Annotated in this window: 46 protein-coding genes, 1 other RNA gene and 1 pseudogene (2 of these 48 cut by a window edge); 18 read left to right on the forward strand and 30 right to left on the reverse strand. The window is 60.0% G+C overall.

The window, feature by feature from the left end; all coding sequences use genetic code 11:
• Both dnaK and grpE read right to left on the reverse strand, forming a co-directional pair.
• A protein-coding gene (gene dnaK, locus IFT98_RS19715; protein ID WP_192051252.1) for a molecular chaperone DnaK crosses the window boundary here: on the reverse strand, window positions 1-75 show its 5' end (the start). Its footprint begins 1,845 nt before the window's first position; the window shows 75 of its 1,920 coding nt (coding positions 1-75); the start codon lies at window positions 73-75; the stop codon falls past the left edge of the window.
• A 116-nt stretch (window positions 76-191) separates the two neighbouring features.
• Window positions 192-758: a nucleotide exchange factor GrpE gene (gene grpE, locus IFT98_RS19720; RefSeq protein WP_122480198.1), complete on the reverse strand. Its 567-nt coding sequence runs from the start codon at window positions 756-758 to the stop codon at window positions 192-194.
• 228 nt (window positions 759-986) lie between these two features.
• Here grpE and recN point away from each other — a divergent pair, with 228 nt between their 5' ends.
• Window positions 987-2,660 carry a DNA repair protein RecN gene (gene recN / locus IFT98_RS19725; RefSeq protein ID WP_192051254.1) on the forward strand — a complete coding sequence of 558 codons (1,674 nt, stop codon included), beginning with the start codon at window positions 987-989 and terminating at the stop codon, window positions 2,658-2,660.
• Window positions 2,661-2,818: 158 nt separating this feature from the next.
• On the opposite strand, the gene fur is transcribed toward recN, so the two are convergent.
• The gene (gene fur, locus IFT98_RS19730) at window positions 2,819-3,223 is read right to left on the reverse strand and encodes a ferric iron uptake transcriptional regulator (protein WP_122480200.1); all 405 of its coding nucleotides are present in this window, start codon (window positions 3,221-3,223) and stop codon (window positions 2,819-2,821) included.
• Window positions 3,224-3,321: 98 nt separating this feature from the next.
• On the opposite strand from fur, the gene IFT98_RS19735 reads away from it, so the two are divergent.
• Window positions 3,322-3,843 carry an outer membrane protein assembly factor BamE gene (locus IFT98_RS19735; RefSeq protein WP_192051255.1) on the forward strand — a complete coding sequence of 174 codons (522 nt, stop codon included), beginning with the start codon at window positions 3,322-3,324 and terminating at the stop codon, window positions 3,841-3,843.
• Window positions 3,844-3,904: 61 nt separating this feature from the next.
• Here IFT98_RS19735 and IFT98_RS19740 read toward each other — a convergent pair whose 3' ends face one another.
• Entirely contained in the window at window positions 3,905-4,216 is a 312-nt protein-coding gene (locus IFT98_RS19740) for an RnfH family protein (RefSeq protein ID WP_192051257.1), read from the reverse strand.
• Window positions 4,209-4,643 (reverse strand): type II toxin-antitoxin system RatA family toxin, encoded by a 435-nt coding sequence (locus IFT98_RS19745; protein ID WP_122480203.1) that lies wholly within the window; start codon window positions 4,641-4,643, stop codon window positions 4,209-4,211. The genes IFT98_RS19740 and IFT98_RS19745 overlap by 8 nt, the downstream gene beginning before the upstream one ends.
• Window positions 4,644-4,900: 257 nt before the next feature.
• On the opposite strand from IFT98_RS19745, the gene smpB reads away from it, so the two are divergent.
• Complete coding sequence (smpB, locus tag IFT98_RS19750) at window positions 4,901-5,383, forward strand: SsrA-binding protein SmpB (protein WP_043190812.1); 483 nt, start codon at window positions 4,901-4,903, stop codon at window positions 5,381-5,383.
• Between the two features lie 33 nt (window positions 5,384-5,416).
• Here the strand turns inward: smpB and IFT98_RS19755 are convergent, their stop codons facing one another.
• Window positions 5,417-6,199: a GntR family transcriptional regulator gene (locus IFT98_RS19755; RefSeq protein WP_192051259.1), complete on the reverse strand. Its 783-nt coding sequence runs from the start codon at window positions 6,197-6,199 to the stop codon at window positions 5,417-5,419.
• A gap of 179 nt (window positions 6,200-6,378) precedes the next feature.
• On the opposite strand from IFT98_RS19755, the gene IFT98_RS19760 reads away from it, so the two are divergent.
• The 3 genes from IFT98_RS19760 to ssrA all read left to right on the forward strand — a co-directional run bounded on the left by IFT98_RS19760 (window position 6,379) and on the right by ssrA (window position 9,039).
• A complete protein-coding gene (locus IFT98_RS19760; protein WP_192051261.1) occupies window positions 6,379-8,079 on the forward strand; it encodes a lactate permease LctP family transporter in 1,701 nt (566 codons plus the stop codon).
• A 216-nt stretch (window positions 8,080-8,295) separates the two neighbouring features.
• Window positions 8,296-8,568 (forward strand): hypothetical protein, encoded by a 273-nt coding sequence (locus IFT98_RS19765; protein WP_122480206.1) that lies wholly within the window; start codon window positions 8,296-8,298, stop codon window positions 8,566-8,568.
• Window positions 8,569-8,646: 78 nt separating this feature from the next.
• Window positions 8,647-9,039: a transfer-messenger RNA gene (ssrA, locus tag IFT98_RS19770) on the forward strand.
• 2,309 nt (window positions 9,040-11,348) lie between these two features.
• On the opposite strand, the gene IFT98_RS19775 is transcribed toward ssrA, so the two are convergent.
• From IFT98_RS19775 to IFT98_RS19785, 3 genes are all read right to left on the reverse strand, one after another.
• Complete coding sequence (locus IFT98_RS19775) at window positions 11,349-12,191, reverse strand: exonuclease domain-containing protein (RefSeq protein WP_197976786.1); 843 nt, start codon at window positions 12,189-12,191, stop codon at window positions 11,349-11,351.
• 77 nt (window positions 12,192-12,268) lie between these two features.
• Window positions 12,269-14,725 (reverse strand): hypothetical protein, encoded by a 2,457-nt coding sequence (locus tag IFT98_RS19780; protein ID WP_192051264.1) that lies wholly within the window; start codon window positions 14,723-14,725, stop codon window positions 12,269-12,271.
• A gap of 180 nt (window positions 14,726-14,905) precedes the next feature.
• Window positions 14,906-15,709: a DUF2971 domain-containing protein gene (locus IFT98_RS19785; RefSeq protein ID WP_192051266.1), complete on the reverse strand. Its 804-nt coding sequence runs from the start codon at window positions 15,707-15,709 to the stop codon at window positions 14,906-14,908.
• Window positions 15,710-15,976: 267 nt separating this feature from the next.
• Here IFT98_RS19785 and IFT98_RS19790 point away from each other — a divergent pair, with 267 nt between their 5' ends.
• Window positions 15,977-16,381, forward strand: a complete 405-nt coding sequence (locus tag IFT98_RS19790; RefSeq protein ID WP_446730850.1) for a recombinase family protein — start codon at window positions 15,977-15,979, stop codon at window positions 16,379-16,381.
• A gap of 183 nt (window positions 16,382-16,564) precedes the next feature.
• Here the strand turns inward: IFT98_RS19790 and IFT98_RS19795 are convergent, their stop codons facing one another.
• A complete protein-coding gene (locus IFT98_RS19795) occupies window positions 16,565-17,656 on the reverse strand; it encodes a hypothetical protein (protein ID WP_192051267.1) in 1,092 nt (363 codons plus the stop codon).
• Window positions 17,657-19,068: 1,412 nt separating this feature from the next.
• On the opposite strand from IFT98_RS19795, the gene IFT98_RS19800 reads away from it, so the two are divergent.
• Both IFT98_RS19800 and IFT98_RS19805 read left to right on the forward strand, forming a co-directional pair.
• Window positions 19,069-19,563: a hypothetical protein gene (locus IFT98_RS19800; protein ID WP_197976787.1), complete on the forward strand. Its 495-nt coding sequence runs from the start codon at window positions 19,069-19,071 to the stop codon at window positions 19,561-19,563.
• A gap of 368 nt (window positions 19,564-19,931) precedes the next feature.
• Window positions 19,932-20,453, forward strand: coding sequence for a GAF domain-containing protein (locus IFT98_RS19805; protein ID WP_192051269.1), 522 nt, complete (start codon window positions 19,932-19,934; stop codon window positions 20,451-20,453).
• Between the two features lie 48 nt (window positions 20,454-20,501).
• Here IFT98_RS19805 and IFT98_RS19810 read toward each other — a convergent pair whose 3' ends face one another.
• On the reverse strand, window positions 20,502-20,726 hold the full coding sequence (locus tag IFT98_RS19810; RefSeq protein WP_192051271.1) for a helix-turn-helix domain-containing protein: 225 nt from the start codon (window positions 20,724-20,726) through the stop codon (window positions 20,502-20,504).
• 119 nt (window positions 20,727-20,845) lie between these two features.
• On the opposite strand from IFT98_RS19810, the gene IFT98_RS19815 reads away from it, so the two are divergent.
• Window positions 20,846-21,151 (forward strand): hypothetical protein, encoded by a 306-nt coding sequence (locus IFT98_RS19815; RefSeq protein ID WP_192051273.1) that lies wholly within the window; start codon window positions 20,846-20,848, stop codon window positions 21,149-21,151.
• Window positions 21,152-22,089: 938 nt separating this feature from the next.
• On the forward strand, window positions 22,090-24,285 hold the full coding sequence (locus IFT98_RS19820) for a TonB-dependent receptor (protein WP_192051275.1): 2,196 nt from the start codon (window positions 22,090-22,092) through the stop codon (window positions 24,283-24,285).
• Window positions 24,286-24,295: 10 nt separating this feature from the next.
• Here the strand turns inward: IFT98_RS19820 and IFT98_RS19825 are convergent, their stop codons facing one another.
• The gene (locus IFT98_RS19825; protein ID WP_192051276.1) at window positions 24,296-25,888 is read right to left on the reverse strand and encodes an ATP-binding cassette domain-containing protein; all 1,593 of its coding nucleotides are present in this window, start codon (window positions 25,886-25,888) and stop codon (window positions 24,296-24,298) included.
• 248 nt (window positions 25,889-26,136) lie between these two features.
• Here IFT98_RS19825 and IFT98_RS19830 point away from each other — a divergent pair, with 248 nt between their 5' ends.
• Window positions 26,137-27,030 (forward strand): hypothetical protein, encoded by an 894-nt coding sequence (locus IFT98_RS19830; protein WP_192051278.1) that lies wholly within the window; start codon window positions 26,137-26,139, stop codon window positions 27,028-27,030.
• Between the two features lie 180 nt (window positions 27,031-27,210).
• Window positions 27,211-27,780, forward strand: a complete 570-nt coding sequence (locus IFT98_RS19835; protein WP_192051280.1) for an isochorismatase family protein — start codon at window positions 27,211-27,213, stop codon at window positions 27,778-27,780.
• Here the strand turns inward: IFT98_RS19835 and IFT98_RS19840 are convergent.
• The 6 genes from IFT98_RS19840 to IFT98_RS19865 form a co-directional block, all read right to left on the reverse strand.
• Window positions 27,693-28,790, reverse strand: coding sequence for an ABC transporter ATP-binding protein (locus tag IFT98_RS19840; protein ID WP_192051281.1), 1,098 nt, complete (start codon window positions 28,788-28,790; stop codon window positions 27,693-27,695). The two genes, IFT98_RS19835 and IFT98_RS19840, sit on opposite strands and share 88 nt — an antisense overlap.
• On the reverse strand, window positions 28,787-29,815 hold the full coding sequence (locus IFT98_RS19845) for an ABC transporter ATP-binding protein (RefSeq protein ID WP_192051283.1): 1,029 nt from the start codon (window positions 29,813-29,815) through the stop codon (window positions 28,787-28,789). Before IFT98_RS19845 ends, IFT98_RS19840 begins: the two co-directional genes overlap by 4 nt.
• Window positions 29,812-30,699, reverse strand: a complete 888-nt coding sequence (locus IFT98_RS19850) for an ABC transporter permease (RefSeq protein WP_122714788.1) — start codon at window positions 30,697-30,699, stop codon at window positions 29,812-29,814. The genes IFT98_RS19845 and IFT98_RS19850 overlap by 4 nt, the downstream gene beginning before the upstream one ends.
• A gap of 13 nt (window positions 30,700-30,712) precedes the next feature.
• Entirely contained in the window at window positions 30,713-31,663 is a 951-nt protein-coding gene (locus IFT98_RS19855) for an ABC transporter permease (protein WP_192051285.1), read from the reverse strand.
• Between the two features lie 60 nt (window positions 31,664-31,723).
• On the reverse strand, window positions 31,724-33,400 hold the full coding sequence (locus IFT98_RS19860; protein ID WP_192051287.1) for a peptide ABC transporter substrate-binding protein: 1,677 nt from the start codon (window positions 33,398-33,400) through the stop codon (window positions 31,724-31,726).
• A gap of 121 nt (window positions 33,401-33,521) precedes the next feature.
• Window positions 33,522-34,856 carry an NAD(P)/FAD-dependent oxidoreductase gene (locus IFT98_RS19865; RefSeq protein WP_192051289.1) on the reverse strand — a complete coding sequence of 445 codons (1,335 nt, stop codon included), beginning with the start codon at window positions 34,854-34,856 and terminating at the stop codon, window positions 33,522-33,524.
• A gap of 138 nt (window positions 34,857-34,994) precedes the next feature.
• On the opposite strand from IFT98_RS19865, the gene IFT98_RS19870 reads away from it, so the two are divergent.
• The gene (locus IFT98_RS19870; protein WP_192051291.1) at window positions 34,995-35,798 is read left to right on the forward strand and encodes an IclR family transcriptional regulator; all 804 of its coding nucleotides are present in this window, start codon (window positions 34,995-34,997) and stop codon (window positions 35,796-35,798) included.
• Between the two features lie 11 nt (window positions 35,799-35,809).
• Here IFT98_RS19870 and IFT98_RS19875 read toward each other — a convergent pair whose 3' ends face one another.
• From IFT98_RS19875 to IFT98_RS19885, 3 genes are all read right to left on the reverse strand, one after another.
• Window positions 35,810-37,111, reverse strand: a complete 1,302-nt coding sequence (locus IFT98_RS19875) for an NAD(P)/FAD-dependent oxidoreductase (RefSeq protein ID WP_192051293.1) — start codon at window positions 37,109-37,111, stop codon at window positions 35,810-35,812.
• A gap of 138 nt (window positions 37,112-37,249) precedes the next feature.
• Complete coding sequence (locus tag IFT98_RS19880) at window positions 37,250-38,209, reverse strand: sensor domain-containing diguanylate cyclase (RefSeq protein WP_192051294.1); 960 nt, start codon at window positions 38,207-38,209, stop codon at window positions 37,250-37,252.
• A gap of 3 nt (window positions 38,210-38,212) precedes the next feature.
• Entirely contained in the window at window positions 38,213-39,211 is a 999-nt protein-coding gene (locus IFT98_RS19885) for a response regulator (RefSeq protein WP_192051296.1), read from the reverse strand.
• Window positions 39,212-39,602: 391 nt separating this feature from the next.
• On the opposite strand from IFT98_RS19885, the gene IFT98_RS19890 reads away from it, so the two are divergent.
• From IFT98_RS19890 to IFT98_RS21270, 3 genes and pseudogenes are all read left to right on the forward strand, one after another.
• Window positions 39,603-41,189 carry an aldehyde dehydrogenase (NADP(+)) gene (locus IFT98_RS19890; protein ID WP_192051298.1) on the forward strand — a complete coding sequence of 529 codons (1,587 nt, stop codon included), beginning with the start codon at window positions 39,603-39,605 and terminating at the stop codon, window positions 41,187-41,189.
• 328 nt (window positions 41,190-41,517) lie between these two features.
• Window positions 41,518-42,396, forward strand: a pseudogene (locus IFT98_RS21265) (methyl-accepting chemotaxis protein); the annotation flags it as partial.
• A 198-nt stretch (window positions 42,397-42,594) separates the two neighbouring features.
• Complete coding sequence (locus IFT98_RS21270; protein ID WP_446730851.1) at window positions 42,595-43,299, forward strand: methyl-accepting chemotaxis protein; 705 nt, start codon at window positions 42,595-42,597, stop codon at window positions 43,297-43,299.
• Between the two features lie 155 nt (window positions 43,300-43,454).
• Here IFT98_RS21270 and IFT98_RS19900 read toward each other — a convergent pair whose 3' ends face one another.
• From IFT98_RS19900 to IFT98_RS19925, 6 genes are all read right to left on the reverse strand, one after another.
• Window positions 43,455-44,873 (reverse strand): hypothetical protein, encoded by a 1,419-nt coding sequence (locus tag IFT98_RS19900; RefSeq protein ID WP_192051301.1) that lies wholly within the window; start codon window positions 44,871-44,873, stop codon window positions 43,455-43,457.
• 76 nt (window positions 44,874-44,949) lie between these two features.
• Entirely contained in the window at window positions 44,950-45,846 is an 897-nt protein-coding gene (locus tag IFT98_RS19905) for a LysR family transcriptional regulator (RefSeq protein WP_192051303.1), read from the reverse strand.
• A 69-nt stretch (window positions 45,847-45,915) separates the two neighbouring features.
• Complete coding sequence (locus IFT98_RS19910; RefSeq protein WP_122480247.1) at window positions 45,916-46,497, reverse strand: NAD(P)H-dependent oxidoreductase; 582 nt, start codon at window positions 46,495-46,497, stop codon at window positions 45,916-45,918.
• A gap of 192 nt (window positions 46,498-46,689) precedes the next feature.
• Window positions 46,690-47,904: an aldose 1-epimerase family protein gene (locus tag IFT98_RS19915; RefSeq protein WP_192051305.1), complete on the reverse strand. Its 1,215-nt coding sequence runs from the start codon at window positions 47,902-47,904 to the stop codon at window positions 46,690-46,692.
• Window positions 47,905-48,063: 159 nt separating this feature from the next.
• The gene (mmsB, locus tag IFT98_RS19920; RefSeq protein WP_122795784.1) at window positions 48,064-48,954 is read right to left on the reverse strand and encodes a 3-hydroxyisobutyrate dehydrogenase; all 891 of its coding nucleotides are present in this window, start codon (window positions 48,952-48,954) and stop codon (window positions 48,064-48,066) included.
• 9 nt (window positions 48,955-48,963) lie between these two features.
• Window positions 48,964-50,490, reverse strand: coding sequence for a CoA-acylating methylmalonate-semialdehyde dehydrogenase (locus tag IFT98_RS19925; RefSeq protein WP_192051307.1), 1,527 nt, complete (start codon window positions 50,488-50,490; stop codon window positions 48,964-48,966).
• A gap of 100 nt (window positions 50,491-50,590) precedes the next feature.
• Between IFT98_RS19925 and IFT98_RS19930 the strand changes: the two genes are divergently transcribed.
• Window positions 50,591-51,526 carry a LysR family transcriptional regulator gene (locus IFT98_RS19930; RefSeq protein ID WP_122480251.1) on the forward strand — a complete coding sequence of 312 codons (936 nt, stop codon included), beginning with the start codon at window positions 50,591-50,593 and terminating at the stop codon, window positions 51,524-51,526.
• Between the two features lie 27 nt (window positions 51,527-51,553).
• Here the strand turns inward: IFT98_RS19930 and recD are convergent, their stop codons facing one another.
• The 3 genes in view from recD to recC are tightly spaced (each overlapping or abutting the next) and all read right to left on the reverse strand, a layout consistent with a single transcriptional unit that may run on beyond the window.
• Window positions 51,554-53,635, reverse strand: a complete 2,082-nt coding sequence (recD, locus tag IFT98_RS19935) for an exodeoxyribonuclease V subunit alpha (protein ID WP_192051309.1) — start codon at window positions 53,633-53,635, stop codon at window positions 51,554-51,556.
• Window positions 53,632-57,327 (reverse strand): exodeoxyribonuclease V subunit beta, encoded by a 3,696-nt coding sequence (recB, locus tag IFT98_RS19940; RefSeq protein ID WP_192051311.1) that lies wholly within the window; start codon window positions 57,325-57,327, stop codon window positions 53,632-53,634. The genes recD and recB overlap by 4 nt, the downstream gene beginning before the upstream one ends.
• On the reverse strand, window positions 57,324-57,671 hold the 3' portion of the coding sequence (gene recC / locus IFT98_RS19945) for an exodeoxyribonuclease V subunit gamma (protein WP_192051313.1). 3,132 nt of this gene lie beyond the right edge of the window; the window shows 348 of its 3,480 coding nt (coding positions 3,133-3,480); the start codon falls outside the window, past its right edge; the stop codon is at window positions 57,324-57,326. The genes recB and recC overlap by 4 nt, the downstream gene beginning before the upstream one ends.

Genomic DNA, 57,671 nt, shown 5'->3' on the forward strand with positions numbered 1-57,671 from the left:
CTTGGCCTTGCCGTTTTCCAGAATGGAGACGCAGGAGTTGGTGGTCCCCAGGTCGATACCGATAATCTTGCCCATGTTTCTTCTCCTGGCACTAAGGCCCGAAAATTTTGGATTTGGTTGCCGCAGCAGTGGTGGCTGTCTGCGGTAGCACTTAAACGCTTGACACTAAGATGGGGGCCACTTGGCCGATTTCAAGCCTGCTCGTCGATCGAAGGCGAAACCGGTGCGGCGGCCTTGCTGACCACGACCATGGCCGGGCGCAGCAGGCGTCCATTGAGCTGATAGCCCTTCTGGAAAACCTTCAAGACACTGTTGGGCTCGACATCCGCGCTTTCCTGCATCGCCATGGCCTGGTGATGCTCGGCGTTGAATGGCTGGCCGTGCGGGTCGATGGCTTCCAGGTTGTAGCGCTTAAGGGTGTCCTGAAACATTTTCAGGGTCAGCTCCATGCCTTCGCGCATCGGACGAATGCTTTCGTCGTCGGCGCTGGACAGCTCGATACCGCGCTCCAGGCTATCGAGCACTGGCAATAGGTCGCCGGCGAACTTCTCGAGGGCGAACTTGTGCGCCTTTTCCACGTCCTGATCAGCACGACGGCGAACATTCTGCAGGTCGGCCGCCACACGCAGCGACTGGTCCTGCGCGGTGGCAAGCTGCTCTTCGAGCAGCTGCACGCGCGCGGTGAGGTCTTCGGCGCCAGCGCTGGCAGCCTGATTAGCGTCTAGATTCTGATCGTCCAGATTCTGTTCATCAGCCATTGGTTCTCTCCTCTCGATAACGTCCGCGAGGTCGACTCGCGCTTCTGACCGGTATATGGGGTCGCAAATTCGCTCTTCAAGGGCTGACGACCAGCGGCTGAGTGTGGGCTTTCGAATGAAGCGATAAAAAACCCAGGCATCAGGCGAAAACGAGCTAAGGGCCGATATTGTCAGCCCCGTGTAAAACACTGTATAAATAACCAGACATTCATGCCTGGGGGCGGTCTTATGCTGGTGCACCTGTCCGTACATAACTATGCCATCGTCGAACATCTCGACCTCGAACTCGAGCGCGGGATGAGCGTGATCACGGGCGAAACCGGCGCCGGCAAATCGATCATGCTCGATGCGCTGGGCCTGGCCCTGGGCGATCGCGCCGACAGCGGCGTGGTCCGGCCCGGAGCAGACAAGGCCGACATCCTTGCCACCTTCGATCTGGTCGACATTCCCGAGGCCAGCACGTGGCTTGCCGAGCGCGACCTGGAAACCGACGGCCCCTGCATTCTGCGCCGGGTGATCACGGCCAAGGGCGGTTCGCGCGGCTATATCAACGGCACCCCCTGCCCGCTCGGCGACCTCAAGTCGCTGGGTGAGCTGCTGATCGATATTCATAGCCAGCACGAGCATCAGTCGCTGCTCAAGACCGATACCCATCGCCGCCTGCTGGATGAATACGCCGGTGCCAGCGATCTGGCCCGGCAGGTGCACCTGGCTGCGCAGAAATGGCGCCAGACCCGCCAGGAACTCGAACGGCTGTCAGACTCCGGCGACGAACAGCGCGCACGTCACCAGTTGCTCAGCTACCAGTTGGAAGAGCTGGAGAACCTCGGGCTGGGCGAGAACGAGCTGGAGCAGCTGGAACAGGAACACAAGAACCTGACCAACGCCGAAGCCCTTTTCGGTATCTGCCGCCAGGTCATCGACCATTGCAGTGAAAACGATTCGGGCAACGTGCTCAGCGCGCTGACCGCCAGCCTGAATCGCCTGGGCGGCGTCAGCAATGCTCCGAACGCGTTGGGCGAAGCGGCCTCGATGCTGGCAACGGCGCAGATCCAGGTCGAAGAAGCCGTGGGCGAACTCAATCGCTTCCTCGACCACTTCGAGGCCGATCCGGCGCGCTTGCAGCATATCGAGGAGCGCCTCGACACCATCTATACCCTGGCGCGTAAACACCGCGTTCACCCGACCGAAGTGGTGACGCTGCAACACCGCTTGCTCGAAGAGCTGGAAGGGTTGAACGCCAGCGACGAGTCAATCGAGCAACTGGGTGAAGAGCTGGCGGCCTATGCACGCCACTACCAGGAAAAAGCCGGTGAGCTGACCGGACTGCGCACCCATGCCGCCGCGCAACTGGCTGCCGCAGTGGAGGTGGAAATCCAGCGCCTGGGCATGCCCGGTGGGCGTTTCACCATCGAGCTGCGCGCCAATGCCCACGAGGACTTGCACCCCAATGGCCTGGAGCAGGTCGAGTTGTTGGTCAGCGCCAACCCTGGCCAGCCAATGAAACCCTTGGCCAAGGTGGCTTCGGGCGGCGAGCTGTCGCGGATCAGTCTGGCAATCCAGGTGATCACGGCGCAAACCTCGCGAGTTCCGACGCTGGTGTTCGACGAAGTGGACGTGGGCATCGGCGGGCCGACAGCCGAGATCGTCGGGCAGTTGCTGCGGCGCCTGGGTGAGCGCGGGCAAGTACTGACCGTGACCCACCTGCCGCAGGTGGCGGCGCAGGGGCACCATCACCTGTTCGTGCACAAGGTGCGCGGCAGTGACGAGACACGTACGGCGGTGTCGAACCTGGGCAAAGGCGAGCGCGTGGAAGAAGTGGCGCGGATGCTGGGCGGGATTGACCTGACCAAGGAATCGCTGGCGCATGCGAAGAAGATGGTGGTTACCGCCAAGGGGTGATGGTGGCCAGGCGGGCCTCTTCGGGGGCACTGCCCCCTCCCACAGGAGGTGTGGCCCTACTCCTGTGGGAGCGGGTTCTGCCCGCGAAGATGCTATGACTGATTCACCCCAACAAAAAAGGCGACCCCAGGGTCGCCTTTTTTGCATCACTTCTGAAGTTACTTCGGCTTGCGCACGTACAGCACCAGGTTGTGATCCACCAGCTCGTAACCATGCTCGCTGACGATTTCCTTCTGGCGGCGCTCGATCTCGTGGTCGGTAAACTCGATCACATCACCCGAGTCGACATCGACCATGTGATCGTGGTGCTCGCCGTCTGCCAATTCGAACACGGCATGGCCGCCATCGAAGTTGTGACGTGCTACCAGACCCGCCGCCTCGAATTGGGTCAGAACACGGTAAACCGTGGCCAGACCCACATCTTCGCCCGCTTCCATCAGCGCCTTGTAGACTTCCTCGGCGCTCATGTGGCGTTGCTGTGCCGACTCCAGCATTTGCAGAATCTTGACCCGTGGAAGGGTCACCTTGAGGCCGGCTTTACGCAGTTCGCTATTATCAACCATGGTCAGCTTTCTCAACGATGCGGCTTCGCAGCATCTCTTAATACGGGTATGATCGGGGTTTACGTTGTCCCAGCCAAGATAGTGGAAGTCGCCCACCGATGCAAAACACCAAGCACTTGCTAACCAGCCTCACCTTCGTGGGACTGCTCGCACTCGCCGGTTGTTCATTCCCCGGGGTTTACAAAATCGACATCCAGCAGGGCAATGTCGTCACACAGGACATGATAGACCAGTTACGGCCCGGAATGACCCGTCGGCAAGTAAGGTTTATCATGGGCAACCCCCTGTTGGTCGACACGTTTCACGCCAATCGCTGGGATTACCTGTACAGCCTGCAGCCAGGCGGCGGCGAACGCCAGCAGGAACGCATGAGTGTCATGTTCAACGGCAACGACCAATTGGTCGGCCTCTCTGGCGATTTCATGCCGGGCGTCAGCAAGGACCAGGCAATTCTGGGCAGCGACACCGACACCAACGCTACGCCCCAGCAGGGCGAGCCACAGAAGGCAGAAGAGCCACCCAAGCCTGGGTCGATGCTCGACGATATTCAGCGCGACGTGGACGGCGTGAAGACAGTCCCCGTCCCGGCACCCCAGCCGCTGGACGTTTCGCCGCAGTAAACAGGCGGTACGAAAAAAGCCCGGTCATGCCGGGCTTTTTCATGGGCGAAGGAAAGTTATCTCAATGCGCTTTGCGCGCTTGCGCCGCCTTGGCCGCGCGCAATCGTCGCACCTCTTTCGGGTCCGCGAGCAAAGGTCGGTAGAGTTCGATACGGTCACCGGATTGCAGCACGTGCTCGGCAGGCGAATCCAGCAGACTGGCGAAGATGCCTACCGGGCAGTGACTGAAATTCACACCAGGGAAACGCTGAGCAATGCCCGACATCTCGATCGCCTGGGCGACGGTCGTGCCCTCAGGCACTTTCAGCCCGATCAATGCCTGATCATCGACCGCGGCATACGCCACTTCGATGTCGATCAGGTGCTCAACCATGCAGTTGCTTGGCGCGCTGGCAGAAGGCATCCACCAAGGTGTTGGCGGCCTGATTGAACAGCGGACCCAAGGTAGCGCGAATGATTGGGCCGGCATAGTCAAAGGACAGATCCAGGCTGATCTTGCAGGCCTTCTCGCCCAGCGGCTTGAACACCCACACTCCGTGCAACTGGTTGAACGGACCTTCTTCCAGGTTCATTTCAATGGAGCTGCCGGGTACCAGGGTATTGCGGGTCACAAAATGCTGACTCAGCCCACCCTTGGCAATGTCCAGGTTGGCGCGCATCAGAGTGTCGGTTTCTTCGAGGATGGTGGTGGACGAACACCAAGGCAGAAACTCGGGATAGCGGGACACGTCGTTGACCAGGTCATACAGGGCCTGAGCAGGATAAGGCAGCAGGGCCGAGCGTTGAATATGGGTAGTCATGCGGGCGTCACTTCCAAAGCTGGGCGGCGGACGCGAGAATCCGCGCCGGCCGAACGACGCCAACGGCGCCTTGAAAATAAGGTAGGCATGCCAGCAGACAGGAGGCACGCCAACGAAATCACGGGGCTTCTTTGTCGACAGCGGCAAAGCGCAGGCTATCCATAAAGATCAGGTATTGTCCGGTATTCATTACAAGCGCTCAAGCGCATAGCAATACCGTAGCCGAGAGCGCAACGACTGCCTATAATGCGCGCCCTATGGCCAAACTAAAGAAACACCCTACAGGGACCATCGCGCAGAACAAGAAAGCGCGACACGATTACTTCATCGAACACCGTTTCGAGGCTGGCTTGGTCCTGGCCGGTTGGGAAGTAAAAAGCCTGCGTGCCGGCAAGGCGCAACTGGTGGATAGCTACGTGCTGCTCAAGGACGGCGAAGCCTGGCTGATGGGTAGCCACTTCACCCCCCTGACCACGGCCAGCACCCATGTGATCGCCGACCCCACGCGTACCCGCAAACTGTTGCTCAACCGCCGCGAGCTGGAAAAGCTGTTCGCCCAGGTTCAGCAGAAGGGCTATGCCTGCGTGGCCTTGTCGATCTACTGGAGCAAGCACTTGATCAAGTGTGAAATCGCTCTGGGCAAGGGCAAGAAGGAATACGACAAGCGCGATACCGAGCGCGAACGCGATTCCAATCGCGAGCTGCAGCGTGCCGTGCGCAACAAGGGCAAGGAAGACTGATTCCTTCCCCCTGCAGCACCGTCTTTGCCGCGTCTACCGGCCTGGTTCCTGCAGGCCGCTGCGTCGCTGTGCGCGAGCGGTGCGTTGCACCGTCTGCCGTGCCTCGTCGAGCACGCCCTGCACATAAGTGATATGCAGGCTGGCCAATTCACGTGCCTGCTCCGCCTGACCGCTCACGATGGCCTGAAACAACTGGCGATGCTGCATGATCAACTTGTCTCGGGTTTCCCCGCTGTGCCGGTGCATGCCACCGATGTTCACCACCATGTTGCGCTTGAGCATGTCGAACAGCCCACGTACGGTGTGCAGCAACACCGCATTGTGACTGGCTTCGGCAATGGCCAGATGGAAGTTGGCATCGGCCACGCCCTCCTCTTCCCGCGTGGCGCCCTCGACTCGGCGGTAACAATCTTCCAAGACATCCATGGCCTGCCTCAATCGATCGCGATCGATCTCGGTGGCGCGCTGCGCTGCATAGAAGGCGCACGACGCCTCCAAGGTATGACGAAACTCGAGCAGGTCGCGCTGGCTTTCCGGATTGCTTTCCAGCAACGCCAACAGCGGATCGCTGAAGGTTGAGCCAAGCGTGTGGCAGACGTAGTTGCCCCCACCCTGACGACTGACCAACATGCCCTTGGCCACCAGCTTCTGGATGGCTTCACGCAAGGAAGGCCGCGACACACCAAACTGCTCGGCCAGCGCCCGCTCGGCCGGCAAACGCTCGCCCGCCCTTAGCGTGCCCTCGAGAATCATGGCCTCCAGACGCTCGACGATGCCATCGGACAAACGCCGCTGACGGACTTGCTCAATACCCATGGGTGGCTCCAACACACGATTGCCCTGGCCGCACTCGACCAAAGTCATAGACAAGGAAATTGACAGCCCCACGGCTGCGTCCTAACCTGACCGGAACTTATTGTAAATTGGTATTACCAATTCCTGCAATACAGCGCCGTAGCGCCAAGCCTTCCAAAAAAAACAAGGGGCCTCAGTCTATGCAAACCTGGCAGCAGATCTACAACCCGCTCGGCAGCCTCGGGCTATCCGCCCTGGTAGCCGTCATACCCATCGTGTTCTTCTTCCTGGCGCTGGCCGTATTCCGCATGAAGGGGCACGTCGCCGGCAGCATCACCCTGGCGCTGTCCATCGTGCTGGCGATTTTCGCCTACGGCATGCCGGCCGACATGGCACTGGCTGCCGCCGGCTACGGCTTCATGTACGGGCTGTGGCCGATCGCCTGGATCATCGTCGCTGCCGTGTTCCTGTACAAACTCACGGTCAAGAGCGGCCAATTCGAGATCATCCGCAGCTCGGTACTGTCGATCACCGACGACCAACGCTTGCAGGTATTGCTGATCGGCTTCTGCTTCGGCGCCTTCCTGGAAGGTGCCGCAGGCTTCGGCGCGCCGGTCGCCATCACCGCGGCCCTGCTGGTCGGCCTGGGCTTCAACCCGCTGTACGCGGCAGGCCTGTGCCTGATCGCCAACACCGCACCCGTGGCCTTCGGCGCTTTGGGCATCCCGATCATCGTGGCCGGCCAGGTGACCGGCATCGACCCGTTCAAGATCGGCGCCATGACCGGCCGCCAGCTGCCGCTGCTGTCGTTGATCGTACCGTTCTGGCTGGTGTTCATCATGGACGGGCTGCGCGGCGTCCGGGAGACCTGGCCGGCAGCATTGGTTGCTGGCCTGAGCTTCGCCATCGTGCAGTACCTGACCTCCAACTTCATCGGCCCGGAACTGCCCGACATCACCTCGGCACTGACCAGCATCGTCTGCCTGACCTTGTTCCTGAAAGTGTGGCAGCCCAAGCGCAGCGCCAGCACTGATCAAGTAGCGGTAAGCGGTGGTGCAGCGGTAATGGGTGGCGGACCTGCGGGCAAAGCCTCAGCGGTGGGCGGCTCCACACCAACGCCCTACAGCCTGGGAGAGATCCTCAAGGCCTGGTCGCCGTTTCTGATCCTGACCGTGCTGGTCACCATCTGGACCCTGAAGCCATTCAAAGCCATGTTCGCCCCGGGCGGCGCCATGTACAACTTCGTGTTCAACTTCGCCATCCCGCACCTCGACCAATTGGTACTGAAGACCGCGCCCATCGTCGCCACCGCAACACCGATGCCCGCCGTGTTCAAGTTCGACCCGATCTCGGCCACCGGCACAGCGATCCTGTTCGCCGCGATCATCTCGATGATGGTGCTGCGCATCGACATCAAGACCGCCTTGAAGACCTTCGGTGAAACCCTGTTCGAACTGCGCTGGCCAATCCTGTCCATCGGCATGGTGCTGGCCTTCGCTTTCGTCACAAATTTCTCCGGCATGTCTTCCACCATGGCGCTGATCCTGGCGGGCACCGGCTCCGCGTTCCCGTTCTTCTCGCCGTTCCTGGGCTGGCTGGGCGTGTTCCTGACCGGCTCGGACACCTCGTCCAACGCCCTGTTCGGCTCGCTGCAAGCCACCACCGCGCACCAACTGGGCGTCAGCGACGTACTGATGGTGGCGGCCAACTCCAGCGGCGGCGTGACGGGCAAGATGATCTCGCCGCAGTCCATCGCCGTGGCCTGCGCTGCCACCGGCCTGGTGGGCCGCGAGTCCGACCTGCTGCGTTTCACGCTCAAGCACAGCTTGTTGTTCGCGACCATCATCGGCTTGATCACCCTGGCGCAGGCCTATTGGTTCACCGGCATGCTGGTGCACTGATTCCTGGCCGATATGCGTCCAACACACCCAACCTGGGGGCGATGTCGCCCCCTTTTGGTGCTAACTGAATTTATTTACATCCGCACACGTTTTCGACAGAACCCCTGCAAAAGGGCGAAGTCCATTCATCAGGCCCGCAAGCAATTGGGCTATTTCTGACTGCGGACGCCGATCCTACCGAGGAGCGCCGAGTCCACCTTGAGTAAGGAGATTCTTATGAAGCGTACCTATCTGTCCGGCCTGATCGTAGCCTCCGCCCTGATCGCATCCCCTGTGTTCGCCGCTGACGACCTGTGCGAAGTGAACATGCAGAAGCTGAACGACGCGAAGACGACTTCGATGCAGCTCGGCGACCCAGCCAAGAGCCAATACGACGACGCGTACAAAGCCGCCATGGCCGCCCACGCTGCCAAGGACGAAAAAGCCTGCATTTCGCACTCCACCGATGCCATGAACATCCTGATGGATGCTCAGAAAAGCAAAGGCTGATCGCCAAGCCAACCATGGGGTTGGCCTGACGCCGCAAAATGACGTAGACTACGTCTCCCCTGCCTAACCGCAGGGACTGGGGCCGATTAGGATTCGACGCCGGTTGCGAAACTCTAGGTGCATGCCGACTTGGTAACAGAAGTCGTAAATCAACTGTTGCAACTTTCTATAGTTGCCAATGACGAAACCTACGAGGGCCAAGCTCTCGCTGCCTAACGGTAGCTGAGCCGCTCTTCTGGCTACTTCGGTGCCAGCGATCATCAGGGGATGCCTGTAAACCCAAAGTGATCGTCACGCAGAACAGGATCGTCGTGTAGCACGCTGTGGGCAAAGCGACTAAAACTTACACAGCTCGTCCAATGCACCCTGCCAGTCGGGCGGCTGCGGATTAACTCAGTAGACACGGCTAAGCATGTAGTACCGACAGCGGAGTACTGGCGGACGGGGGTTCAAATCCCCCCGGCTCCACCACAATCCTTACACAGCGCCCCATTCGTGGGGCGTTGTGCTGTCTGGAACGAGCGTTTTCGGCTAGTGCGCCACTGAGGTGTGACATTCAGGTGAGGCATTTCCGGCGCCTACCATGCAGCGTAACCCTTCTTATCTGACCCTCAACCGCCACGGAACCTTGTGCTTCCGTATCATTATCCCTAAGCACCTGCGCGCTCTCATGAGCGAACGGCGTGAAACAGACGAACCCTCAGAACAGACAGCCTAGCGTTGGCCCGCCGACGTGCGCGGCAGTATGCTGCTCGCTATCAGGCAGCCTTTGACAGAGTGACGATAGTGATCGAACAGGACGAGTAGGGCCTTTCAGAGGATGACTAAGCCGAGCTGAGGGATTTACTTCCAGACTTCTCCAGCCCGAAAAGCTCAGACAGTTCGCATGGTCCTGTGCTGTCGAACGCCGAGATCGAGATTCGGCAACGTCGCCGTGAGGTCGAACGCCTGCTAACTGGCGCATACGGCCGATCAATCCCTCTTGAGCAAGAATCCCTAGCTAAGCAGCTGCTGAACTTACCCTAATGTACATGCCCACCGAACTGAAAGCCGTTCTGCCGAAGATCCGAGATGAGATGGCACTACGAACATATGCCCTACGAAAAGCGCTGAGAGAGCAGCTGAAGAGCCCCAGTCATCCTTAAAATACGACTCAGCTATGGCGAACTGGACTTTGTATCAAGCCTGGCAGCACCAGCTACTGAGCGACAAGGCAGACGAGCCGTTAAAAGGTGGCCAGGTCCATCACGGTGGCACTCAAGAAGAGCGAGAACGCCGCACCCGAGTCATGACTGTACTGACGGAACACAAGCCTGTAGTCCAGCTGAGTAAGCACGATTGGCAAGCGAACTACGATGCTGCTCGGAAGATGCGAAGTGGTGTTGATGCATCCATAGCGACTTCTCCAACTCCACAGGCCCAGCGCCTAACAGACAATCCTGAGCAAATGACAGGGCATGAGCGATTAAGCGCGCTGCTCGCATCAATGAAGCAAATTCAGAATCATACAAGGCACCTAGATTTAACCTCAACCAGGGTAGACTAACTGATCATTAAGCCGGTACAGAAGAGGCAAGATGATCGAAGTCGCGATGGCGTGCCATTTTTCTCGGATGATGTTGACGCTATCTTTTCAGGTTTCATCTACCCAAGGCCGGTGCCATCAGATCGGACGAAGGCTTACCAGTTCCGGTTCTGGATGCCGCTTGTAGGCTACTTCACGGAGGCACGTACCAACGAAATAGCGCAGCTTGATACCGCCGAACTCAGGCTCATGGGCAGCTACTCATGCTTCAACTTTCGTGCTGACGATCCGAAAGCAGCGGAGGCAAAACGCATCAAGACAGGCGGGGCAGGCAGGTCCCGATCCACCCCGATTGATTGAGCTTGGCTTTCTTGAGTGCGTCGAAAGTCAGCGCCGTGGAGGCAAGAAGAAACTTTTCGGAGATTTACTTACCTACCTCCCGTCACGGGAGGCTGGCACGGATCACAACAAGTAAGGTAGTGCAAAGGCTGCGGGCAAGTTCTTCAATGACAAACCGAAAGGTTATCTAGTCTCTATCGACGTTCACGAGCCTCACGATGGCAAGAGCCGTTACTCATTCAATCACACGCTTGGAACAAATCTAAGCAATAGCAAGCGCGACGGGCATATTCATGAAGACACCATAGACTCAATTACCGGCCATGCGCACATACAATATCTGGAAAACACTACGATGCTGGCGCTACTCTGGAACAGAAGCTTCACGCACTCGGATATCTGCACACATCCCAAGCAATCGAAAGGTTGATCAGCTATCAGTCCGATTTCGTGGATTGATTTCGCGAAATTCTCTTCAAAAGTGTGGCTACTCATCGCAAAAAACATTCTAAACCTTTCGGAGAGAGCACCGAAAATTGAGATAACGCCCAATCAGACGCCCCAGCAAATCGCATGACGACTCGTCCAGTTCCTCAGGCAGTATCCCCACGTGAAGCACAAGCTAGTAGTACGAAAGAGCGATCCAATCGACTAGCGTTGAGGGCACGCTGAAATGAGGTGTTGAACGTAACATCACTGAGCGTCTCAGGCCGCGTGTCAATGTAAGGACGTCCGGAGCAATCAAGATCAAGGCTGATCATTTATCTAAAGGTTGGGCGGAAGCATGCCCAAGAAACACTGGGGCTCGCCACGCAGTGCATGAGTGGCGACCTTCCAATACCCATTTAGCAGCATCCGCACGACTACCAAAGTGAGCGTACCTTTACGCCCGACCGGGAAAGTATGTTTTCCTGTCCTAGACCGACCGTAGAAGTGCCTGGAAATCGCTCTCCCCCAAGATCCGGATTTTCTGACCTTTGGCGATTAACTCCTCAGCCTTGACATGCTTCGAGCTCTTGTTTTTTCCAGATAGACGACTGATGTCCTGGTCGCCCACCACTAGTAAAGTCGTATGCTTGGTCACGCTGTCGCGCACCTCACAACCACCAGTAGCCGCCATCTGAGAGGCCTCACGACGAGGTACAGAGAGTTCCCCGGTGAAGACGACTACGTTCCCTCCCAAGATACCTTCCTGATCGACTACGGAGTTCTCAGACATCGTAGGCAGTGGCGAAAGTGGCAGCTTCACAAGCAAACACCACTCTGCGGCCGTCGAACCTGTATCCGCTATCGCACGAAGCAGTATTTCACCCGCTGCACGAGCATCCTCCAGAGCGTCGTGATGTAAAAAAGGAATACCAAAATGCGACGTCAGGTTCTTTAAGCCATAGCCAGAGTGTGAAAAATCACTCCACGCGCGCCGTGCGATTCTCGCTGTATCAAGCCATGTGCAGTCAAAATGTGCCCAGCCAACGCCATGGCACGCGCGCAGCGTTGCAGTCCTGTCGAACGGCATATGACTGGCCACAATTTGCCCGGTTATAAAAGGAAGAATTTGATGGTACACCTCCGTCCAAGTCGGAGCAGAAAGAACCATACTTTCATCAATCCCATGCAACGATACGTTCATATCATGAAAATAGTCGTTTGGGTTGACCAGGGAACTCCACGACTCATAGTGCTTCCCATCACGAAACACCGCTACCCCAACCTGACAAATGCTGGCAAGGTTGGGGTTAGCTGTCTCTACATCGATCACTGTAAAATCCATTTAAACACTACCCGGTTAGAAGGTTAGGTTACAAAATCACCGTACAGCGCCGCAGCATTTATAATCTACGAAATTTCAGCTCTGTCCAAAGCATCTTGAAGCTTATATTCAATTCGCTTGAATTCAGACATAAACTTCATGAAGAACTTGTCCTGCGGAACTGTTTTTCTTGCTCTATCCAAGCTCCTTCTAGCGTTGCCTAGATCAGGTGTAGCATTCGAAAGCCATGCCGCCGCACTCTGCAAGTGACACAAGTGTTCAGGCTGACCTTTGAGTGCTGAGTTCTGGTAAGAAAGCAATGCTGCGGGACAGTCGCCACTACGAGATTCGATAAGTCCCCTAGTGAACCAAGCCGTGGGATCTTCTGGGATCAAGGAAGTTGCTTTTCTCGACACACTAAGTGCCTCAGGGCAAGATCTGAAAGTGAAGAGAGAGTACGCGTACCGGTCATACAGCCAGCCATTATCGCTATCCACTTTGATGGCAAGATCATAAAATCGAATACATTCATCCTTGTTCCCTTCATGGAAAAACGCCCAAGCCGCCTTCGCATAAGGTGTGCGGTAGGCAAGCATATGCTTATCCTTAATGTGAGAAGTAGAACTTTTGATGAAATCGCCATAACGTTTCTTAACGGTAGCGACATCATCCTCAGTAGGCACCATTTGTTCCCCAATCGGTTCAAGTCGCTGCTTACAAAACTGAGAAAATTCCGGATTAAATGTGAGTTGCAAACCCATGCCAAATCTCGCGATGGTGGCGATACCCCTACTTTCTTCAAGCGCTTCAGTAGCAGCCATCAATGTCACATTTGCACGTTGACAACATAGCTGCATTGAGTACTCGTCATGGGTCTGACTAATTCTAGTCATCAAGAGAAGTACATAACGCATATTTGGGGATATACGCGCCCACGCATCTTCGAACAGAAACTGACCGAGATCCTGGCGCTGCATACGCTGGACGGTCTCGTACGCACTATCCAGACCACCTACCTGCAACGTCGCAGCTTGAGCAAACACTTCAAGAACGATAGGTTTATTTCCCAAGTCGCGACTGAATTTGCGCAAAGTGGAGTCGCCTGCGCTGATGATGGGCTGACAGCCGAGTTTGACACCACGCTTGTTTAGGTACTCGGCGCCTTCTTCTTCGGACCAGAATCCGGCTCGAACAAGCTCAGCCGGAATCGACTCTTTCCGTCGACTGGTAATTACTACACGACCGACCTTACGCGCCAGATATTTAATTTGGTCGTTCAAGGCCTGTAGATCTTCTTCGTTTTCCGCCATTGTTTCTGTATTATCTAAAATTATCAGGTGAGAATTCCTGTCTACCCCCCAAGTCCCCTGCAGTGTCGCCAGCTTATCAATGGTTCCCTTGGCATTTTTTTCGTACCAACTTCGATCCAAGGTATCCGTACTCAACATTCGTGCAATTGTTACCGCAGCATCTGCAACACCGAGCTCTTGAGTAGTAATATGTTCCAATCCACTCAGCCCCCACCGGGTTTTTTTAGCGGTATAAAATGTTATTAACTGTGGCCTCCATCGCACCAGATCTTTTTCAAGCATTCGGTGTAAAAACTCTATTACTAACGTTGTCTTACCAATGCCCCCATCCCCCCAAACCTGGCACATACGATAATCTTCGTTATCTGCCCAGTCAGCAAGAAGCTCAAGCTCTGCTCTTCTCCCGGTAAAATCATCCTTAGAGCTTAACCGACCTGGAATGTAGGCGAGCGGGGACCAATCGCTACACCAGCTAGTATCGAATATTTCGTATTCCACATCTTTCTTGCCCGCGAGCTCTAGCAACCTACTTGCTGTCTCGTACTTAAAAACCTCCTTTTCAGTTGGCGACTTCAGGACTTGAGCATCGACGAGCAAACGACCCCCCTCGACCTTGACCATTTTCCGATACACCAGCGGCCGCCCATTACGAAGCCGCATCGTACCCATTTCAATAGGCGTTGCAGAAGCAGCCGTTGGAATGTAAAGCTTGTCAGTACCTAGATCTGCTCTTGGCAAGAATGCTGAGATCTTATCAATCAGAAGTTTAAGCAACTCAATGTCGGCTTCTTTATCGTAGTTTCCAGCCAGCCCATGCCCCTCCCCACCATCGTTGCGCTCTCGAACAAATTTCGAGAGGATAATATCGATGCGCGACTTTTTAGTGCCAATCAAGGGGAGTAAGTTATCCGGGGTGTCCACTAACTCCCAGTACTTCCTACCAACAGATGTCCAGCCGATGTTTTCTGCCATCAACAGCAGCTCGGATAATATTTTGATAAAGCTTCCATCAGCAGCGGTAGCAAAGTCGGAAAATTCCAAGTCGCTCTGGGAGAGGGTTTTGTGGGATTTTTTTGTCCCCTCATTTACCAACCATTCTGCCAAGGATACACACGCATGCTGCATGGCTATCCTGTAAAGACCAAGAACCGCAAGCCGGCAATCCCCGGCATTCTCTACCTGAGCTAGCCCTTCCAAGTTATCCATTAATATTTTTTTCATATATCCCTTCATGAATTTTCAAGATATTCCGTGTTACCCACTCCGACCTAGCTATGGCTGCGCAAGGCATACGGCTGACAAGCCCTGCATAGCCTGTGGGTGACGATAGCAAGCATTGAGAGACGAAACCATTAGGAGAGCACTATCGACCACTGGAGCGACTGAGCGACTGAGCGACTGAGCGAGCATGCGCTATGGTTCGCGAACATCGGGGCTCGGGTGCCTCGGCACATAGACCTTGTACTTATCCCTTGCGAGCTCCGCTTTGTAGAGAGGGATGTCCTTTCCGATTTGCTGGCTGGCTTCTTCAACCGCTGCCTTGAGGAGCTTAAAATATTCCGCAGGCATTCTGCCGCCCGCGATCACTGATTTTAGAAAATGTGTGCGTGAGTAGGGGTGGATACCTGGCCCCTGATTTGTTGTGAGTATTCGCTCTTCCTGCTCATACTCCCAATCCTGACTCTTGGTAAGAAAGTAACGGTCCAAGTCAAATCCATTGGCCCAGTCCAGCACCGGCCTCGAAGCGTTGTATACAACCGGAAAGGGCATCGTCTGTTCAAGTAACTGCAAAGGAGCATCCATCGAAATTTCCAGCTCGACTACGAACCCTTTATGATGCTCGGCGTAGTGAGACCACATGAGTACATTTGTTGCGGTCCTACTCAGCGAAACCACGCCTAGGCCAGAGATCAACCCCCTGAGGAATTTTCCGGACTCCACATCCCTACGAGCATTTTCGATCGCTATAGCGTGAGCCTCTTCAAACGTAACGTCATGAAAATTTGCCACCGCTCGAATCAAACCCGGCCGAGTAACGTGCACCTCATTGATACTCTCAGGGCTGTAGGCGGGCATGCAGTCAAACGGGTCGTTGAACTCCAACGGGCACGTGAATTTGAGAGTGCCCTCAGTGATCATCTTCAAGCTGCCCTCCGTGAACGGCAAATACTTATACCGATGAAGCAGGTCCACCTCTTCGGGCAGGTCGATAATCATGAAATCTCCTAGGCAAATTTTAGGCAAGGACTAGGTGGCTATCCTAATATGGAAAGGATGTCTAATGTCCGTCCTGAAAAGCATCATCAAACAACCGTCAAACGACACTTCCCTGACCAGTGGTATAAGGAAGCATACAAACAGACTTGGATTATTGTTGATACCAAGCTAACCTGATACCACGTTAAACGATACGAAACTTTGGAGATGACGCATACCTTTCTGTACTGTCGAGCAAGCACCTCCAGCCAGTTTACTGCAAACCAAATGCATGAAGTGAAAGCAACGGGCTTCGATGTACAACCACGCCGAATAATCGAGGAAACCATCCCAGGAAGCATTGCCGCGAGTGAGCGCGCTGGGTTTCAGAAGCTAATGGGCCGCATGGAGTCCGGTGACGTGCTGATCGTTACCAAACTTGACCGCCTGGGACGTAATGCCATGAACGTGCACCAAACTGTAGAATGGCTTCGTGATAGTGGCATCCGGGTGCACTGCCCCGCCCTTGGTGGTGTAGATCTCACCAGGGCAGCCGGAAAGATGATCATACAGGTTCCGGGCGCGGTTGCGGAATTTGAGCGGGATTTACTGATCGAGCGCACCCATCAGGGACTCTCCCTTCCAAAGCAAGAGGGAAAGAAGGAAAGAAGGAAAGAAGCTAAAACGCCCTGAAGCCGTCAGCGCTACAAGCGCCGTGCTGCGCCTCAAAGAAAAGAATCTAACCCAAGCTCGAGTTGCGATCGAGCTCAGGCTTGGCATAGCAACGGTCAAACGACATTGGAACAGCCACAACCCGCCTGCCGCTAACGCAGCAAAGAAACTTATGATAAAGTTCGCTTGCACCCAACCATACCCCTAGTCTAGGTCATCTATATCAGCATTGCCATCCAGTTGAGACTGACCAAGAAACAGATTTCCGCCAATAATGTAAGGCCTTAACTTTCGCAGCCTTCGATAATACGCTAGCAAAACACGAAGCTGATGCAATGCATCGACATTCAGGAAATCGAATCCGCCGCGATAGTCATTCCACTTCATCAAAGCAAAGAAGTAAGTGACGAACTCTTCAAGCCGGCTCAGCGTTTCAGGCTGAAGATCTGAGTCTTTCAGCTCACGCTCATCATCGAATCCAGACAGCTTATTTTCTCTGAAGTATCTATATACTGTTGAGTAATACTGCTCAAGCGCCACAAAAGAAGCATCATCTGCAATCTGCGCTGCTGATATTTCAATTCTACGAGCGAGATCTGGAAGCAAATCTAACTGTATATGCCCCGGCGAGGCAAAGTGTATCTCTGTAACTTTAGCCCGATGTATTGATGGAGTGACTGAGTTTAAGCCGGTGAAAAGATGCACAGCACTGAATCCTCCTGTCCAGCTACCAGCCAATCTGTTAAGCGCCCCCTGTACCGCTGGTCTATCGAGATGTTCAAGGCCGTAGTGAAAAGAGTATAGCTGCTGGTAGATCTTAGGTACGATCGAAAAATCGTCGATGTACATCTCACCATCCAGCCCAAGAAAGTATGCTTCAGTGATCTCCTCAGCTAATTTTTCAGCTGCCTCAGTTGCGATCTCAGGGGTTAAATAAGAATCGGCTTCGGGCAGATAAAGCTCAGGGAGCTTATCCCAACTCGTGCGCATGAAGGCACTGCGCTTTGACGACACACCCGTATGGAAAATAACTAACCATTCGGACTCAAGATAAATATCCCGAAGTGTTTTTATCTGCTCCAGATACTCTCTAAGTGACTTACGATCCACTGGAATGATACACCAGCGGTTTCGAATCTCCGTACAATCTAACCATGCATAGAGCAAGTCGTCCCCAGACTCCCCTTTGTACAAACTAAGCAGAGGGCCTTCAAACTCTATAAGGTCTGCATTCCAATGATGCTTAGAAAGCGTCCGAGCATCTATTTTGACTCCATGGATGCGAGGGAAACTCATGGTATCGCGCTCACCTGAGACACCCTGCTATGAACGCTGCCAGTAGCGAAGGGATGGAAGTCGAAATGGCCGTACCGATCGGCAGTCGTACATGCGCCATCGTTAGGAGTAATGAGGACATTTGCTACATGACCACCGAAAACCTTCCGAGCCATGCGGAAGCTCTTCTGTACGCTCTGGAAGGCTGTCACGCTTTGCGCATAAGACAGGTGCATCGACAGCCCCCAACACGAGCATTTTTCGTTCGTGTCAGATGCCCGCAGCAGGCGAGGCGGATTTCGGACGGCTACCGGGAAAAAACAATTTGTCGTGACCGGGTTAGCAACCCATCTCCATGCGTCCCGTTGAATTGGTGACGTTCCCATCGGGGGGCATTGATATCCATTCGCAGACAGCTCCGCGAGCGCGACACTATATGTGTACGACATAAAATCCCTTTAAGGCTGTTTCCGAAGGTGCTGAAGCATTTCGCCATCATTTCATAAATCTCGTCATCCGGAAACCCGCCCTCTTCATGTCACAAGGCATAAATCGACAACACGAAGAGCTGCCTAGGCATCCAAGCGGCCCCAACAATCATCCAGCCAACACGAGAAAATCTGTATAAACGCTTGCAATTCATAGAGTTAGAAAAAATTTCTAAGTAGACACATGACATACACATGCATGAAATTTCATCAGCACAGTATTTCAACTGCGTCACCCATCATAAGTCACCTTCATAAATCATCACTCGCTCACAAAAAGGCTACATGAAATGAAGAATAACCAATTGATTTATAACGTTAAAAATCGGTATGAGCACCGTAGAAATACAGGCAGCCGAGATTTTCAGTAATCCGCTCAGCTCTTACAGCAGGCTGGCTGAACGACTGAAGATCATCAACCCTTGCAGTGACAGTGCACGATGGACAAAAGACTCGGCATACCACTTCTATCGAACCCACTGTATTCGCTCTCTGCGAAGATACCGTAGTCAGCCACGCGCCAGCATCACCCAGCGGGCGCGAAAACGCCGGACGGTTATCAACTGCTCTTTGCATCCGGAACCCCTCTCGCTTTCCTAGCACCGTTCATCGTTGGTGAGACCGCGCGCCTGACTGGTCATTCGCCCGCAACCATCAAGAGCAACTGGTACCGGCTAGAGCCCAAACTGCTGGCGCTTGCTGGCCTACCGCCCAAGCCCATGGTACTCGGCATGTTTTCCTGAGAGGTGGTAGTCATGGCAGGCAAAAAGACCTCACCAGATCAAAGCGTACACGTGGTCGTGCTGACAGAGGCCGGATATAACCTATCGGCCACGACAGAGGCAAGCCCTACCCGCTGCTGTCTGGGCGTGACGATATCATGGTGATCGTCGACAAAGCACACCATACCCAATACAAGAGCCTGGCGGAAAACATGCGCGCTGGTTGCCCAAGGCCAACTTCGTCGCCTTTACCGGCACGCCGCTGCTGGGCCGCGAGCGTAAGACCAATCAGTGGTTCGACGATTATGTGTCGGAATACAACTTCCAGCAGTCGATGGACGACGGGACCACCGTTCCGTTGTTCTACCAGAAGCGTGTGCCCGAGCTGCTGATCCAGAACGACGACCTCAGCGAGGAGTTCTACAAGATCCTCGAAGAGAAAAACCTCGACGAGGCGCAGCAGGAAAAAACCGAAAGCCCGTTCGCCCAAGAGGTACAGGTAATCAAGCGCGACGACCGTCTGGAAACCATCGCCAGCGACATCCTCTACCACTTCCCGCGCCGGGGTTACCTGGGTAAAGGCATAGTTATTGCCATGGACCGTACTGCACCGAGAAAGAGACTGCGCAGTACTTCAAAAGTCAGTTTCGCATACGCCGCAATCGTTGATGGTATTGACTGTTTAGGGCCCCGGCACTCCCGAATGGGCACCGTATAAGCACGGGCAACGATTTCCAGCGCGACCATTTGATTGATAGATTCGAGCACAAATTGCTTATGCGGCGGAGCTCAAAAAGCACCGTCCATCTAATTCTAGACCACGCAGCGTTCTAACTGGTATTCCAAGCAAGCTAACCGAATAATTATTAACTAAACAAAGCATATAGATACCGATCTGTTTCAAATTACTCCGGCTCACAAATTTCGGTGTCACAAACAAAGCACCTTGCGTAGCTCACAACTACTTTTTCTGTGCCTGAATGACCGGTTTCGGCTGCCTACCGCCCGTGCCATAACATCGCTTCATCCGCCCCTTGCAGAACCTCCCTCACAGGCCGCAAACTCCTCAAAACGACGAGGTACCTCATGGCACTCGACTACCCGCCCCCCCTCCTGTCCCAGGAAGAATGCGCAGCCATTGCTGAAATCGAAGCCACCACCAACATCCTGCGATTGGTGACCAGGCTTACCAACATGCGCTTCGCCGCGATCACCAAATTTGGCGACGCTGAGTTGGTCATCTGCTCCGTGCACGATTCCGCCGAACTGGGAATTGCTGCGGGTGAGGCTTTTCCGCTGGAAGACACGATCTGCAGCGAGTTTCAGCGGGACCCTGCGCCGTTGCTGATTCCGAGAGTCAGTCATGATCAGAGCTTCGCCTCACGACTGATCGTCAAGACTTATGATCTGGACAGTTATGTAGGCGTGCCCATTTTCCTGCCTGATGGCCGGTTGTACGGAGCGCTTTGCGCGATTGATTCACGACCTGTGCTGTTCGAAGATCCTGATCTGTGCGAAACGCTCGAGATTTTTGCCCGTTTGATCGGGTGTATATTCTTTGCAAGCTTGGTGGTGAAGGTGGCGAGTTCCGCGATTGAGTTGGAGTGATTTTTGGAAGGTGACGGCAGGGTCAGTTACACATGCACACCTTCCCCTTCACACCCCCCGCATCACCTCCCCTCCTTCCACCCCAATCGCCTCACAAATCTCCAGAAACTCCACCACATCCAACCTTCTCTCCGCATTCTCCACCTTGGAGATATACGACTGCGGCCGCCCCACTCGCCGCGCAAGCTCGGTCTGGCTCAAGCCCTTCTCTTTCCTGCACTCTATAAGCGCCCGGATCAGCGTGGAATAGCGTTCTGTGTGGATGGATTTCATATGGACTGCCGAATGACGATTCGGCTCCTTAAGTAAACCCAAAACAGGATTATCCCAAAATAGGATAGTAGTGCTATGGTTAGCTTTAGCTTTCACATCAGCCAAGAAGGGGAATGGTCATGGAACGTCCATCACAATCGCTCAAGCTTGTCGGTTCGGATTTCACTGTAGGCAGCCGAGGATTCTTGCCAGCTCCGATCACCAAAGAAGAGATCCTGGAAGGCATCTGCCACTGCGTGCTGGAGCGCTGGCACCAGCTTGCTCCTGAAAACCAGACCGCGTTGGGTCTGGACACCAGCACTGCCGAATCACCAGACGAGCAGGCAATACAGTCGGTGACTTGGCTGCTGCTGGAAGCCGCAGGTTTAGCTGCCCGAAAGGCGAGGCAAGAACAGAACAAACGGTTGGACGCTGCCGATTACTGACGGCGAATGGTCCTACCCCATCGGACTAAACCCCGAACCCGCCGAACAATACCGCTCCCGCAGTGCCGGATTCCGCTCTGAACGGCACTGCTCCTTGAACCACTCCTTCGCGCCTTTCCTGCACTCGCGGTATTCAATCGACCCACTCCGGTAACCCCGGCACACGCTACCGTAATCCACCCGGTTATCGGTGACACTCCATGAAGCGGTGTATGAATTCCTCCTGTCCCAACCGAGTATTTGGTGCGACTCAGAGCTACTGCTGCTACCGGCGCGCCGAACCGGCGTAGAACCCTGCCCCGCCTTGTACTCCGCCAGATACTGCGCCGACACCATCCCCTGCACGGCCCGTTCCTCCCGCGCAGGCCTGGGCGCATCGCCATACCGACAGCGCAACGTCTGATCAGTAATCGCGTTGTCAGCCCCCATACACTCCTGCAGGCTTTTCGGCGCAGCTGGAGCCACCTCTCGCACTACGGGCGCAGAAACAGGCGCCGGTTCAACAACTGGCCGTTCCGCCCGCTCAACCAATTGAGTCGCCGGCACAGCGCGAACCGGCTCCAAATACGCCGTAACCCGAGACCAGTTCATCCCTACCGCCACCACTGGCACCAACAGCCAACACCACCACCCCGGATGCACACGTTGTTGAACACGTGGTCGCGGCGCTATGGGCTCGTCGAGCAGGTCGTCTTGAAGGCTCATTTGAATTCCTTTTCCCAGGCAAAGGTAGAAACACCATCACTGAACTACCTATCGGTAGCCCTTTGCCATTCTTTAGTCGTTGCCCCTGCGCTGCACCTTCATGGTGCCGTGTGAAAATCCCCTCAAAAAATCGTTAACGCTTTGTGAAACTCTTGTTAGGATATTCGACTGAGATTCATTCGCACCTGCCAGGAAGGCGCCCCTTAACTTCTATCTTCGTCGGAAATCCTTCCATGGTCCTTCGTTTTCCTTCTCGCCCTACTCTTCTGGCGGTGTGCTGCTCTGTGAGCATCGGCGCCCACGCGGCGGATGCTCTCGTGCTCGATGCCACGTCGATCGACGCGCAAACCAACAAAACCACCAAAGGCGCTTCACCTGATGTGTTTGCCGGTGGTCAAGTCGCACGCGGTGGGCAGATGGGTGTGCTGGGCAACCAGGACAACATGGATGTGCCGTTCACGCTGACCAGCTACACCTCGAAGCTGATCGAAGATCAGCAGGCGGAGGACGTGGGCGATGTGTTGCTCAATGATCCGTCGGTGCGTCAGTCGTTCGGTTTCGGCAACCAAGCGCAGGTGTTCGTGATTCGTGGTTTGCCGCTGTCCAGTGATGACATTTCCTACAACGGGTTGTATGGGGTGTTGCCGCGGCAGATCATTTCCACCGATGCGGTAGAGCGGGTCGAGGTGTTCAAGGGGCCGAACGCGTTCATCAATGGCGTGAGCCCGACGGGGACCGGGCTGGGCGGCAGTGTGAACCTGGTGCCCAAGCGGGCAGGTGATGAGCCTATCCGTCGCTACACGCAAGACATCAGCACGGATGGCCGCGTGGGCGAGCACCTGGACTTGGGCCAGCGGTTCGGCGAGGACAACCGTTTCGGTGCGCGGGTGAACCTGGCGCAGCGCGAGGGTGATACGGCGATCGACGACGAGTCGCAGCGCACCAAGCTGTTTACGCTGGGACTGGATTATCGGGGTGACAACTTCCGCCTGTCTGGCGATTTTGGTTATCAGAAGCAGCGCATCAACAACCTGCGCAACTCGGTGCGCCTGGGCACGATCACGAGCATTCCACGGGCACCGGATGCCAGCCACAACTATGGTCAGGATTGGACCTACAGCCAGACCGAGGACACCTTCGGCATGTTGCGTGGCGAGTGGGATCTCAACGAGGACTGGACGGCCTACGTGGCGGGTGGCGCGAAGCACACGCGTGAGAACGGTGTGTACGGCACGCCGGTACTGACGGATTCGAGCACGGGTGCGGCGACCATCGGCGGGTCGAAGATTCCGCACGACGAAGACAATGCCACGTTCATGACCGGGATCAACGGCAACCTGCAGACCGGGCCGGTCAGCCATCAGATCAGCGTGGGCGCGTCGAGCATCTGGACCGAGCAGCGCAATGCCTATGAATTCTATCAGTCCACGGGTACCACCAATATCTACAACACCGCCTCCTTGGCGAAGCCGACTGCGGTGAGCTTCGCGGCCGGTGACATGAGCGATCCGGGCATCACCGGCAAGACGCGCAACCGCAGCCTGGCGGTGTCGGATACTTTGGGTTTCTTCGACGAAAAGGTGCTGGTGACGGCAGGGCTGCGACGCCAGCAGTTGCTGGTGCAGAACTATGCCTATGAGTCGACCACTGGTGTCGGCGGCTCGCGCACTTCCATGTACGACGAGGCGATCACCACGCCGGTGTATGGCATCGTCTACAAGCCAGTAGAGTCGGTGTCGCTGTTTGCCAACCGTATCGAGGGCTTGTCGGCGGGGCCAACGGCGTCGGGTCAGGTCGTCAACGTGGGTGAGGCCTTTCCACCGGGGCGCACCAAGCAGGTGGAGGCCGGGATCAAGCTGGACAAGCAATCGTGGGGTGCCACGCTGGCGGCGTTCCGTATCGAGCGGCCGACTGACGGCTTCACGCAGAGCTTTGCAGCGCCCGGTGGCGGCACCGTCGATGTGTATGTACGCGATGGCAAGCAGGTCAACCGCGGGGTCGAGTTGAGTGTGTTCGGCGAGCCGGTGGAAGGCTTGCGCTTGATGGCCGGCGGTACGCGCCTGCAGTCTGAGCTCCAAGACACGGCGGGCGGCTTGAACGACGGCAACCACGCCATCGGCGTGCCGACGTTCCAGCTCAATGCAACGGTGGACTGGGACGTGCCGGGGCTGAACGGCCTGGCACTCAACGCCCGTGCCCTGCGCACCGGCGGGCAGTATGCCGACCAGGCGAACACCCTGAGCCTGCCCACCTGGAACCGCTTCGACGCGGGCGCGCGTTATACCTTCAAGGTCGAGCGCAAGGCCGTCACCCTGCGCATGAACGTGGAGAACATCACCGACAAGAACTACTGGGCCTCGGCCAACGGCGGCTACCTGACCCAGGGCGAGCCACGGCTGGTGAAGTTTTCCGGCACGGTGGATTTCTAAAGGGTGATGTTTATGGGCGTGGATGATGCAGGAGCAACTCCTGGTCCACGCCCAGCGCGTCGATGAAGGCGTCGTCATGGGATACAACCACTAGCGCACCTTGGTATTGACCAAGCATCTGCTCCAGCGCCAGCCTGCTCGGCAGGTCCAGGTGGTTGTCGGGCTCGTCCAGCAACAAGAGCTGGGGTGGCCGTTGCGCGTGCAGCCGCGCCGCCAGCGCTATCTTGAGACGCTCTCCGCCGCTGAGCTGTGAGGTCTGCAGCTGCACGCGGTCGGCGTCGATGCCCAATTGCGCCAGGCGGGTCCTGGCTTCGGCTTCGGGCAGTTCCGGGTTGCTTTCGTAAAGCCACTGCACGGCAGTGCGTTGCGGGTGTTCGAGCCCGGCGTGTTGGTCCAGCCAACCTAACTCCACATTGCAAATGACCTCGCCTGCGCGTGCGGGCAGACGGCCGCTGATGACCTGAAGCAAAGTCGACTTCCCGCTGCCATTCGCGCCCCTGACCGCAATGCGCAAGGGCCCGGTGAGAGTTAAATCGATCGGCGCTGCATGCCCGAATGGCAGTATCAACTCGTTAAGCTGGAGTACCAGTTTGCCATTGGGCACGACGGTTTCCGGAGGCAGCATGATGCGCTGGACATCCGTGGCGCAGCGCGCACGTGCATCGGCAATACGTTGTAGTTGCTGGTCGCGGGCGAGCTGTTGCGTGAGGCGTAATTTGCCCTGGCTGTTCTCGCTGCGTTCTTTCTGCGCGTTGGTGATCAGCTTGGTCTGGCTGCCATCGCGAGCTTGGCGATCGCCGCGGGCATTGCGGCGTTGCTGCCGCTCCATCTGCACGGCCATTTCCCGCTGCTCGCGTTTGGCTTGGGTGCGTTCGCTTTGCAAGGTCGCCTGGAAGGCGTGCTGCTCCTGCTCACGGGCGGCGACGTAATGGCTGTAGTTGCCGCCGTAAACAGCAAGACCTATGGGCGACAGCTCGACGATTTCGTCCATGAGTTCAAGCAGGGCGCGATCGTGGCTGATCATCACCAGTCCATTCGGCCAGCGCTGGATTTGCTGCGCCAGCTTCTGCTGTTGGTCACGATCAAGATGGTTGCTGGGTTCGTCGAGGATCAGCCAATCGGCGGTGGATAGCCAGGCGCCGAGCAGTGCCACGCGCTGGCGCTCGCCACCACTGAGGGTGTACGTCGGTGTGTCGGCGGACAGGTGACCCAGACCGTTCAGGTCCAGTTCGGCGGAAAGATGTGCTGCGCAATCCCAGTGGCCCATCGCGAGCGTATGGTCGTGATCGTCGAGACTGCCCTCCGCAATCCGTTGCAACGCTCGCAGGATGTGTTCGACGCCCGCAAGTGCCGCCACGGTGGGAAAGCGCTCTGGTTCGAGCAACTGCGAGACGAGATGGACATACCCCTCACAGCGGACGTAACCGCTGCTAGCTACACGCTCGCAGGCCAGCAACTGACCAAGCAGGGATTTACCGCTGCCATTGGCGCCGACAATGCCGGTGGCTTTGGTGTGGAAGCCGTGATTGAGGTTGTTCAGCAGCAGGCGCCCATCTGGCAGGGTGAGGCACAGATGGTCGAGCCGTAGATGTCGTTGGGTCATGGGGCTCCTTGTGTGATGACCTTCGGATAGAACCAGCATGAACTTGGGGAATTACCACGTCACACCATTTCAGTTTCGAGTTATTGCCCCGGCCTTCTCTTGGAAAACAGCCCTGTTAGGATTGCCCCCCTTTTGCTGGCTTGGTAGGAAAAACACCCTCAGGCCGCATCGGACAGGGTGGCCAACAGCTGGCCATGTCCTGCGACTCAATCGTCATCGATCCCCCGGGTAAGGTTCCAGGTACAGATATGCAATGGTTGAAGGACAAGTACGCGGCCACTTCAGTGGCACATCGGCTTTATATGGTTTCGATAGTTCTAGTCTTCTTGGGTTTGTTACTGTCCAGAAGCTGGGGCACGGCCGCTTTGGATGTAACCAGCATGATCGCTGCTGGCTTCATGATTGCGGGCTTCATCATGTGGTGTCTGCCGGTGGCCCGCTGGATGCGTAAGAAATGGCATAAACCGTTGTACAAGACGCCTATTGTTCTGTTGCATTTGTTGGCACTGCTGGTCGCAACCGGGTTGTCGCGCTTTGCTGTTTCCGAAGCATTGGGCTTGCCGCCGCAGTCTTTTGATTTGACGGTTGGCCTGCTGGCGTTGCTGTTCTATATACCGGCGTGGATGGCGGTGGTGGCGTTTTTGCTGTTCCTTGGTGGACTGCTGCTGCTTGCAGTCACAGGAATTGCGGTGGTTGTTTTTGCTGCCATTCAGATGGGTGCCTCATTCCTGAAGATCTTCGGCGTTAATTACTCTCCTCAGTTCAATCCGGGTATGGCGTTGTTCCACTCCGGAGGCGCTATTGCAGCTGGCATGGTGCTGGTTGCGTGCTATTCGTTCTTCACTGACAGCTATCAGCCGTGGGTGCTGTCGGCGATCAGAACAACTGCCGTGATCGCCGATTTTCACCCTGCTCCGAATTACCCCGGTGTACGACCCGGCGAAAGAATCCACCCGTTGGATAATGGTTACACGGCCTATGCACAGGAGCAGCCTGACCACAGCATCGTGATTGGCGTCAGGACGCAGGAGAACAGCGCACATGATCAGCCGTTGGGCAATCCCATCCCCTCTCCGGGGCAGGTGATGAAGCCGCTTTTTGAGCGGTTGTCTGTTCCGGTAGAGCCGGGAAAGGCGTCCTGAACTGCGCGTTCATTGGTAAGAAGCCAGGCGTGAATGCTGGGGGAGAAGTAAAAGTTTAAGGTCCGGGCAGAGCCGCTCTAGGCATGTCCGCCACGCGCCTCATACCACTCTCCCCCCATTGAACACCCCTGCCCCTTACCGCACACTGCCCCCATTTCCTTTCCGATAAAACGGCCTTCCATGAGCGACCAGCCCAACCCCATCCCTCTCATCATCCTCGACGTGCAAGACGCCATCGACCAGCCGAAGTGGAATGGCAAGAGCAACCCTGGCTACCTCGAAACCATTCAGCGGCTGCTGCAGCTTTGGCGTACGAATGGTTGGCCGGTAATGCACGTGAAGCACGATGAACCAACGCCAACATCGACGTACCACATCCACGGGCTGTGGAATGGCATCAAGCGGGAAGTCGCTCCACTAGACGACGAACCGGTGATCACCAAACAGCAGAACTGTGCGTTCATTGGTACCGAGTTGGATGCCGTGCTCAAGTCCATGCAGGTGACACGCTTCGTGCTGACGGGCGTGGTCGTTCATAACAGCATGGATGCCACCGTTCGCGCCGGGAAGGCGCTGGGTTACAGCATCACCCTCCCCTCGGACGCCACTACTGCGGTACCCGTGACGGGGGCGGATGGAACCGTTTGGGATGCGGGCACCGTTCATGATCTGACGTTGGCGATACTCGGCAGCGAGTACGCCGAGGTGGTGCTGGCCAGCGATATCGTCGAGGCGCTCGGGCTGGCGTGATCGGTGAGCGGCGAAACCAACTCCAAATCATCCCGAATACACGCCACCCCATGCGCCACCCCCACCTCCCTCAACAGCGGCCGATGCTGCGCGCAGGCGGGCAGCACGTACGGGCAGCGGGTGCGAAACGCACATCCCGAAGGCGGTGAAATGGGGCTTGGGATGTCCCCTTGCAGCACGATCCGCTGCCGCCGCTGCCCCGGTTCGGGCATGGGGATCGCAGACATGAGTGCTTCTGTGTATGGATGGCGCGGATTGCTGAACAGCTCGCGGGTGGGCGCGATTTCGACGATGCGGCCCAGGTACATCACCGCCACGCGGTCGGCGATGTGGCCGACCACGGCCAGGTCGTGGGTGACGAACAGCATGGTCAGGTTCATCTGCCGGCGGATGCGCGCGAACAGGTTGAGCACCTGGGCCTGGACCGATACGTCGAGGGCGGACACCGGTTCGTCGGCCATGATGAATTCGGGTTCCAGGGTCAGGGCGCGGGCGATGCCGATGCGCTGGCGCTGGCCGCCGGAGAACTCGTGGGGGTAGCGGTCCAGGTACTGCGCGGCGAGGCCGACGGTTTCCAGGGCCTGCCCGGCCTTTTCGCGGCGCCCGGCGGCATCCAGTTCAGGGTTGTGGAAACGCAGGGGCATGGCGAGGATTTCACCGACGCTCATGCGCGGGTTGAGGGAGCCGTAGGGGTCCTGGAAGATCATCTGCATGCGCTTGCGATAGGGTTTGAGCAGGCGGTCGTTGAAGGGCGTGATCTCGGTGTTGTCGAAGACGATGTGCCCGTCGGTGGGTGGGTCGAGCATCATCAGACTGCGGCCCAGGGTGCTCTTGCCCGAGCCGCTCTCGCCCACCAGGCCCAGCACTTCGCCACGGGCGATGCTCAGGTCGACGCCATCCACGGCGCGCACCAGGTTGTCGTCACGGTCGCGGCGGCTGGCGAGAAACGTCTTGCGCACGGGGAAGTGTTTTTTCAGGCCGACGACGTCGATCAGGGGACGTTCTTTCATCGTGCACCTCCGTGTTCGATGGGCAATTCGCGCCAGCGCACGCAGCGCAGGTCATGGCCCAGTTCGATTTCTTCGAGATCGGGCGCCTGGCTGTCGCAGCGGCCGGCGATGCTGTAGGCGCAGCGCGGGTGAAAGGCGCAGCCGCTGGGCGGCGAGCTGGGGTCGGGGACGAAGCCGGCGATGGTGCCCAGTTCACCCTGGGCCAGCCCGGCCTGTTCGAAACGCGGCACGGCTGCCAGCAGGCCGCGGGTGTAGGGCATGCGCGGCGAGGACAGCACCTGGCTGACGCTGCCCTGTTCGACGATGCGCCCGGCGTACATCACCATGACCCGGTCGGCGATTTCTGCGACCACGCCGAAGTTGTGGGTGATAAACAGGATGGACATGCCGTTCTTCTTCTGCAGGCTGCGCAGCAGGTCGAGAATCTGCGCCTGCACGGTGACGTCCAGTGCCGTGGTGGGCTCGTCGGCGATCAGCACGTCCGGCTCCATGGCCAGGGCGATGGCGATCATCACCCGCTGGCGCATGCCGCCGGACAGCTCGTGCGGATAACAGTCCAGGCGCTTGACCGGCTCGGGGATGCCGACCTGCTCCAGCAGTGCCAGCGCACGCGCACGGGCGTCGGCCTTGCTCAGCGATTGGTGGAAGCGGATCGCCTCGGCGATCTGGTCGCCCACGCGGTGCACCGGGTTCAGCGAGGTGAGCGGCTCCTGGAAGATCATCGCCACCCGATTGCCGCGCACGTGGCGCATCTGCTGCTCGCCCATGGCCACCAGGTCGATGGGTTTGCCGTGGTGGTCGGCGACGATGGCGCTGCCGTCGATACGGGTTTTCGGCGCCTCGGCGAGCAGTTTCATGATGGCCAGACTGGTGACACTTTTGCCTGAACCGCTCTCACCTACCAAGGCGAGGGTTTCGCCGGCGCCGATGGTGAAGTTGATGTCGTGCACCACAGGGACGTAGCCGGCCCCCTTGCGGAAGGCGACGTTGAGGTGCGCCACGGCGATTTTTTCATCTGCGTTCATTTCAGGTCGCTCCTGCCGTCCAGCGCATCGCGCAGGCCGTCGCCGATGAAGTTGAAGCTGGTCACCGCCAGGGTGATGGCCAGCCCGGGAATGATCGCCAGCCAGGGCGCCTTGCCCAGGTACTGTTGGGCGGCGTTGAGCATGTTGCCCCAGCTGGGCAAGGGCGGCTGGATGCCGTAGCCGAGGAAGCTGATGTAGGCCTCCAGCAGGATGGCGTTGGCGATGGTCAGGGTGGCCGCGACGATGATCGGGCCGATGGCGTTGGGCATCAGTTCGCGGAACATGATCCAGCGGTTGCTGGCGCCGATCATGCGTGCGGCCAGGGTGAAGTCGCGCTCGCGCAGCGAACGGATTTCAGCCTCGACGATGCGCGAGATTTCCATCCAGCTGGTCACGGCGATGATCAGGGTGATCATCATCGGGCTGGGCTTGGTGAACGCTGCCAGCACCAGCACCAGAAACACGCTGGGAAAGGACAGGAAGGCATCGACGAAGCGCATCAGGCCGGCGCCGACCCAGCCGCGGTAGTAACCGGCGATGACACCGATCAGGGTGCCGATGACGATGCTGATGAGCATGGCGCAGAAACCCACCATCAGCGAGATGCGTCCGGCGTTGAGCAGGCGCGCGGCGGTGTCGCGGCCCAGGGCGTCGGTGCCCAGGTAGTGATTGCCGGTGAGCGGTGGCGCGAAGCGGTTGCGGATGTCGATGGTCAGGTCGTTGTAGTGCAGCAGGTAGGGGCCGAACACGCAGGCCAGCACCAGCACGGTGATCATCACCACGCCGAGCACGGCCAGTTTGTGCCGCATGAAACGGCGCAACGTCGGGTTGGCCAGCCACGCCCAACGGGGCGAAGCAGGCAGGTAGCGAGTGGCAGTGGTCATCGGCAATACTCCTTCAGGCCAGCCGTACGCGGGGGTCGGCGACGCCTATCAGCAGATCGGCAAGCAGGTTGCCCAACAGCACCAGCACCGCCGAAAACATGAGGATGCCCATGATCACCGGGTAGTCGCTGTAGCCCAGGCTGTCGAGAAACAGCCGGCCCATGCCGGGCCAGGTGAACACCGTTTCGGTGACCAGCGCGCCACCGAGAATGGTCGGGATCTGCAGCCCGGCCAGGGTGATCATCGGCAGCAGCGCGTTGCGGATGACGTGGTGGGTGAGCACCCGGCGATAGGGCACGCCCTTGGCGCGGGCGGTGCGGACGAAATCCTGGTCGATCACGTCCAGGGTGGCGGAGCGCATGTAGCGGCTCCAGATCGCCACGTTGACCAAGGCCAGCACCAGCACCGGCAGCACCAGGTGAATGGCGTAGTCACCCACGGATTGGTCACCGATGGTGTACATGTTGCCCGCCGGCAGCCAACCCAGGTGCAGGGAGAAAAAGAAGATCGCCACCAGGCCGAACCAGAAGGTGGGAATCGACAGCGCCACCATCGCACCCACCGTGGCCAGGGTGTCGAACACCGAATAGCGACGCACTGCGCCAAGCACGCCGACCCAGGTGCCGATGACGATCGACAGCACGGTCGAGGTGCCCATCAGCAGCAGCGTCGCGGGCAGGTGTCCGGCAATCACGCTGAGCACCGGGCGGCCGTCGCGAAACGAGTGGCCCCAGTCGCCGACGAACAGGTGGCTGAACCAGTCGATGTACTGCACCAGCAGCGGCCGCTTCAGGCCCAGTTGCTCGGCGATGCGGTCCAGCTCGGCCTGGCTCATGCCGGGGTTGAGGGCGAATTGCGACATGGGCCCGCCGGGGGCCAGGTTGAGCACCATGAAGCCGATCAGCGAAACCAGCACCATCACCACGGCGCTCTGCCCCAGGCGGTTGAGAATGTAGTTGGGCATGCGTCAGATCCTCTGCGGTACGAACGACGCCCGGCCGTGCGGCCAGGCGTGGGCGTGCATTCAGGTCCAGGACCAGGTGTTGACGTTCCAGGGTTCGATGCGCAGGTTGATGTTGCCGGTGAAGCCCTTGAGGCCCGATTTGTAGCCGCGCACGTAGGTGTACTGGAACAGCGGCAGAATGGGCAGGTCCTGACGGATGAGGTCCTGCACCTGCACGTACACCGCCTTGCGCTGGGCGACATCCTGCATGGAGGCGCCCTGGGCGAGCAGTTCGTCGACCTTGGCGTTGACGTACTGCGAATTGTTCTGCCCGGCGCCACCCTTGGCATTGGTTGACTGCGAACCGAAATAGTCGCGGGTATCAGGGTCGGCCCCGGTGAGGAAGTTGTTGCCGACGATCACCGAGTCGAATTTGGACTGCACCCAGTACTCGCCCCACATCACGGCGGGTGGCAGGTTGGAGATTTTCATTTCCACGCCGATGGCCAGCCAGGTCTGCTGGATGAACTGCTGCGCCTGTTCACGGATCTGGTTGCCAGCGGTGGTGGAGTTGGTGAACGACAGGCGCACACCGCCCTTCTCGCGAATGCCGCCAGCGCCCGGTTTCCAGCCCGCGTCATCGAGCAGTTTGCTGGCCGCTTCGATGTTGAAGCTTTGCTTGGGCAGGTTGGGGTTGTAGTAGGCCGACTGCTGCGGCATGTAGGTTTCGGTGGGCAGCACCAGGCCGAAATACAGCTCGTCGATGATGGTCTTCTTGTCGATGGCCATGTACAGCGCCTGGCGCACGACGGGGTCCTTGAACTGCGGGCGCTCCATGTTCAGCGTTACCGATTCGATGGTGGCCACCGGCAGGATCACCACGGTGCGTCCGGCCAGGTCCTTGGCTTCCTCGTAATGGTCGGGAGTGATGCCCTGCATCGCGGTGACGTCGATGTCGCCGGTCTTGAACTGGGTGTAGAGCACGGTGAGGTCGGGGATGTACTTGAAGATCACGCTTTCAAGCTGCGGTTTGATGCCGTAATAGTCCGGGTTGGCCTTGAGCTGGATATGGTCGCCCGCCACCCGCGTGCCCCACTTGAACGGGCCGGTACCGATCGGTGCATTGTTGAACGGTGCGGTGTTGACGTCGGCGGCAGCCGAGAGGATGTGCTTGGGCAGCATGAACGTGGACGACAGAATCGACGCGTAGGGCGCGTAGGACTTCTCCATGCGCCAGTGGATTTCGGTGGGCGACACCACGGTGATGTCGCGCAGCAGGTCATGCCCCGCGCGGCGGCCGCTGCGGAAATTCGGCGAGACGATCAGTTCCAGGGTGTACTTCACGTCATCGGCGGTGAAAGGCCGACCGTCGTGCCATTTGGCGTCGCTGCGCAGTTTGATCTTCCACTGCAGACCGTCGGCGGAGATGCCGCCATTGGCCACGGTCGGCACTTCAGTGGCCAGGGCCGGGACAAATTCGCCCGTGGGCGCAATGCCGAACAGCGGGTCGAACACGTTCCAGTGGATGCCGTCATCCACCTCGATGTGCGGCATGTGCGGGTTGAACACCGTGGGCTCCTGGGACAGGCCGATGATCACCTGCCCGGACGGCGGCGCGGCCATGGCCGCGAACGATTGGCTGCTGCGGCCCAACGGCAGCAGAGTCCCCGCAGCACCGATGATGGCCATGGCCAGCGCCTGGCGGCGGGTTGGGTTCAACAGAGCGTTGCTTTTATCCGAGTCATCGCGTTGCGACATGCTGAAGCTCCCACTGTGAGGAAGAAAGGGCAGGTGGCAGGCGCTGGAAAGCGTCAGGGACGCTGGACCCGGGCTCGTTCGGACGAGCTTCTGAAGGGTATTGCCGGGTGAACGGGTGGCTCTAGAATCCGGAAATGGGCCGTGGGTTGGAGCCGTCGGTGAAGCGCGAGAGACGAAACGCTTGCGGGTCGACGATCGGGGTTTCGCCGGTGACCAGGTTGGCCATCAGCCGCCCGGCCGCCGGGCCGATGCCGAAGCCATGACCGGAGAATCCGGTGGCGATGAAAAAGCCGGGTACGCCCTCCACGGCCGAGATCACCGGCACGGCATCGGGCGTGACATCGATCATGCCGCCCCAGCGCTGCGCGACCCGTACGTTGGCGAACACCGGAAAGGCGCGGGTCAGGCTGGCCAGGGCGCGGTTGGACTGGCGGATCGACGGCACCGGGTCGAGCACGCGGCGGTATTCGAAGGGGCTGGCTTCGTCCAGCGCCCAACGCTTGGGCAACACCGCTTCCTGGAAGAAACGCTGGCCCAGGCGAAACGACAGGGACTTGTGTTCCTGCTGCAGAGCAGGCCAGAACTGCCGCGCGTAGCGAAAGGAGTCGGGCACGATGTCAGCAATGTTCTCGTGACCAGAGGCAACCGTGTAGCCACCGTCCTGACGTTTGCGCACGGCAAAATCCATCGCCCAGATGGCTGCTTCCGGACCGCCCTGCAGCGGCGTGGTGCGGATCACTGAATTGAGTACCTTGAGCTGGGGCAGGTGCACCTTCAATGGCGAGCAGAACAGGCTCGACCAGGCGCCGCCAGCCAGCACCACGGACGTGCAGGCGATCGGGCCACGCTCGGTGATGACGCCACTGACCCGGCCCGCGGCGCGCTCGATGCCGCGCACCGCGCATTCGGTGAGGATCACCGCGCCCCGGGCCCGGGCCGCTTCGGCAATCGCCGGAGCGGCCTGCTGCGGCTCGGCGCGACCGTCGTCGGGGGTGTACAGCGCGCCCTTGATGCGCAGACGTTCGGCACCGGGCAGCACTGCGGCCAGGTCGGTACCCGAAAGCATCCTCGCACGCATCGGGTACTCATCCAGATTGGCCTTCCAGCGCTCGTGTTCGGCGTAGCTTTGATCATCCGCGCAGGTGAAAAGAATGCCGGAGCGGGTGTAGCCGACGTCCTTGCCGATGCGCGCGGCCAGGTCGTTCCAGATGCTCAGCGCATGGGCCATCAACGGCAACTCGCGCGGATCACGGCGCGAGATGCGCACCCAGCCCCAGTTGCGGCTCGACTGTTCGTGGCCGATGCCACCCTTCTCGCACAGGGCGACTTTCAGGCCGCGTTCGGCCAGCTCCAAGGCTGTGGATGCACCGACGATACCGCCGCCGATCACCACCACATCGACTCGGTCCGGCAGGTGTTCATCGCCTTGTACAGGTACTACGCGAGGTCCAGGCATCGGTTGCTGTCATCCCTGTGGATCGTGGTGAGAAGAGCCGCGAGGGCCCGGATATTGCACTGCACTTGCCGTGCCTGCCAGACCCAGCCTTTTGCTCGGTGCGGGTTCGGCCATTGTCGTTTCCAGGGAGAGCTACACATGCCCCAAACCGACTCATCCCCAGCTCATCTGCCGCGCTGCACGACCCAGGGCACGCAAACGCTGGACCGCTCCTTTGACATTCTTCAGGCGATTGCCGCGCGCGGCGAGCCGGGCGCGACCATCGAAGAACTCAGCGCCGATACCCGGCTCAGCCGCGCGACCCTGTATCGGCTGCTCAAGGCAATGAAATCCTACGGCTTCGTGCGCCTGCCACGGCTGCGCGGGCCTTACTTCCTCGGTTACCAACTGCTTAGCCTGGGTGCCCAGGCCGGCAACACCGGTGGCGTGCGCGAGCTCGCCCGCCCGGCCCTGCTGCGTCTGTGCGAGACCTTTCAGGACAGCTTCTTTCTGTTCGTTCAGGACGGCTACTACGCCTTGTGCCTGGAACTGCATGAGGGCGCCAACCCCACCCAGAGCTTTGCCGATTGCGTGGGCGCGCGGGTGCTCAGCGGTGTCGGCCAAGGCTCGCTGGCCCTGCTCAGCCACCTGCCGACCGCAGCACGCGCGCAGATTCTGGAGCACAACGCGCCGCGCCTGCTGCGTGAATACGCCATCAGCGACAGTGCCCTGCGCTCGACCTTCAAGCAGGTGCGCCAACAGGGTTACGCCTGTGGCCTGGCCGATCGCGTACTGCCGCTGCACACCGGCGTGGCGGTGCCGATTCTGGACGCCAACGTAGCCCCCGTGGGCGCGCTGAGCTGCGCCCTGCCGAGCGTGCGCATGACCCCGCTTTATCAGCAACGGCTGGTGCAAGCCATGCGCCAGGAAGCGGACCGCATCGCGCAACGGCTCGGGGCTTGAACATGAGCGTGTCATCGGGCGAACCGAGCGAAACGAAACGGCGTGGGATCGACCAATGGCGCGCTGCCGGTAATCAGGTCCGCCATCAAATGCCCGGCGCCCGGACCGATACCGAAACCGTGCCCGGAGAAGCCGGTGGCCAGGTAGAAACCAGGCAGGCTCTGCACCTGATCCATCACCGGCACGATATCGGGCGTGACATCGATCAATCCGGCCCAGCGCTGCTCGATCCTGGCCTGGGCGAAGATCGGAAACTGCTCGGCAAGCATGCTCAAAGCCTGGTCGAGGTAGGCATCCACTGGTTTGGGATCATACAAACGCTGCGTTTCGAACGGTGAAGCCTGGGCATTGCTCCAGCGCTTGGGCGTGTTGAGCTCCTGCCAGCTCTGGCGGGTCACGCGCAGGCGGTATTCGTGGTGATGGGCCCTGACCATGGGCAGAAAGTCAGGCAGGTAGCGAAAGCTGTCCGGTACCAACGCCGCGACGTTGGCGTTGCGCAGGGCGACGGTGTAGCCGCCGTCGGCGCGCTTTCTGAAGGAGACTTTTTCGGTCGCTACCGCGCATTCCGGCCCGCCCGGTAACGGCGCCGTGCGCATCACCGAACCCAGCACGCGCAGTTGCGGCAGGCGGATACCCAGGTTGCCGCAGAACAGGCTCGACCAGGCACCGGCCGCGAGCACCACGCTGTTGCATTTGATTTCGCCCAGCTCGGTAACTACGGAGCTGACCTTGCCGCCCGAGGTTTCGACACTGCGCGCGGCGCAGCGCACGAACAGCTTCGCGCCCCGTGCTCGGGCGCCTTCGGCGATGGCCGCGGTGGCGATGTCCGGCTCGGCGCGACCGTCGCTTTCAGTGAACAGCGCGCCGGTCCAGGAAGCTGGCACCTTCGCTTGCAGGCGAGCTTGAATCTGCGCGGTGTCGAGCAGCCGCGCTTCGATGCCCAACGGCTTGGCCTGACCCAGCCAGGTCACCTTGGCCGCCAGCTCCGCGGCGGACTCGCAGGCATAGAGAATGCCTGAGCGGGTGAAGCCGGTGTCGTGCTGCAACTTCGCGGCCCAATCGTCCCATAGCTTGAGACTGGCGATAGCCAACGGCACCTCGGCGACATCGCGGCCCATGGTACGCACCCAGCCCCAGTTGCGCGACGACTGCTCATGGGCGATGCCGCTCTTTTCCACCAGTACAACCGACACGCCACGCTCGGCCAGGAAGAACGCGGTGCACACACCGACGATGCCGCCACCGATGATCACCACATCGGCGCTGTCGGGCAGTGAGGTGTCGCTGTCGACGTGGGAAATGAGCGGGTACATGGGACTTCCTGCCGAGGTCGATACCCAAGGTTTACGCTTCGGGGCGGCAGGCAGCAAGCACCGGTGGAACCAGCGCGCTCATGCTCTCACATGCTGAGACGAAAGGCGGAACGCTTCGCCCGGCCTGGATCGATCGAATCAGGGCCGCTCGTAGACCGTGACTCGATTGCGGCCGCCGCGCTTGGAGGCGTACAGCGCCTGGTCGGCCCATTCGATCAGTTGCTGGTGCTCGTTGCTGGGGTAGCCCAGGTCGGCGACGCCCAGGCTGATGGTGAACCGCACCGGGCCGCTTTCGTGCTCCACCACTTCGGCTTCGACAGCCAGCCGCAGGCGATCAGCCAATATGGCACCGCCTGCCTTGTCAGTGTCCGGCAGCAGCACGGCGAACTCTTCGCCGCCGTAGCGTCCGGCGATGTCCGAGTCACGCACCATCGCGCGCAGCACCTGCGCCACGCGCTGGATGACCTGGTCGCCCACCTGGTGGCCATAGGTGTCGTTGACCCGTTTGAAGTGGTCGATGTCGAACATGATCAACGAGGTCGCGTGGCCATAGCGCCCGTGTCGGGCGTACTCGACCTTGAGTGCTTCCTCCCAGTGACCACGGTTGTACAGCCCGGTCAGGCGATCGGTGCTGGAAAGCTTCTGCAGTTGCAGGTTCGACGCCTGCAACTGACGGCGGTTGGTGGCCACGTCGGTCACGTCGTAGATGACCACGCAGATGTGCTTGATCTCGCTGTTGGTGGAGCGCAACGGCAGGATGGTGGTGTTCTGGTACATGAACGCTTCGTGCCCGGTGATCGGCTGATAGTTCTTGAAGCGCACCAGGTACGGGCGTTGTTCCCAGATGGTGAAGGCCGGCGTGCCGAGGGTGACCACGCTGCTGACTTTCTTGCGGAACCACTCGCGGTCGATCTCCGGGAACAGGCTGAAGAAGGCCTGGCCGATGGCGTCCTTGGGTTGCACGCCGGAGCGGTTTTCCATGAAGGTGTTCCAGACCTGCACCTGGTATTCGCTGTCGAGCACCACCACGCCAACGTCGATGCTCTGCGTGATCGCCAGCAGCCAGTGAAATTCGTCCAGTTCGATGGGTCTGTTCATGGCTCAGTTCATCAGGTAGTCGAGCTTGTCTCGCAGCAATTGCACCGAGTCTTCGGTGAACAGCAACAGCAAGTCGAAATGAATGCAGTGGCCTTCCAGCGCGTAACTGATTTCGACAGTCAGGGTCTTTTTCCAGCGGTGTCTGCCAACTTCGATCAGGTCGTCGATCGCACCGTGGTCGCCGAGGAGGTGCGGATGGCTCTGGGAGAACATCACGTCCAACTGCTGGGCCAGGCCGCTGAGACAGGCGCCGATGATGACCGACGAGAGGTCCAGAAGCATTTCCTGGTCGGAGTAGTCCAGCGCGCTGCGGTTCATCAGTCGAGCCAGGTCGGCGATGTCGCAGTCGTGGAAGATTAGCATCGCTTCACCGGCGATGCCGCCGCCGATGAAGCCTTGGCAGATTGCCGTGATCGGCTGTGCACTCTGCACATCGGCCAGGACCATGTGCAACTCGCTGGCTTCGAGCAGGTTGACGTTGGGTACCGGCAAGTGGATGAACACGCCGAGCACCTTGGCCAGCATGGCAGCAGCCTGGCCCATGGCAACGTTGATGGCCTCGCGCAGGGCGTCGATGAAGCCGATGTGGATGGTGCTGTCGCTGCCGCCGCGCAAGGGGCCGCCGGTGCTCTTTTCCAGCAGACCGGCCTGGAGCAGTACTCGGCGCAACTCGTCGGGTTCGGCCGGCTTCTTGATGAAGGCCAGCGCACCGAGTTCGCGTACCCGGCGCAGGGCCTGATCCTGCACGTCGCCGGAGACGACGATGACCTTGCAGCGCAAACCGTGCTCACGCAGTGCTGCCAGGACCTGGTAGCCGTCCATGTCGGGCATGGTCAGGTCGAGCAACATGACATCACCCTTGCCCTCACGGATGGCCTCGAGCGCCTGGCGGCCGTTCACCGTTTGGGTGATGGTGGTATCCCAATCCGCCGGCAGGGCGCGCAACAGCTGCTTGCGGGCCATGTTCGAGTCATCGCAGATCAGCAGGGGAATGGGCGGCATGTCCTCTCGTTCTCTTCCTGGGGCGACGCGCATGATCGCAATTGATACACCATTGCCCACCTTACCTCTAAGGCGCTGTTCGCCGCTACCTTGCGTGCTGGCTATTTGCTTTCTTTCGGCGCGAATGCCGATGTGGCTTACCGCGTTCAGCCTGATTCACCGCATCAACCGCCGACGCGGCTTGCGCCGCTGCTACAGGGGTTGCGAATCGATCACGACAGGCCTCTGCAGCAGCGGTGCAAGCCGCGTCCGGACGCACCGCGGTCTGCCTGATTCACCACATCTGCGGCCGAGGCGGCTACAGTAGGTGGTTCGGGGGGCAACTTGCCCGGTATATGCTCAAGTTGTATGATGTCTGTTAACAACCCGCCCACAGGACACGGAGACAACAATGCCTAACATCCTCGGTCACAACTTCATCGGCGGCAACCGCAGCGCCAGTGGCGAGCCCAAACTCAAAAGTGTCGACGCCACTACCGGCGAGGCGCTTCCTTATAGCTTCTACCAAGCCACCGATGCCGAAGTCGACGCCGCCTGCCAGGCCGCCGACGCCGCTTTCCTTGAATATCGCCAGCTGAGCCCCGCTCGCCGCGCTGAATTCCTCGATGCCATCGCTGACGAACTGGATGCCCTGGGTGATGATTTCGTGGCAGTCGTCTGCCAGGAAACCGCCCTGCCTGCCGGTCGCATCCAAGGCGAACGCGGTCGCACCAGCGGCCAGATGCGTCTGTTCGCCAAAGTGCTGCGTCGTGGCGACTTCCTCGGTGCCCGGATCGACCTCGCCCTGCCCGACCGCAAGCCGCTGCCGCGCGTCGACCTGCGTCAGTACCGCATCGGCGTCGGCCCGGTCGCCGTGTTCGGCGCCAGCAACTTCCCTCTGGCGTTCTCCACTGCCGGTGGCGACACCGCCGCAGCGCTGGCCTCGGGTTGCCCGGTTGTATTCAAGGCCCACAGCGGTCACATGGCGACAGCCGACTTGGTCGGAACCGCCATCATCCGCGCCGCAGAAAAGACTGGCATGCCCAAGGGCGTGTTCAACATGATCTTCGGTGCTGGCGTCGGCGAGCCGCTGGTCAAGCATCCAGCCATTCAAGCAGTCGGCTTCACCGGCTCGCTGAACGGCGGCAATGCACTGTGCAAAATGGCCGCCGAACGTGCCCAGCCGATCCCGGTGTTCGCTGAAATGTCCAGCATCAACCCGGTCGTCCTGCTGCCTGATGCCTTGGCCACCCGTGGCGAAACCGTGGCCAAGGAACTGGCGGCGTCCGTGGTGATGGGCGGTGGCCAGTTCTGCACCAACCCGGGCCTGGTGATCGGCGTTCGCTCGCCGGCCTTCAGCGCTTTCCTCGAGCAGCTGCAAACGCAGATGGCTGCCCAGGCGCCGCAAACCATGCTCAATGCCGGCGGTCTGCGCAGCTACAGCAAAGGCGTCGAACACCTGCTCGCCCATGAAGGCATCACGCACCTGGCTGGCAACCCGCAGGAAGGCCAACAGGCTCAGGCGCAGCTGTTCAAGGCTGATGTAAGCCTGCTGCTCAATGGCGACGAACTGCTGCAGGAAGAAGTGTTCGGCCCGGCCACCGTGGTGATCGAAGTTGCCGACGATGCCGAGCTCAAGACCGCCCTGCAATCGCTGCGCGGACAGCTGACCGCTACTCTGATCGGCGAACCGGCTACCGACCTGGTCAAGTACCAGTGGCTGGTGCCGGTGCTGGAACAGAAAGTCGGCCGCATCCTGGTCAACGGCTACCCCACCGGAGTGGAAGTGTCCGACGCCATGGTCCACGGCGGCCCTTACCCAGCCACCTCGGATGCGCGCGGCACCTCTGTCGGCACCCTGGCGATCGACCGCTTCCTGCGTCCGGTCTGCTACCAGAACTACCCGGACGCGCTGCTGCCCGAAGCGCTGCGCAATGCCAACCTGCTGGGCCTGCAACGCCTGGTGAACGGCGAGTGGAGTTCGCAGCCGATCGCTTGATGCAACGGCCGCAACAGCCAGACGGCGCGATCTCGATCGCGCCGTTTTTTTTTGCCTCGGTGATCCGATTTTTTGTTTCAGCTCTGCGACAAGGTGCCGATACGGGGGGATCAAGAAGACCTTTTCATGGCGACCACCCATAACCACAACGACGGTCGTCCAGGTCTGACCCTTTACTGTCAGGAGCACATTTATGAACGGCTGGTTCGGCAATATCAGCGTTACCCGAAAACTTGCGCTGGGCTTTGGCCTGGTGCTGGTATTGACCGCGCTGTTGGCGCTGACCGGTTGGACCAGCTTGAGCAGCCTGATCCAGCGCAGCAACTGGATGAGCGACATTTCCGAACTGAACAACAGCCTGACCAAGCTGCGCATCGTGCGCCTGCAATACATGCTGGCCAACGGCGATGATACTTCTGCGCAAACCGTGCAGACCCAACTGGACGCCTTCGAGGCCCAGCAGAAGAAGTTGATCGACGGCTTCAAGAGCCCCGAGAACCTGCAGCGCCTCAAGGCCCAGTCCGAGCAGATCGGCGCGTACCAGAAGTCGTTGAACCAGATGCGCGACGGCTACAAGGCCAGCAATGTCGCGCGGCAGAACATGACCGCCACGGCGACGGCTGCCACCGAGCTGGTCAACCAGATCAATCAGGCGGTGCTTGCAGTGCCCGACGGCGACCTGCGCTTCGACGAATTCCAGGCCATTACCCGCGTCCGTGAACTGATCCAGCAGACGCGCTACGACGTGCTCGCCTATACCAGCAACGTCAATGAAAAATCCGAACAGGCCGCCTTCGCCCAGATGGACCGCGCCGTGGCCGAGCTGCAGCAGCTGTCCGCCCGCCTGCCCACCGAGCAGTCTCGCATCCAGCAACTCAACGCCGCGCTGGGCAACTACCGCAATGCAGTCGCCGGCTTCAAGGCCGCGATCGCCGACATCGCCACGGCGCGTGCCGAGATGACCGTAGAAGGCGCCGAAATCGTTCGCCTGAGCGACGAGTTGTACAAGATCCAGATCCAGCGGCGCGATGCCGAAAGCGCCGAAGCGCGCAGCTATCAGATCGGTGCCGCACTGCTGGCCCTGATCTTCGGGATCCTTGCCGCGTGGATCATTACCCGCCAGATCACCCGCCCGCTGCAGCAGACCCTCGAAGTCGTCGAGCGCATTGCCGGCGGCGATCTGAGTCAGAACCTGCAAGTCACCCGCAAGGACGAACTGGGCGTGCTGCAACAGGGCATCCAGCGCATGGGCGCAACCCTGCGCGAGCTGATCGGCGGCATCCGCGACAGCGTCACCCAGATCGCCAGCGCTGCCGAAGAATTGTCCGCCGTCACCGAACAGACCAGTGCCGGGGTCAACAACCAAAAAGTCGAGACCGACCAGGTCGCCACCGCCATGCATGAGATGACTGCTACCGTTCAGGAAGTGGCGCGCAACGCCGAACAGGCTTCGGTGGCCGCCACCACCGCTGACGACGAAGCGCGTGAAGGCGACAAGGTGGTGGGCGAAGCCATCGCGCAGATCGAGAAGCTGGCCGACGAAGTCCGTCGTTCCACCGAAGCGATGAACGCCTTGCAGAAAGAAAGCGACAAGATCGGCAGCGTCATGGACGTGATCAAGGCAGTCGCCGAGCAGACCAACCTGCTGGCCCTCAACGCAGCCATCGAAGCAGCCCGCGCAGGCGAGGCCGGACGTGGCTTTGCCGTGGTGGCCGATGAGGTTCGCGGCCTGGCGCAGCGCACGCAGAAATCCACCGAGGAAATCGAAGGTCTGGTGGCCGGTCTGCAGATGGGCACGCAACAGGTGGCCAGTGTGATGTTGAGCAGCCGTGGCCTGACCGACAGCAGTGTCGAGCTGACCCGCCGCGCCGGCACTTCGCTTGCGAACATTACCCGCACGGTGTCCAGCATCCAGGCGATGAACCAGCAGATTGCGGCCGCGGCCGAACAGCAAAGCTCGGTTGCCGAGGAAATCAGCCGCAGCATCATCAACGTGCGCGATGTATCGGAACAGACGGCCGCTGCCAGTGAAGAAACAGCTGCCTCAAGCGTCGAGTTGGCGCGTCTGGGCAATCAGTTGCAGATGATGGTCAGCCATTTCCGCGTCTGAGGGCCTGACCGCACGGACTTCGCGCGACAACAGTTGCAGCGCGGTCTTCTTTTCGCGGCCGATGACCGCTCCCACAGACTGTGCCGGCATCATCTGTGGGAGCGGTCCGTGGCCGCGAAAAGAACACCGCCATTGTCCCAGCTACACCTCTGCCCTCACTCCACTTCCTTCAACACCCGCTCCTCATGAAAGAACGCGTTCGGGTCCACACCTGCGCGGAAGAAATACCCGTAATCCTCCAGGTAATACAGCGTCTCCACCCGCTTGAGGTTGTCTTCCAGGTGCGCACAGCGCAGCTTCTTCGCCTGACCGCTCAAGCGGCCATTGACCTGCGTCGCGGGCAATTGCTGCTCGACACGGCAGTCGAACGCCTGCCGCGGCTTGCCGTACTCGCCGACCACGCTGTTGCTCATCTTGCCGTCGGTCACATAGCCCAGCTGCGCACCTACCGGCATGTTCTTCCAGTCCCCGCTGAACGCAATGGCATTCAAACCGACGTTATCCACCATCGGCGCTTCGCCGCTGTACACGGTTTGCTGGGCCAACGCGACCAAGCCGCGAAAGCTCACCGCCTGCCCCTCGAAATTGCTGCCTTTGGTGCGCACCGAGAGCAGCCCCGAAGCCTTGTCCTGGCTGAACGATTTTTCCTCGGTGAACGGCGCGCTCTGCCCTTTGAGATGGGCCGTACCGGTTTCCACCACCCGTTTCAGCATCTTCGCCGGTTTCGGCAGGTTCAACTGCTTGACCGCCGACAACGCCGGCGCCTGCACCCGTGGGGTGGCCAGCACCAACGGGGCCTTGGTCCGCGGCTTGAACGCCGGCAATCCGGTCAGGCCTTCGGGCTTGCCGCAGGCAGCGTCGAACACCCGTCGATAATCCGGGTCGCTGTCCTTCACGTTGTAAGTCTTGGGCTCGAAGAACACCCCACCATCGGTCACCGTGTTGTGCTCGTCCAGGTCATACCCGGCCAGCAAACTGAACGTCTGCTTGGCGCAGTCCAGGGCATAGCGCTCGCGTTTCTGTGCATAGGGCGCGTTGTGCGGCTGATCGTGGCCGATGGTCGGCGAGTCGTAGGCCGCCCAGAACTGCAACTGCCCGTCGACGGTAGCCAGACTGTTGCGGTCGATCAGCACCCATTGCTCATCGCCCTTGCCCAAGAGCACCCGCCAATCGGGCTGGGGAGTGGCGGCGCAGGCGCGCTGGAAAGCGGGATTGGCATTCAAAACCGCTACCTGCGCAGCCGGGATTGGGCGGGCCGGCGCATACTTGCCATCGGGGCTGGCGAAATAGATGCGTTTCACCCCGTCCAGATAGATGAGGCTGGCGCTGGGGCTGGAGCACGCCGCGTCGACTTGCAGCAAAAAGCCGAACGGTGACGTATCGGTCTTGGGCTGCAGCAACATGAAGCTCAGGCGATCACCGTTGCGCAGCACACTCTGCGGCACGGGTGGCTGCGACATCGCCTCCTTGAACATGTCCTGCGCCTGTTCGTTGCCAAGGCTGCCGTCGTCAGGCCCCTTGCTGGAACAACTGGCCAGAGTGACGAGGGCTGCGAGCAATGCGATGCGCTTCATGATGAGTCCCGGGAATGGCGATCAGGCGTCATGGTAAGCGGCGTATCGAAAGCCGCGCAATCCACCTGCCGCCGCTTCAGCAGGCGTAGGCCGCCAACTTGTCCTGGATGAAGTCCAGAAAGCACTGAATCCGCAACGCCAGCTGTGAGTTGCGGTAGTACACCGCATTGATCGGCTGGCGGTAACCGCTGTTGGCATCGGCCAGCACCACCTGCAAGCGCCCCTGGCGAATGTCTTCGTGGGTCATGAAGTGCGACAGGCAGACGATCCCCTGCCCTTCCAGCGCCAGTTGCCGCAACGTTTCGCCACTGGACGCCGCCATGCGTGGCTGGATCTGCAGTCGATCGCCCTCGGCATGGCGCAACGGCCAATGATTGAGCGTTTCAGTCTGGGTAAAGCCCAGCAGCACATGCTGACTCAAGGCCTCGACCGTTTCCGGCACGCCGTGACGCTCGAGGTAGGCGGGGCTGGCGAGGATGTTCAGCGGGCTGCAACCCAGCGACCGTGCGTGCAGGGTAGAGTCGGCCAACACCCCGATACGGATGGCGACATCGGTGCTGTGCTCGATCAGATCGATGATCAGATCGTTGCTGTTGAGCTCCAGCACAATGTCCGGGTAGCGCTGACGAAACTCCGCCACGTACGGCACGATCGCGTGCAGCATGAACGGTGACGCGGCATTGATGCGCAAGCGCCCGGCCGGCGTCTGGTGACGCAGCGCCAAGCGCTCTTCCAACTCGTCCATGCGCGCCAGGATCTCCTTGGCCTGCTCGAAGAAAAACCGCCCCTCTTCGGTCAGGTCCATGCGCCGCGTGGTGCGGTTGATCAAGGTTGTGTCCAGCTTGGCCTCGAGCTTGGACAAGGTGCGGCTGACCGCCGAAGGGGTCTGACCGAACTGTTCGGCGGCGGCAGAAATGGAGCCGCTCTGAATGACGGCGACGAAGACTTGCAGCTCATCGGATCGAGATTTCAACGCAGGCCTCATCGGATCTACCAGGACCTGCGAAACATACACCAATCCCCGCCCCTGGCGAGCGTGCCGTCAGCCCAGCACCTTGGCCAGGTGCGCCTGATACCGTGCGACATCGTTGTCGATGTTCGGCATCTTCATCACGTCGACGCTGAGGAAGGTCGGCAAAGCGGTCATGTCGAGAAATTCGTTGGCCTTGTGGAACGGGAAATACACCGCGTCCACGCCTTTGCCCTCGAAGAAGTCGGCCGGATCGTCGAACGCTTGCTGCGGCGCGTTCCAGGTGGCCGAAATCATGTACTGCTTGCCCTTGAGCAAGCCACCGCTGCCATATCGCTGCGACGCATCGGACCGCGTCCGGCCGTCATTGGCATACAAGCTGCCATGGCCTTCGGTGAACACCTCATCGATGTATTTTTTCACGGTCCACGGCGCACCCATCCACCAGCCCGGCATCTGGTAGATGACCACGTCGGCCCAGAGGTATTTCTGCACTTCCTCGGCAATGTCGTAGCCACCGTCGATGAAGGTCTGCTTCACGTCGAAGCCGGCGCGGTCCAGGTAGGCCACGGCGGCATCATGCAGGGTCTGGTTGTAGCGACCGTCGGAGTGGGCGAACTGCTTGCCGCCGTTGAGCAGAAGAATCTTTTTCATGAATGTGGCCTCGTTGACTGTGCGAGAAATATCGATGGGCGCAGTCTAGAGGCCTTGCCCGCGAGGAGTAAGCGGGCAGCGCGCAAATCTCTCTTGCTTGAGAGTCACGAATGAATGGCCATTGTTGCGTGTTCGTTGGCTGCAACGCGCCCTGGCCGGAGCAAGGCTTTTCGGTTGCCGCCAACGCTGTTACTACTCCTTGGTCAGGTCCACCAGCGGCGTCTGCCGCACTTCGGTCTGGCGCTCGCCCTGAATCGTCTGGATGGTTTTCAGCGCCTTGTCCACGGCCGGTTTGTCCGCCAGCAGGCTGTAGCTGATGCTGAAGTGCTTCTGCTGTTTGGGCTCGATGGTAGGGACCAGATTCAAAGGCCGTTGGTAACGGCGGTTATAGGAAAAGCTGGTGCCCGGCTCCAGCCCGGTCACATAGCCCTGGCCTTGCGTGTCGGTGTTCTTCCACAACGAAAACACCGGCAACTGCTGGACGTTGAAACCTACCGCCACGCCCAGGCTGCCGGCCTTGTTGTGCAGCACGGTCAGGGTGTCGCCCTTGGCATCGCCATAGGGCACCACGTTGTACACGGTCTCGTCATAGTCCTTGGTGGGTGCGCGATAGCTCTGCCAATCGCCCAGATCAGCCTTGGCCTTGTCGTTGAAAGGCGACACCTGCTTCACCGCCGCCGCAAAACGCGCGCCCTCTTCCAGGAACGGCGTGCTGAAGTTGCTGTGGTACAGCGCCTGGTATTCCTTGGGGTAGTCGCCGTTGTTGGTCAGCGTATCGTTGAGCACGAAACGCGCCGCCCCCGGCTCGGTCACCAGCTCGGTCTGCGCGGTGAAATCGACCTTCTTGAAAGCCTGCTCCTGCAGCTCGCCGCGCACATGAATCGCATACGGCGGCGCTTCGTCGATGTGCACCGTGACCTTGCTGGCCGGGATGTTCGCGGCACGACCGTGCAGGGTCAGCAGCTCACCGTTATCCATGCCCGGATGGCCGACCCACTCGTAGCCGCAGCGCGTCACCAGTTCGTTGAACCCCTCGAGCCAACCCAGGCCACCCCGGCCGTTGAGCTCGATGAAGGCCGGATTGACCACTTCCTTCACCGGCGAATCCCAGCCCATGCGCGCGTCGCCCACCTGAGCGTGGAGCACGTTCATGCCCCGTGTAGGCACCAGCGTCAGCTTCATGGTGCCGTTATCGATGTCGATCAGGCTGACACCTTCCTGGCGACCCCCGTGCAGCGTGCGCATCGTGATGGAGAACGGCTTGTCGAGCTTGACGCCCAATTGTTCGCTGGTGATGCGCTGGTTCTGCGCAGGCTTGTCGCTGTCCAGCAACACGAAGTCCCAGGCCAGGGCGTGGGAGCTGAGGGTGAATGCGGAGATGGCACAGGCGAGGGGGAGCAGTTTCATGGAGGTAGACCTTTCTTGGAGTTATGGATCACGCGGTGAATCGATTCAGCTACCAGCCGAGTCTAATCCCCTTGCGCCCATTTGGAAATCCGCCTGTAGCAGCGGCGCAAGTCGCGTCCGCTGCACCGCGCACCCTCCCTCGTTTGCTATGTAACCGTGTTACTCAGCAGGACGCTGATACGCCTTCACGATCGCAGAAAAATCCAGCTGCCCCTCTCCCCGCAAGCTCATTGCCTGATACAGCTGTTGTGCTACGGCACCCAGAATCACCGGCTGGCGTGCCTGCTTTGCCGCTTCGGTAGCCAGCCCCAGGTCCTTCAACATCAGCTCGGCGCCGAACCCCCCACTGTACCCGCGGGCCGCGGGCGCTGTTTCAATGACCCCTGGCCAGGGATTGTAGGTATCCGAACTCCAGCAGCGTCCGGTGGAACTGTTGATGATGCCCGCCAGTACCTGAGTGTCGATCCCCAGCGCATTACCCAAGGCCATGGCTTCCGACACGCCGACCATGGAGATTCCCAGCAGCAGGTTGTTGCAGATTTTGGCGATCTGCCCGGTGCCGACCTCGCCACAATGGACGATGTTGCGGCCCATCTGCGCCAGCACCGGCTGCAGCTGGCCGAACAATTGCGCCGACGCACCGACCATGAAGGTCAAGGTGCCCGCCTGGGCGCCACCGGTGCCACCCGACACAGGCGCATCGGCCAGATCAACGCCCTGCCTGGAGGCTGCGGCAGCGATATCGCGCGCAGTCTGCGGATCGATGGTGCTGCAATCCACTGCTGGCGTACCCGCACGAATGCCAGCAAGCACGCCTTCCTCACCCAGGTAGACGCTGCGCACGTGCGCCGCTGCCGGCAGCATGGTGATCACCAGTTCGCCCTGGGCAGCGGCGTCCTTGGGCGAGGCGCTGACGTGGCCACCCAATTGCGCCAATTCCGCCAGTACGTCCTGGTTCAGATCGAACACATGCAGCGTGTGGCCTGCCTTGAGCAGGTTGCGCGCCATGGGCGCGCCCATGTTGCCCAAGCCTATGAAAGCAATGTTCATGGCAATGCCCTATTTCAAGTTGATGGTGGTGTTGACGCCGTCGTTTACGCTGTCATCGTCGAACCAGCGCGCTGTGACCGTCTTGGTCTGTGTATAGAACTGCACCACCTGCTTGCCATAGGGCCCGAGGTCACCAAGCTTGGAGCCGCGCGACCCGGTGAAGCTGAACGACGGCACCGGTACGGGAATCGGGATATTGATGCCTACCTGGCCCACGTCGATCTCGCTCTGGAACTTGCGCGCCGCAGCGCCGCTCTGGGTGAACAAACCCACGCCGTTGCCGAACGGGTTGGCATTGACCAAAGCAATGGCCTCATCAAGGGTATCCACCTCCAGGGTGATCAGCACCGGCCCGAAAATCTCCTGGGTGTAGATCTGCATGTCCGTGGTGACACCGCTGAACAAGGTCGGGCCAACGAAGTTGCCCTGCTCGTAGCCAGGCACCTGCACACCGCGACCGTCGAGTTCCAGCGTCGCGCCTTCCTGAACGCCACTGTCGATCAAGGCCGTTACACGCTCCAGCGCGCGGCGGGAAATCACCGGGCCGACGTCGGTGCCCGGTTCATTGCCAGCGTTGACCTTGAGCTTCTGTGCCAGCGCCTTCATATCGGGAATCCACTCGCGCGACTTGCCTACCAGCACGGCGACCGAGGTGGCCATGCAACGCTGCCCGGCCGCACCGAAAGCGGCCCCGACCAGCGCGTTCAGCGTTTGCTCGCGGTTGGCGTCCGGCAGTATCACGGCGTGGTTCTTCGCGCCCATCATCGACTGCACGCGCTTGCCATGCCGGCCGGCCAGGTCATACACATGAGTGCCGACAGCGGTCGAACCGACGAACGACACCGCCTTGATGTCGGCATGGGTGCACAGCGCATCGACGACGTCCTTGCCACCGTGCACCACGTTCAATACACCCGGCGGCACGCCCGCCTCCAATGCCAGCTCCACCAACTGGACCGTGGACAGCGGATCCTGCTCCGAAGGCTTGAGCACGAAGGTGTTGCCGCAGACGATCGCCATCGGGAACATCCACAGCGGAATCATCGCCGGGAAGTTGAACGGCGTGATCCCCGCGCACACACCGATGGGCTGACGCAACGTGTAGGTATCGACGCCACCGGCGACGTTCTCGGCGAACTCACCCATCTGCAGGCTGCCGATGGAGCAGGCATGCTCGACCACTTCCAGGCCGCGGAAGATATCGCCCTCGGCATCGGCAATGGTCTTGCCCTGCTCGGCACTCAAGGTCTGCGCAATGCGCTTGGAATGTTCCCGGATCAATGCCTGCAGCTTGAGCATGATGCGCATGCGCGCACCTAGTGGCGTCAGGCGCCAGGTCTTGAACGCACGCTGCGCGGCGGCTACTGCGGCATCGACCTCGTCGGTCGTGGCGAAGGGCACCCGCGCCAGCACTTGCTGGGTGGCCGGGTTGATGATGTCGCGCCATTCCTGGGTGGTCGAGGCGACCCACTGGCCATCGATCAGCAGTTTTACATCGTCGATCTTGCTGGCATTCGGTTGAACGGACACGTTCATGGATGACCTCCGCGTATTTATTGTTGTGGCGAGACGGTTCTGCGATGGAGTATAGATGCTGCAAACATCTAACAAGAACTCACAATAAAGCCGGTCCAACATGCAAAAAGACCTTAGCAGCCTGAACTGGGACGATCTCAAGTTCTTTCTCGAAGTGGCCCGCACCCGCAAGGCCAGCATCGCGGCCAAACGCCTGGGGGTGGACTACACCACCGTATCGCGGCGCATCGGCTCGCTGGAAAATGCCTTGGGTACCCTGCTGTTCGAGAAGTCGCGGACCACAGGCTTCGTCCTCACCGCCGAAGGGCAGCGCCTGCTCGCTTCGGCCGAGTCGATTGAAAGCACCCTGCACATGGCCTGCGAGCAGGTTTCAGGGTCTGGCGTGGCGCTGTCAGGGCATATCCGCATGGGCTGCACCGAAGGCTTCGGCAGCTTTTTCATCACCCCGCAGCTGAGCCATTTCGTCGACACCTACCCGGCCATCTCGGTCGATATCCTGCCGCTGCCGCACTTCATCAGTCTGTCCAAACGCGAAGCCGATATCGTCATCGCCCTGGAGCGTCCCGAACACGGGCCCTATGTCTGCTGCAAACTCTGCGACTATCGGCTCAAGCTGTATGCCACGCGGACCTATCTGGATCGCCATCCGCCCATCGAAAGCAGCGCCCAACTCAGCGAGCACCGGTTCATCAGCTACGTCGACGACCTGGCGTTCAGCTCCGAGCTGCTGTACCTGAACAAACTGCTGCCCAACGTCAACGCCGGGCTGCGCAGCACCAGCGTGATCGCCCAATACACCGCCGCGCTTCAGGGACACGGGCTGGTCATACTGCCGTGCTTCCTCGCCGCTCAGGACGAACGCCTGGTGGAAGTCCTGCCCGAAGAAGTCGATATCACTCGGCAGTTCTGGATGTACTGCCGAGAGGACCTGCGCAAGCTCAAGCGGATCATCCTGCTGTGGGATTACATCCGCGACGTCACCGACCGCAACGCTGCGCTGTTGATGGGACACTCGCGCACCACCGAGCCCCTGTAGCAGCGGCGCAAGCCGCGTCACGCACTCTCACGACTTCCACTCGAGCATCAGCCCGCTGAGCCTTTTCACCCGGCGCCGCACAGCCTCTTCAAACACACCTTTGCGGGATTCAACCAAGGTAAACCAGTGCTTGGCGCGAGTGATGCCGGTGTAGATCAGCTCCTTGGTCAAAACCGGATTCAAGGCGTCGGGCAGGATCAGCGCCGTGTGCGCGAACTCCGACCCTTGGGATTTGTGCACCGTCATCGCATAGACCGTTTCCACGTCATTCAAGCGACTTGGCAGCACAAAGCGGATGCCGCCCTGCCCGTCGTTGCGGGGAAAGGCCACGCGCAGCACCATTCGATCGCGCTCGCCACCCTCGGGCAGCATCAGGGCAATGCCGATGTCGCCGTTCATCAAGCCCAGGCCATAGTCGTTGCGTGTCATCAATACAGGCCTGCCCTCATACCAGGGTTGGCCACCCTCAATGAGGCGCGCTTGGGTCAAGGCCTGGGTCACGCGGGCGTTCAGGCTTTCCACACCCCAAGGCCCCTTGCGCACGGCGCACAGCAACTGGAACTCATCGAAAGCGTTCAGCAACCCACGCGCCCAGGTGGCCCAGGCTTCATCTTCCAGGCGCGTGTCGGCCGGCGGGCGAGCGGCGTCGATCTGCTCCAGATAGCGTCGGTAGCCTTGTGGTCCGTCGGCGTCGCGACCATGCCCGTCCAGCAGCAGGCGCAGCAAAGCCACATCGTGCTCGCCTTTGAGCGGCAGCCAATGAACATCGGGATACTGGCCTTCCTGCAGCAAGGCACGCGCGCCGTCGGCGTCCTGCAAATTGACCCTGGCTGCCAGCTGGCCAATGCCACTGTCCTCGCCGAATCGGCGCGAGTGCCGCAGCATCACCACCTGCTGCGCCAGGGCGTGATCATGCTCGTTGCCTTCGAGCAGCCCGCTGCGTGCGAGGTCCTCGCCGCTGACCTGCTCCAACCAGGCGCGCGTCGCCGGGCTGTAGTAGCCGGCCTCGGCCTGGCTGCACAGGTCGCCCAGCACCGCACCTGCCTCGACCGAGGCCAACTGGTCCTTGTCGCCCAGCAGCACCAGCCGGGCATGGGGCGGCAGCGCATCGAGCAGGTTGGCCATCATCTCAAGGTCGATCATCGAGGCTTCGTCCACCACCAGTACGTCCAGCGGCAAAGGGTTGGCCGCATCATGACGAAAATGCCGCGTGCCCGGACGGCTACCCAGCAGGCGATGAACCGTGGTCACCTCGGTCGGAATACGCGCCTTGATTGCAGCGTCCACCTGCAGGCTCTGGACCTGCAAGCTGATCGACTCGGTCAGCCGTGCCGCTGCCTTGCCGGTCGGTGCCGCCAGCCGAATACGCAGGGGTTTGTCCTGCGCCACCGCGGGCCCTTGCAGAAGTGCCAGCAGGCGCACCACCGTGGTGGTCTTGCCCGTTCCCGGGCCGCCCGTAACGATACTGAAAGCACCCCGCACGGCGAGCGCGCAAGCCAGTTTCTGCCAGTCGATCCGAGCCCCGTCGGTGGCCCCGAACAATTGCGTCAGACGTTGTGCCAGGTCTTCCGGTACCGGCTCCCGCGCGTCCAGCCGCTGACGCAGCGCATCACCGATACGCCGCTCGTACGCCCAGTAACGACGCAGGTACAGGCGCTGGCTCGAAAGCACCAAAGGCGAGCTGCCTGTCGGGTCATCTGCGCTCCCCACCAAGGAGCTGTTCGCCAGGCTGGCAAGCCAGGCTTCGGCACCCAGGCCTTGAAGCAACTGCGATGGCAGCAGGGCCACGCCCCCTTGCAAGTCGCCTTCGGGAGGCAGGGACAAGGCGAAATCCGGTGCCTGCAGCGTCGCCGCCAGATCCAGGCAGACATGCCCATGCCCCAGCTGGTGGCTGGCGAGGGCGGCAGCGAGCAGTACCAGAGGGTCGCCCTGCGGGTCGAGGTCGGCGAGAAACGCTACGAAGGCTTTGTCCAGCGCACGCAGCCAACCGCGCTCCACCCAGCGCTCGAGCAACGCCAACAGGTCGGGCGTGCGTGTCCGGGGCTGCAGCTGAGCAAGGCTGTGTGCATCCAGAGGGGTGGGCAGCAGGTCGGCAAACGAGCGGGTCATGGTGCACTTTCCTCGAACAGGTCGGCCTGGACATCACGGCGTCCGCCTTTGAACAGCGCATCGAGTTCCTCGATGAGCTCACGGGGTGGCCGGGTGAAGTAAACGCCCTGGCTGGGCGCCCCCAGGCCGCGCAGAAACACGAACGCCGCACCGCCCACGTGTTCGTCGTAGTCGTACCCTGGCAGCCGCGCCTTCAACTGGCGGTGCAAGGCGAGCAGGTACAGCACGTATTGCAGGTCGTAGCGGTTGGCCAGAATGGATTCGGTCATCGCAGCGTGGGTATAGGCGGCATCATCCGGACCCAGCCAGTTGGATTTGTAGTCGGCAACGTAATACTGCCCCTGATGCTCGAAGCACAAGTCGATGAAGCCCTTGAACATGCCGTTGAGCATGGCGCCTTCGGCTGGCATTCGAAGCACGCCGGGATGCGTGTATTGGCGCACCAGGGTATCGAGACGACTTACGTCGACCTTGTGGCTGGCGAACCAGAATTCCATCTCGATCTGGTATTGGTCGAGATCGGCCATGCGTACCGGGGCTCGTTCGGACCCAAGCTGCAATGGCTCGTCAATGAAGCGCCGCAACCAGTCGTCGAGGGTAGGGATCCAGCCGCTCCAGCCGCGTCGACTGCAACGCCGCGCGACGTTGTCGGCCAATCGTTCCGGGGCCGCGGCAACGCTGGCGAAACCTTCGCGCCCTGCCCATTCCAGCAAGCCGTGCAGAAAAGTGCCCGGCCCGGGGCCACGGGGAAAACGGTGAATGTCACCACTGGTGGCCGGCACCTCGCGCGGCACCTGCGCGTCCAGGCGCTCATCGTCCATCAGTTTCTGCTCGAGAGCGCTGTCGGGCGCCTGGTCATCATCCGCGCCCAACGTGTCGCTGATGCGCAACGCGCTATAGGACGCTATCCACCAGTTCTCCCGGGCACTGCGCCTTGGCAGGCGCACCTTGAGCAGCGCGGCGTCGCTGCGCATCGGTACATAGCGGGTATTGTCCGCCTCCGGCACTGGCACACTGACGATGTCTGCGCACCCCGCGCTCGACGCCTGTAGCCAACTCGCAAGCTGGCTTGCGTCGGCAAGTGGCTGCCCGCCGCCAAGCAGGTAACCGATGGCCGAGCGATGGAACACCGACTCCTTGGTCGTGCCACGCTTGAGGTCGGCGATGCCGAGCCAGCAGCCGTGCTGTGCCCGGGTCAAGGCAACGTAGAGCAGGCGCAGGTCCTCGGCCAGACGCTCGTCGTCGGCCAGCGCCACCTGTTCGGATGTAGGGCTCAGCGTCAACTGCGCGCGGTGGCTCGCGTCGTGGTAGATCAATGGCAATCGCTTGCCGTCGACCGGTTTGCAACTGCAGATGAAAGGCAGGAAGACCAACGCATACTCGAGCCCCTTGGACTTGTGGATGGTCACCACCTTGACCAACTGCTCGTCGCTTTCCAGGCGCAGAATATGCTCCTCCGCCGCACTGCCGGACAGCGCCAGCTGTTCGCCCAGATGACGGATGAGCGCCTGCTCGCCGTCCAGCTCGCTGGACGCCTGCTGCAACAGTTCGCACAGGTGCAGCAGGTTGGTCAGGATACGCTCGCCATCGTCGCGGCCGATCAGCGCCAATGGCAGGTCGAAATCGTGCAGCAGGCGGCGCAGCATCGGCAGCACGCCCTGGGTGCGCCAGATGTTTCGATAGCCACGGAACTGCATGACCCGCGCTTCCCACTCCAGCTCGCTCAGGTTCAACTGCTCCAATTCGTGCAACGAGCGGTTCAGCGTCACGCTCGCCAACGCAGCGCGCAGTTGCCGCTCCGAGTCAGGCTCGGCGCACGCCTTCAGCCAGGCCAGCAAATCGTGGGCCTCCTGCGCGGCAAATACCGAGTCCTTGTCGGACAGGTACACACTGCGGACCCCTCGGTCGGTCAGCTCGGCACGTACGGCCTGAGCCTCCTTGCCATCGCGTACGAGAATGGCAATATCGGCCGGCAGAATACCGCTGGCCCTGCGTTCCTCCACCTGAAAACCGGCGTGCCCAGCTTGCCCCGCATTCAACAGGCGCACGATTTCCGCCGCGCAGGCGCCGGCCAGCGCCTTGCGGTAGGCGACGCCGGAAACAGGCTGGTCGCTGGGCAGATGCCAGAGCGTCAAGGCCGGTACAGCCTGACCCTCCACGCTCAACGACTCCTTGCGCCCTTGCGCCCGCACATCCAGAAACGGCACAGGGTTTTCATCGCCTTGTCGGAACAGGAATGCACCTCGCCCCTGCGCGCGCTGCTCGGCCTGCATGAACATGTGGTTGACGGCCCCGACCATGGCCTTGGTAGAGCGGAAGTTGGTACCCAACGCATGCAGCCTGCCCTCGGTCGCCCGACGTGCCTGCAGGTAGGTATGGATATCCGCGCCCCGAAAGGCGTAGATCGCCTGCTTGGGGTCACCGATCAGGAACAGACCGGTTTCCTGGTCGTTGCGCTCGATGTGATAGATACGTTCGAAGATGCGGTACTGAACCGGATCGGTATCCTGAAACTCATCGATCAGGGCAACGGGAAACTGTTCACGAACCAGCTCGGCCAACTGTTCACCACCGGCGCCCTGCAAGGCCCGGTCCAGCCGCACCAGCATGTCGTCGAAGCCCATCTCGGCACGCCGACGTTTTTCTTCCTCGAAACGCGCGCCGATCCACTGCGCTGCATGCTTGAGGACCGCGCTCTCAGGCGTCGGCAAAGCCGCCAGTGCCGCAGGCAGCTCGACCATCGCCCGCAAGCCGGCGTGCCCCGGCGCATCGCCTTTCCAGGCTTCGGCCATGCCGTCGGGGGTCAAGCGGGTAAAACCGGTACCGATATCCAGGTCGTGTTGATTTGGATCCGTAGCCCAGGCGGTGATCTTTTCAAACCAGGGTTCGAAGTAGCGTGCCTGCATCTTGCGGCCATCGACTGCCTTGGCGGCCACCGCCTGCAGGCAGATTTCACGCAACTGGGTGGCCCACTGCGGCCAAGGTTCCTTGAGCTCGACCAAGGCCCGCTCACGCTCGGCCAGACAGCGTTCGATCAGCTCGCCGGGCTCATCGCCCGAGACATCTCCCTGCACGTGCGCGAACAACCCCCGCACCCGGCCAAGCAATGCCGCAGGCCCGCCAAGATGAGCGCGTACCCAATCCAGCGCAGCACCGTGCATCGGGTAATAGAACCGTCGCCAATAGTCGCGCACGACCTCGCCCAGCAGTTCGCTGTGATCGGTTTCCAGGCTCTGGGTGAACAGGCTGCCGCTGTCGAACGCGTGTTCGCGCAGCATGCGCTGGCACCAACTGTGAATCGTGGAAACAGCAGCCTCATCCATCCACTGGGCAGCGATATCCAGTCGACTGGCACAGGCCGGCCACTGCGTCAGCTCGAATTCGTCGCGCAACTGCTCGACGAGCGCATCCGGTGCCGTTATTTCGTTTCGGAAAAACCGCGCGGCTTCGGCCAGACGGATCCGAATGCGCTCGCGCAGCTCCTTGGTTGCGGCATCGGTGAAGGTCACTACCAGGATCTGCGGGGGCAGCAGTTCGCGCCCGAAGCCGTTGATATCGCCACCATGGCCGAGTATCAAACGCAGGTAGAGCGCGGAAATGGTGAATGTCTTGCCGGTGCCGGCGCTGGCTTCGATCAGTTGGCTGCCACGCATTGGAAAAGCCAACGCCAGTGGACGTTCGAGCGATGTCATGGGCGCGCCTCCCCATCATCAACCGAGCGCCAGGGCGCCTCCAGCATGGGCTGGTACAAGGCTTGCGCCCAGCCTTCGAATTCCTCCCCATCCATCAAGGCATCGAAATCAGCGAACTGGCGCATCAGTGCCATCGCTTCCCTACGCTCGCCATTACTGGTCACGCCATCGCCCTCGTACGCCTTGCGTGCTGCCACCAAGGCCTTTTCCTCATCGGTGTGCGAAAGCCAGGCCACGGCCGTCTTCACTGCTACCGGCAGCGGCCGGGTCATTCCTGCCTGCCAGGCCAGCAGCAGATCGCTCAGGGCGTTTCGAGCCTGATCCAGGGGCAGTGGATCGAGCAG

It is taken from the genome of Pseudomonas sp. CFBP 8770 (assembly GCF_014841705.1).
Taxonomy (GTDB): Bacteria; Pseudomonadota; Gammaproteobacteria; order Pseudomonadales; family Pseudomonadaceae; genus Aquipseudomonas.

Excerpts from the sequence above, each read along its gene's own strand:
- grpE (WP_122480198.1), bottom strand. The coding sequence starts at position 758 with ATGGCTGATGAACAGAATCTGGACGATCAGAATCTAGACGCTAATCAG.
- recN (WP_192051254.1), top strand. The coding sequence starts at position 987 with ATGCTGGTGCACCTGTCCGTACATAACTATGCCATCGTCGAACATCTC.
- fur (WP_122480200.1), bottom strand. The coding sequence starts at position 3,223 with ATGGTTGATAATAGCGAACTGCGTAAAGCCGGCCTCAAGGTGACCCTT.
- IFT98_RS19735 (WP_192051255.1), top strand. The coding sequence starts at position 3,322 with ATGCAAAACACCAAGCACTTGCTAACCAGCCTCACCTTCGTGGGACTG.
- IFT98_RS19740 (WP_192051257.1), bottom strand. The coding sequence starts at position 4,216 with ATGGTTGAGCACCTGATCGACATCGAAGTGGCGTATGCCGCGGTCGAT.
- IFT98_RS19745 (WP_122480203.1), bottom strand. The coding sequence starts at position 4,643 with ATGACTACCCATATTCAACGCTCGGCCCTGCTGCCTTATCCTGCTCAG.
- smpB (WP_043190812.1), top strand. The coding sequence starts at position 4,901 with ATGGCCAAACTAAAGAAACACCCTACAGGGACCATCGCGCAGAACAAG.
- IFT98_RS19755 (WP_192051259.1), bottom strand. The coding sequence starts at position 6,199 with ATGGGTATTGAGCAAGTCCGTCAGCGGCGTTTGTCCGATGGCATCGTC.
- IFT98_RS19760 (WP_192051261.1), top strand. The coding sequence starts at position 6,379 with ATGCAAACCTGGCAGCAGATCTACAACCCGCTCGGCAGCCTCGGGCTA.
- IFT98_RS19765 (WP_122480206.1), top strand. The coding sequence starts at position 8,296 with ATGAAGCGTACCTATCTGTCCGGCCTGATCGTAGCCTCCGCCCTGATC.
- IFT98_RS19780 (WP_192051264.1), bottom strand. The coding sequence starts at position 14,725 with ATGAAGGGATATATGAAAAAAATATTAATGGATAACTTGGAAGGGCTA.
- IFT98_RS19785 (WP_192051266.1), bottom strand. The coding sequence starts at position 15,709 with ATGATTATCGACCTGCCCGAAGAGGTGGACCTGCTTCATCGGTATAAG.
- IFT98_RS19790 (WP_446730850.1), top strand. The coding sequence starts at position 15,977 with ATGCATGAAGTGAAAGCAACGGGCTTCGATGTACAACCACGCCGAATA.
- IFT98_RS19795 (WP_192051267.1), bottom strand. The coding sequence starts at position 17,656 with ATGAGTTTCCCTCGCATCCATGGAGTCAAAATAGATGCTCGGACGCTT.
- IFT98_RS19805 (WP_192051269.1), top strand. The coding sequence starts at position 19,932 with ATGGCACTCGACTACCCGCCCCCCCTCCTGTCCCAGGAAGAATGCGCA.
- IFT98_RS19810 (WP_192051271.1), bottom strand. The coding sequence starts at position 20,726 with ATGAAATCCATCCACACAGAACGCTATTCCACGCTGATCCGGGCGCTT.
- IFT98_RS19815 (WP_192051273.1), top strand. The coding sequence starts at position 20,846 with ATGGAACGTCCATCACAATCGCTCAAGCTTGTCGGTTCGGATTTCACT.
- IFT98_RS19820 (WP_192051275.1), top strand. The coding sequence starts at position 22,090 with ATGGTCCTTCGTTTTCCTTCTCGCCCTACTCTTCTGGCGGTGTGCTGC.
- IFT98_RS19825 (WP_192051276.1), bottom strand. The coding sequence starts at position 25,888 with ATGACCCAACGACATCTACGGCTCGACCATCTGTGCCTCACCCTGCCA.
- IFT98_RS19830 (WP_192051278.1), top strand. The coding sequence starts at position 26,137 with ATGCAATGGTTGAAGGACAAGTACGCGGCCACTTCAGTGGCACATCGG.
- IFT98_RS19835 (WP_192051280.1), top strand. The coding sequence starts at position 27,211 with ATGAGCGACCAGCCCAACCCCATCCCTCTCATCATCCTCGACGTGCAA.
- IFT98_RS19840 (WP_192051281.1), bottom strand. The coding sequence starts at position 28,790 with ATGAAAGAACGTCCCCTGATCGACGTCGTCGGCCTGAAAAAACACTTC.
- IFT98_RS19845 (WP_192051283.1), bottom strand. The coding sequence starts at position 29,815 with ATGAACGCAGATGAAAAAATCGCCGTGGCGCACCTCAACGTCGCCTTC.
- IFT98_RS19850 (WP_122714788.1), bottom strand. The coding sequence starts at position 30,699 with ATGACCACTGCCACTCGCTACCTGCCTGCTTCGCCCCGTTGGGCGTGG.
- IFT98_RS19855 (WP_192051285.1), bottom strand. The coding sequence starts at position 31,663 with ATGCCCAACTACATTCTCAACCGCCTGGGGCAGAGCGCCGTGGTGATG.
- IFT98_RS19860 (WP_192051287.1), bottom strand. The coding sequence starts at position 33,400 with ATGTCGCAACGCGATGACTCGGATAAAAGCAACGCTCTGTTGAACCCA.
- IFT98_RS19865 (WP_192051289.1), bottom strand. The coding sequence starts at position 34,856 with ATGCCTGGACCTCGCGTAGTACCTGTACAAGGCGATGAACACCTGCCG.
- IFT98_RS19870 (WP_192051291.1), top strand. The coding sequence starts at position 34,995 with ATGCCCCAAACCGACTCATCCCCAGCTCATCTGCCGCGCTGCACGACC.
- IFT98_RS19875 (WP_192051293.1), bottom strand. The coding sequence starts at position 37,111 with ATGTACCCGCTCATTTCCCACGTCGACAGCGACACCTCACTGCCCGAC.
- IFT98_RS19880 (WP_192051294.1), bottom strand. The coding sequence starts at position 38,209 with ATGAACAGACCCATCGAACTGGACGAATTTCACTGGCTGCTGGCGATC.
- IFT98_RS19885 (WP_192051296.1), bottom strand. The coding sequence starts at position 39,211 with ATGCCGCCCATTCCCCTGCTGATCTGCGATGACTCGAACATGGCCCGC.
- IFT98_RS19890 (WP_192051298.1), top strand. The coding sequence starts at position 39,603 with ATGCCTAACATCCTCGGTCACAACTTCATCGGCGGCAACCGCAGCGCC.
- IFT98_RS21270 (WP_446730851.1), top strand. The coding sequence starts at position 42,595 with ATGACTGCTACCGTTCAGGAAGTGGCGCGCAACGCCGAACAGGCTTCG.
- IFT98_RS19900 (WP_192051301.1), bottom strand. The coding sequence starts at position 44,873 with ATGAAGCGCATCGCATTGCTCGCAGCCCTCGTCACTCTGGCCAGTTGT.
- IFT98_RS19910 (WP_122480247.1), bottom strand. The coding sequence starts at position 46,497 with ATGAAAAAGATTCTTCTGCTCAACGGCGGCAAGCAGTTCGCCCACTCC.
- IFT98_RS19915 (WP_192051305.1), bottom strand. The coding sequence starts at position 47,904 with ATGAAACTGCTCCCCCTCGCCTGTGCCATCTCCGCATTCACCCTCAGC.
- mmsB (WP_122795784.1), bottom strand. The coding sequence starts at position 48,954 with ATGAACATTGCTTTCATAGGCTTGGGCAACATGGGCGCGCCCATGGCG.
- IFT98_RS19925 (WP_192051307.1), bottom strand. The coding sequence starts at position 50,490 with ATGAACGTGTCCGTTCAACCGAATGCCAGCAAGATCGACGATGTAAAA.
- IFT98_RS19930 (WP_122480251.1), top strand. The coding sequence starts at position 50,591 with ATGCAAAAAGACCTTAGCAGCCTGAACTGGGACGATCTCAAGTTCTTT.
- recD (WP_192051309.1), bottom strand. The coding sequence starts at position 53,635 with ATGACCCGCTCGTTTGCCGACCTGCTGCCCACCCCTCTGGATGCACAC.
- recB (WP_192051311.1), bottom strand. The coding sequence starts at position 57,327 with ATGACATCGCTCGAACGTCCACTGGCGTTGGCTTTTCCAATGCGTGGC.